Annotated in this window: 29 protein-coding genes (1 of these 29 running past the window's edge); 14 read left to right on the plus strand and 15 right to left on the minus strand. The window is 47.0% G+C overall.

Annotated elements, in window-relative coordinates:
- Positions 1-126: 126 nt before the first annotated feature.
- The 6 genes from thiS to HPS55_RS11395 all read left to right on the plus strand — a co-directional run bounded on the left by thiS (position 127) and on the right by HPS55_RS11395 (position 5189).
- A complete protein-coding gene (gene thiS / locus HPS55_RS11370) occupies positions 127-327 on the plus strand; it encodes a sulfur carrier protein ThiS (protein WP_172177341.1) in 201 nt (66 codons plus the stop codon).
- Between the two features lie 7 nt (positions 328-334).
- Positions 335-1453, plus strand: a complete 1119-nt coding sequence (gene thiH, locus HPS55_RS11375) for a 2-iminoacetate synthase ThiH (RefSeq protein ID WP_172177411.1) — start codon at positions 335-337, stop codon at positions 1451-1453.
- A 10-nt stretch (positions 1454-1463) separates the two neighbouring features.
- Positions 1464-2285, plus strand: coding sequence for a bifunctional hydroxymethylpyrimidine kinase/phosphomethylpyrimidine kinase (gene thiD / locus HPS55_RS11380; protein WP_172177339.1), 822 nt, complete (start codon positions 1464-1466; stop codon positions 2283-2285).
- Positions 2282-2896 carry a thiamine phosphate synthase gene (locus tag HPS55_RS11385; protein WP_172177337.1) on the plus strand — a complete coding sequence of 205 codons (615 nt, stop codon included), beginning with the start codon at positions 2282-2284 and terminating at the stop codon, positions 2894-2896. Before thiD ends, HPS55_RS11385 begins: the two co-directional genes overlap by 4 nt.
- A gap of 8 nt (positions 2897-2904) precedes the next feature.
- Positions 2905-4482: a phosphomethylpyrimidine synthase ThiC gene (thiC, locus tag HPS55_RS11390; RefSeq protein WP_172177335.1), complete on the plus strand. Its 1578-nt coding sequence runs from the start codon at positions 2905-2907 to the stop codon at positions 4480-4482.
- 89 nt (positions 4483-4571) lie between these two features.
- The gene (locus HPS55_RS11395; RefSeq protein WP_172177333.1) at positions 4572-5189 is read left to right on the plus strand and encodes a thiamine phosphate synthase; all 618 of its coding nucleotides are present in this window, start codon (positions 4572-4574) and stop codon (positions 5187-5189) included.
- 23 nt (positions 5190-5212) lie between these two features.
- On the opposite strand, the gene bcp is transcribed toward HPS55_RS11395, so the two are convergent.
- Positions 5213-5662, minus strand: a complete 450-nt coding sequence (gene bcp, locus HPS55_RS11400) for a thioredoxin-dependent thiol peroxidase (protein ID WP_172177331.1) — start codon at positions 5660-5662, stop codon at positions 5213-5215.
- 849 nt (positions 5663-6511) lie between these two features.
- Here bcp and HPS55_RS11405 point away from each other — a divergent pair.
- From HPS55_RS11405 to clpB, 3 genes are all read left to right on the plus strand, one after another.
- Positions 6512-8026 (plus strand): catalase, encoded by a 1515-nt coding sequence (locus HPS55_RS11405; RefSeq protein ID WP_172177329.1) that lies wholly within the window; start codon positions 6512-6514, stop codon positions 8024-8026.
- Positions 8027-8504: 478 nt separating this feature from the next.
- A complete protein-coding gene (locus tag HPS55_RS11410) occupies positions 8505-9398 on the plus strand; it encodes a YitT family protein (protein ID WP_172177327.1) in 894 nt (297 codons plus the stop codon).
- A gap of 310 nt (positions 9399-9708) precedes the next feature.
- Complete coding sequence (gene clpB, locus HPS55_RS11415; protein ID WP_172177325.1) at positions 9709-12300, plus strand: ATP-dependent chaperone ClpB; 2592 nt, start codon at positions 9709-9711, stop codon at positions 12298-12300.
- A 77-nt stretch (positions 12301-12377) separates the two neighbouring features.
- Here clpB and axeA1 read toward each other — a convergent pair whose 3' ends face one another.
- The 11 genes from axeA1 to HPS55_RS11470 form a co-directional block, all read right to left on the minus strand.
- Positions 12378-13796 (minus strand): acetylxylan esterase AxeA1, encoded by a 1419-nt coding sequence (gene axeA1 / locus HPS55_RS11420; protein WP_172177323.1) that lies wholly within the window; start codon positions 13794-13796, stop codon positions 12378-12380.
- Between the two features lie 108 nt (positions 13797-13904).
- Positions 13905-15956, minus strand: coding sequence for a RagB/SusD family nutrient uptake outer membrane protein (locus HPS55_RS11425; protein ID WP_172324964.1), 2052 nt, complete (start codon positions 15954-15956; stop codon positions 13905-13907).
- Between the two features lie 15 nt (positions 15957-15971).
- On the minus strand, positions 15972-19244 hold the full coding sequence (locus HPS55_RS11430; RefSeq protein ID WP_172177319.1) for a SusC/RagA family TonB-linked outer membrane protein: 3273 nt from the start codon (positions 19242-19244) through the stop codon (positions 15972-15974).
- A gap of 2 nt (positions 19245-19246) precedes the next feature.
- Entirely contained in the window at positions 19247-20989 is a 1743-nt protein-coding gene (locus tag HPS55_RS11435; protein ID WP_172177317.1) for a fasciclin domain-containing protein, read from the minus strand.
- Between the two features lie 30 nt (positions 20990-21019).
- Positions 21020-23146, minus strand: coding sequence for a fasciclin domain-containing protein (locus tag HPS55_RS11440; RefSeq protein ID WP_172324965.1), 2127 nt, complete (start codon positions 23144-23146; stop codon positions 21020-21022).
- A gap of 21 nt (positions 23147-23167) precedes the next feature.
- Positions 23168-24910, minus strand: coding sequence for a RagB/SusD family nutrient uptake outer membrane protein (locus HPS55_RS11445; RefSeq protein ID WP_172324967.1), 1743 nt, complete (start codon positions 24908-24910; stop codon positions 23168-23170).
- 35 nt (positions 24911-24945) lie between these two features.
- Positions 24946-28338, minus strand: a complete 3393-nt coding sequence (locus HPS55_RS11450; RefSeq protein ID WP_172177311.1) for a SusC/RagA family TonB-linked outer membrane protein — start codon at positions 28336-28338, stop codon at positions 24946-24948.
- A gap of 12 nt (positions 28339-28350) precedes the next feature.
- Positions 28351-31269 (minus strand): fasciclin domain-containing protein, encoded by a 2919-nt coding sequence (locus tag HPS55_RS11455; RefSeq protein WP_172177309.1) that lies wholly within the window; start codon positions 31267-31269, stop codon positions 28351-28353.
- A 286-nt stretch (positions 31270-31555) separates the two neighbouring features.
- Positions 31556-32173, minus strand: a complete 618-nt coding sequence (locus HPS55_RS11460) for a hypothetical protein (protein ID WP_172177307.1) — start codon at positions 32171-32173, stop codon at positions 31556-31558.
- 86 nt (positions 32174-32259) lie between these two features.
- Positions 32260-34875: a hypothetical protein gene (locus HPS55_RS11465; protein ID WP_172177305.1), complete on the minus strand. Its 2616-nt coding sequence runs from the start codon at positions 34873-34875 to the stop codon at positions 32260-32262.
- Between the two features lie 222 nt (positions 34876-35097).
- Positions 35098-39639, minus strand: coding sequence for a rhamnogalacturonan lyase family protein (locus HPS55_RS11470; protein WP_253945850.1), 4542 nt, complete (start codon positions 39637-39639; stop codon positions 35098-35100).
- Between the two features lie 512 nt (positions 39640-40151).
- On the opposite strand from HPS55_RS11470, the gene xyl3A reads away from it, so the two are divergent.
- The 5 genes from xyl3A to HPS55_RS11495 all read left to right on the plus strand — a co-directional run bounded on the left by xyl3A (position 40152) and on the right by HPS55_RS11495 (position 52329).
- Positions 40152-42743 (plus strand): xylan 1,4-beta-xylosidase, encoded by a 2592-nt coding sequence (xyl3A, locus tag HPS55_RS11475; RefSeq protein WP_172177407.1) that lies wholly within the window; start codon positions 40152-40154, stop codon positions 42741-42743.
- A gap of 2 nt (positions 42744-42745) precedes the next feature.
- A complete protein-coding gene (locus HPS55_RS11480; protein ID WP_253945849.1) occupies positions 42746-44686 on the plus strand; it encodes a family 43 glycosylhydrolase in 1941 nt (646 codons plus the stop codon).
- 84 nt (positions 44687-44770) lie between these two features.
- Positions 44771-46213: a family 43 glycosylhydrolase gene (locus tag HPS55_RS11485; RefSeq protein ID WP_172177303.1), complete on the plus strand. Its 1443-nt coding sequence runs from the start codon at positions 44771-44773 to the stop codon at positions 46211-46213.
- Between the two features lie 281 nt (positions 46214-46494).
- Complete coding sequence (locus tag HPS55_RS11490; protein WP_172177301.1) at positions 46495-49107, plus strand: rhamnogalacturonan lyase family protein; 2613 nt, start codon at positions 46495-46497, stop codon at positions 49105-49107.
- 219 nt (positions 49108-49326) lie between these two features.
- Positions 49327-52329 (plus strand): glycoside hydrolase family 2 protein, encoded by a 3003-nt coding sequence (locus tag HPS55_RS11495; protein ID WP_253945848.1) that lies wholly within the window; start codon positions 49327-49329, stop codon positions 52327-52329.
- Between the two features lie 240 nt (positions 52330-52569).
- Here HPS55_RS11495 and HPS55_RS11500 read toward each other — a convergent pair whose 3' ends face one another.
- The 3 genes from HPS55_RS11500 to HPS55_RS11510 form a co-directional block, all read right to left on the minus strand.
- A complete protein-coding gene (locus tag HPS55_RS11500) occupies positions 52570-54111 on the minus strand; it encodes a leucine-rich repeat domain-containing protein (protein WP_172177299.1) in 1542 nt (513 codons plus the stop codon).
- A 317-nt stretch (positions 54112-54428) separates the two neighbouring features.
- Positions 54429-55973: a leucine-rich repeat domain-containing protein gene (locus HPS55_RS11505; protein WP_172324969.1), complete on the minus strand. Its 1545-nt coding sequence runs from the start codon at positions 55971-55973 to the stop codon at positions 54429-54431.
- A gap of 370 nt (positions 55974-56343) precedes the next feature.
- Positions 56344-57671, minus strand: partial view of a hypothetical protein gene (locus HPS55_RS11510; protein WP_172177295.1) — the end only. 1507 nt of this gene lie beyond the right edge of the window; 1328 of the gene's 2835 nt are visible here — the last part of the coding sequence; its start codon lies off the right edge, out of view; its stop codon occupies positions 56344-56346.

Here is a 57671-nt window from a genome sequence, read left to right on the forward strand (position 1 = left end):
GCCCCGGGCTATGTGCTTGTTGCCCCTGCGGGGCGCGTTCTTCCAGGGCGCGTTCTGTCCGTACGATAATGTAGTTTAATTTTGTTGACTAACTTATTCTTTAATACGAGACAACATCAAGACTTTATGAAAATTACAATAAACAACAGTCAGACAGAGTTCCCCGACGGAACAACTCTCCGCATCGTGGCCGACGAACACCGGCTGCCGGGGAAGGGTGTGGCCATGGCCGTGAACAACAATATGATTCCACGCGACAAGTGGGATTCGCACGTTGTGAACGACGGCGACAATATAGTGATACTTAAAGCATTTTGCGGAGGATAGGCCAATGATGTTCAGTGACGTTATAAGACAGATAAGCTGGGACGAGACGACGGAACGCATCATGTCCAAGACCGACACCGACGTGCGGCGCGCGCTCGCCAGGCAGCACTGCGACATAGACGACTTCATGGCGATGATTTCGCCGGCTGCAGACAAGTATCTTGAACAGATGGCATGGCTCAGCCGCAAGTATACGCGCGAGCGTTTCGGCAAGACCATCAACATGTTCATTCCTATATACATAACCAACTCGTGCTCCAACTCATGCGTATACTGCGGATTTCATGTGCAGAACAAGATGCCGCGGACAATACTGACCGAAGAAGAGATAGTTCGCGAGTATGAAGCTATAAAGCGGCTCGGCCCGTTTGACAATCTGCTCATCGTCACGGGAGAGAATCCCGCCAAGGCCGGTGTCGGTTACATAGCCCGTGCACTCGACCTCGCCAAGCCATACTTCAGTAACCTGCAGATTGAAGTGATGCCGCTTTCAGCCGAGGACTACGCCCGTCTGCGCACGCACGGTCTTAACGGAGTGATCTGTTTCCAGGAGACATACAATGAGGCCCGCTACAAGACATACCATCCGCACGGCATGAAATCCAACTACGAGTGGCGTCTCAACGGATTCGACCGCATGGGGCAGGCCGGCATCCACAAGATAGGGATGGGAGTGCTGATAGGTCTGGAAGACTGGCGCACCGACGTGACCATGATGGCACGCCACCTGCGCTATCTCGAGAAGACATATTGGCGCACACAGTACAGCGTGAACTTCCCCCGGATGCGCCGTGCGGAAAACGGCGGTTTCCAACCCAACGTTGAGATGACCGACCGCGAGCTGGCACAGGTGACATTTGCCATGCGCATCTTCGACCACGACGTCGACATATCCTACTCAACCCGCGAAGAACCGCGTATGCGCAACAATATGGCCACACTCGGTGTGACGACGATGAGCGCCGAGAGCAGCACCGAGCCGGGCGGATATTGCTGTTACCCCAACGCTCTGGAGCAGTTTGAGGTGAGCGACGCCCGCAGGGCCTGGGAAGTAGAGCGAGACCTGAAAGCCATCGGCATGGAACCGGTATGGAAAAACTGGGACAGAGCGTTCGATTTTAAATGAAAAATGAAGAATGAAGTACGTTTCCGTTCTCACCATTGCCGGCAGCGACAGCTGCGGAGGCGCAGGCATACAGGCTGACATCAAGACTATGTCGGCACTGGGGTGCTACGCGGCTTCGGCCATAACATCGATAACAGTACAAAACACACTTGGCGTGACTGCCATACAAGCCATATCTCCCGACATCGTTGCCGGACAGATACGTGCTGTGATGGACGATATATGTCCGAAGGCTGTCAAGATAGGAATGGTGAACGACGCCGACACTATCCGTGCCATTGCCGCAACATTGAAAGAATATAATATCGGGCACGTCATTACAGACCCGGTGATGATATCCACAAGCGGCACAAGGCTCATGCAGGACGACGCACTCGACGTCTTCCGGACAGAGCTTCTGCCCATGTCGACGCTCCTGACACCCAATGTGCCCGAAGCCGAAGTGCTATCAGGGATGGCAATAAGCGGCAAACCGTCGATGGACAATGCCGCCATGGCGATGTTGCGCGACGGTTGCAGAGCATTGTTGATAAAGGGCGGACACATTGCGGGGCGCAAGACAGACCGGCTGTATCATGCCGCCTGCAGCGGCATGACATCACGCGAATACGTTTGCGACGATGTGCCTACAGCCAATACCCATGGCACAGGCTGCACCCTGTCGTCGGCTATAGCGGCATTCCTCGCTCTCGGCTTAACGCTTGACGAGGCCGTCGGCCGGGCCAAGGACTATGTCACGCAGGCCCTGCTGTACGGTGCCGATGTGGAAACAGGCCGGGGGCACGGACCCGTAAACCATTTCTTTGACCCGAAAAAACTTGTTAAGATATGAAACAGATACAGTTTATAACACATCAAAACCATCGTTACTCATATGTGGACAGCGCGCGCATGGCCCTTGAAGGCGGATGCCGGTGGATTCAGCTGCGTATGAAGGACGCCACCGACGACGAAGTGCGCAAAGCTGCGTCCGGCATTCAGCCTCTCTGCCGGGAACACGAAGCAGTGTTCATCATAGACGACCGTGTCGAACTGGCCAAAGAGTTAAAGGCCGACGGCGTGCATCTGGGCCGTAACGACATGCCTGTTTGCAAAGCGCGCCGCGTGCTCGGCGAAGAATTTGTCATCGGCGGCACCGCCAACACGTTCGACGACGTGGAGCGACTGTGGCGCGAGGGCGCCGACTATATCGGTTGCGGCCCATTCCGTTTCACCACTACAAAAACCAATCTCTCGCCCGTACTCGGCCTTGACGGCTACCGGAACATCATCACCCGTATGGCCGCATCCGGCATAGACATTCCTGTAGTAGCCATCGGTGGCATACTGTACGATGACATACCCGCTATAATGGCTACCGGAGTGCATGGCATCGCACTGAGCGGGGCCGTGCTCAATGCCTTGAATCCTGTTGAGGAAATGAAAAGGATAATCAAATTATAAAAATCAATATGAACGACAACATCAAAATCACATATCCGTCGTCCGAGAAGGTATATATGAACGGACGGATATACCCCGACCTGCGTGTCGGCATGCGCCGCGTAAGCCTGACACCGACAGTGACAATAGAAAACGGAGAGAAGAAGATGACGGAGAACGCCCCTGTCTATGTATATGACACAAGCGGACCGTACAGCGATCCCAATATCGAGACAGACCTGAAACGGGGATTGCCCAAACTACGCAAACCGTGGACAGACGCCCGCAAGACCGGTGATACGCTTATGGCGCTGGCCAAGCGCGGCATCATCACTCAAGAGATGGAGTATGTGGCCATACGCGAGAACATGAACTGTGCCGAACTGGGCATCGAGACACATATCACACCCGAGTTTGTACGCGACGAAGTGGCTGCCGGACGCGCTGTCATACCGGCCAACATCAATCACCCCGAGGCTGAGCCGATGATTATCGGAACAAACTTTCTCGTGAAAATCAATACCAACATCGGCAACTCACATCAGAACTCAAGCATCGAGGAGGAAGTGGAAAAGGCCGTATGGAGCTGCAAATGGGGCGGCGACACGCTGATGGACCTGTCCACGGGTACCAACATCCACGAGACGCGCGAGTGGATATTGCGCAACTGTCCCGTGCCGGTAGGCACCGTGCCGATGTATCAGGCGTTTGAGAAAGTGAACGGCAAGGCCGAGAACCTGACATGGGAGATATTCCGCGACACACTCATCGAGCAGTGCGAACAGGGAGTGGACTACTTCACCATACACTGCGGCATACGCCTAAAGAACGTGCATCTGTCACAGGGCCGCCTCACGGGGATGGTGAGCCGCGGCGGAAGCATCATATCAAAGTGGTGCATGGTGCATCAGGAGGAGAGTTTTCTCTATGCCCACTTCGACGACATCTGTGACATCTGTGCCCGTTACGACGTGGCCATATCGCTGGGCGACGGTCTGCGGCCCGGCTCCACACACGATGCCAACGACGCGGCACAATTTGCCGAGCTCGACACCATGGGCGAACTCGTAGAGCGCGCATGGGCGAAGAATGTGCAGGCATTCATCGAAGGACCGGGCCACGTGCCCATGCACAAAATCCGGGAGAACATGGACCGGCAGATAGAGAAGTGCCACGGTGCCCCGTTCTACACCCTAGGACCGCTCGTCACGGACATCGCCCCGGGCTACGACCATATCACAAGTGCCATCGGTGCGGCCATGATAGGATGGTACGGCACGGCCATGCTATGCTACGTCACACCGAAAGAGCACCTTGCCCTGCCCGACAAGGACGACGTGCGCACAGGCGTGGTAACATACAAGATTGCCGCCCACGCCGCCGACCTGGCCAAGCAGCATCCCGGCGCCACCATCCGCGACAACGCGTTGAGCAAGGCCCGCTACGACTTCCGATGGAAAGACCAGTTCAATCTGGCCCTCGACCCGGAACGTGCACTGGAGTATTACAAGACATCGAACAAGACCGAAGGTGAGTTCTGCACGATGTGCGGCCCCAATTTCTGCGCCGCACGCATCAGCCATTCGCTGAAAGATTGCGACAGATAAGCCAAGAAAAAAGCGGATGTGCCAAATGCAGACATTGCACAACAAACGTACGATTTGCATTCCGGCACATCCTCTTTTATTTCCATGATATGAAATTTATCGTTATAACATCGCCCTGCCCTATGCCTGACGAGGCACAGAGAATAAAAGAGCTCTTCGATTGCGGCATCGACATGTTGCATCTGCGCAAACCCGGTTCGGCTGTTGAAGACTGCGCCCGGCTGCTTGACTCCCTGCCCGACAAGTATCTGCGCCGCATTGTCGTTCACGACCATTTCCAGCTCTGCCTCGATTACGATCTTGCCGGCGTTCATCTTAACCGTCGCAACCCGTCGGTGCCGCCGTTCGTTGCGGCAGACCCTGACCGCTATACTGTCTCGGCATCATGCCATTCCATTGCCGAGGCGGCAGAAAAGAAAGCCGATGCCGCCTATATCTTTCTCAGTCCGATATTCGACAGCATATCCAAACAGGGCTACCGGTCGTCATACTGTAGCGAAGAACTCGGTAAAGCTGCCGGAAACGGCATTCTTGACAGCCGTGTAATAGCCCTTGGCGGCATTACGCTCGGCCATATTCCGATGCTCCGCCGATGGCATTTCGGCGGGGCTGCCTTCCTCGGTGATGTATGGAAAAGGGCGGGACATGACGAATTCATTGTCAACGCCCGCCTGCTGTCATGTGCATTGCACGAGAACAAAGGATGACTGCTTACGGCTACAGTCGGACTTCATTCCAGAATCTGGGCTGCGTGGTCCTTCACCTTTATCTTCTTCGGCTCGATGACACGTTCGATCGTTCCGTCTTCACCAATGATGAATGTTGTACGGAATGTGCCGAAATATTTGCGACCGTACATGCTCTTCTCGCCCCACACGCCGAACATGTCGGCCAGGACATGTTCCGTATCGGCGATGAGATGGAAAGGCAGTTCGTGCTTTGCAATGAACTTCTGATGGGATTTCTCGTCGTTGATGCTCACCCCCAGCACTTCGTAGCCTGCGCCTTTCAGTGTTTCATAGTTGTCACGCAAGTTGCATGCCTGACTTGTACAGCCGGATGTCATGTCTTTGGGGTAAAAATACAACACCAGTTTCTTCCCTGCAAAGTCGTCAAGCCTTACCTCACGGCCATTCTCGTCGCGCCCGAGTATTTCCGGCGCCTTGTTTCCTGTTTCCATATATTTGCGTATTGTTTTGTTGTGTTATTATTGTTGTGTCACTTCATTGTCTTTGCCGTTCCTCCTTTATCATGTCATTGCCAGCCATGCCGATGTTCGTGAACTACAGCGGCCTTATCGGCCGGCAGAGCTATCCGTGACAAAGATATGAAAAAATAACGAGAATCATACAATCGGCAAATAAAAAAGAATTCGGCCATCCGGCGGAAATATCACTGTCGAAAGGCGCGCCGTTGCGTCTGTCCTTGCCATATGCCAACACATAAGCATGATTGCCATTCCGGTACAAGGGCGCTGTACTGTCAGTACAAGGCCGTTGAACCGACAGTACAAGGCCGCCGAACCGACAGTACAAGGCCGCCGAACCGACAGTACAAGGCCGCCGAACCGGCATCATACCACCGTACGATATTGTCTGTCGCTGTCGGACGGCACGCAAATCCCAATGCTGGCTTGCCGCAACTTGCCTGCGTCCTTCATCTTATATCGGACTCACGCTACATCAAAGCCGACACTGCGGTCACTTCCGCTGCACGACAGGCTTTGCAGTATTTCAAAAAGTCTATTAACGTTTTATAAAGATAACACTTGTTACGGTTTGCCAACTACTATGCTTACTTTATGCCTTTTAAACGGCTCTTTTCCTTAACACATACGTCATTTGTCTAAAAAGGAATAAAGGATTTGCATAAACGACAGTTTGTGTATACTTTTGCAGCAGTAAAAAGATTGTTTCAGGATAACACTACGACACGACTACATCAAAACAAGAACGTGTCAGTGAAAAGAAAAGAGAAAGAAGACAACGACATCTAAATATTCATTACTCAAAAAAAGAAATAATAAACTATGGAAAAGAAAAGCAAGAAACTGACCAACGAAGTGGGCGCCCCGGTAGCCGACAACCGAAATTCGCAAACAGCAGGACCACGCGGACCGATGGCCATGCAGGACGTATGGTATATGGAGAAGATTGCACACTTCGACCGCGAGGTGATTCCCGAACGGCGCATGCATGCAAAGGGCGGAGGAGCATACGGCAAGTTTACCGTGACACACGACGTGACACAATACACATGTGCATCGATATTCTCGGCCATTGGCAAGGAGACAGAGATGTTTGCGCGCTTCTCGACCGCAGCCGGTGAACGCGGAGCGGCAGACGCCGAACGAGACATCCGCGGATTTGCCCTCAAATTCTACACAGACGAGGGCAACTGGGACCTTGTGGGCAACAATACTCCCGTGTTCTTCCTTCGCGACCCGCTGCTCTTCCCAGACCTGAACCACGCCATAAAGCGCGACCCGCAGACCAACCTGCGGTCCAAACAGAACCAATGGGACTTCTGGTCGATGCTGCCCGAAGCGCTCCATCAGGTCACGATCAACATGTCGGACAGGGGCGTACCGGCATCGTTCCGCCACATGCACGGTTTCGGTAGCCATACCTACAGCCTCATCAACAGCGACGGGCGGCGTGTATGGGTGAAATTCCACTTTATCACCCAACAGGGTATCAAGAATATTACAGAGGAAAAGGCAGAAGTGCTCAGGGGCAAAGATCCCGACAGCAGTATACGCGACCTCTTCGAAGCCATCGAGCGAGGAGACTTCCCGCGATGGACGCTTTATTTCCAGATTATGACCGAAGACCAGGCACGCACACACCGCGACAACCCGTTCGACCTGACAAAGGTATGGTCGCACAAGGAGTTTCCGCTGATAGAAGTGGGTGTGATGGAGCTGAACCGCAATCCCGAGAACTATTTTGCAGAAGTGGAACAGTCGGCCTTCTCACCGGCACACATTGTTCCCGGCATAGGATTCTCGCCGGACAAGATGTTGCAGGGACGCCTCTTCTCATACGGTGACGCACAGCGCTATCGCCTCGGGGTGAACCACGACCTCATTCCGGTGAACCGCCCGCACTGTCCGGTGCACACATTCCACCGCGACGGACAGATGCGCACCGACGGCAACAAGGGAGCAACAACGGCATACTTCCCCAACAGCAAGGGCGAATGGCAGGACCAGCCGCAATATCGTCCTGTACCGATGGACCCCGACGGCGCCATCGACCACTACAACCCTTACGACGAACCGGAGGACGACTGCTTCCGCCAGCCGGGTGACCTATACCGTCTGCTCACTGAAGACAAGCGGCAACTGCTCATCGCCAACACCGCCAACGACATGAAAGACGTGACTGCAAACATCAAATACCGGCATGCCGCACACTGCTATCTTGCCGACCCGGAATACGGCAAGCGACTGGCAAAAGCTTTGGGCATAAACCTGAACCGAGTGAAAGAACTGGCATCACTCGACGAAACGGAACGTCTGAGACAAACATGCACCGAATAAAAACATAAGTTAGTCAGCAAAATTAAACTACATTATCGTCCGGACTAAACGCACCCTGTCCAAACTGAACACGCCCTGTCCGAACAGAACGCGCCCTGAAAGGGCAACAAGCCCACAGCCCGGGGCAGAGCGAAGCGACACCCCGGGAATCAAACATCGACAATCCACGCGCCCTGAAAGGGCAAAAGCATTAAACACAAGGAACGCACGAATTGTAAGCATCTGATAATTAATGCTTTTGCCCTTTTAGGGCGAATAGGCACAATCGTGCTGTTCCCGTCGAGCCGGACGGGCGAAAGGGAATTGTTGAGGATGTGTCGAAACGCAAATATCACACAACATAGGGACGTATTTGCATTTTGACATATCCTCAATATAGTTACTATGGCCATGTGAAAACACACTTTTTCCCGATTTTCTTGGCTCTTGCAGAAATTTAATTTAACTTTGCATCATATAATAACGAAAGAGACAGACTATGAGCAAAATCACAGACATCGCACGAAAGAATATGAACAAGCAGCTATATAAAGACTTCTTCTTTATCTGCTTCGGAATAATGCTTTACGGTTTCGGATATACGGCTTTCATCCTGCCCGAGCAGGTAGTGATGGGCGGTGTGGCCGGTATATCGGCACTGCTGTTTTATGCTTTCGGATTTCCTCCTGCCATATCCATCTGGGTGCTCAATGTCTCACTGCTCCTGATAGCTTTCCGGGCACTGACACGGCAGTTCACCATCCGCACCATCATCGGTGTATCGATAATGTCGGTAATCATCGGTGCTCTGCAGCCGTTTTTCCAGGCACACCCCATCATCACGGCCGGAGAAGACAAGTTCATGCATGTGATTATAGGAGGAGCCATGAGCGGAGCCGGTCTCGGCCTCGTATTCTCGCACAATGGTTCCACTGGCGGCACCGACATCATCATAGCCCTGCTCAACAAACATTTCCGCATGAGCTTCGGGCGGGCGATGCAGTTCATCGACATAACTATCATAAGTTCGTCATACTTCCTTTTCCACAGCACGGAGACCATCGTATACGGTGTGGCATTCACGCTGATAGCCAGTTATGTGTGCGACTATGTCATAAACGGTTCTCGACAGACAGTGCAGTTTATCATCATATCAAAAGAATATGAAAAAATTGCCGACACTATAAACACAAAAGTAAACCGCGGCGTGACTCTAATCAAGGGACAGGGATGGTATTCAAAGCAGGAATCGGACATATTGATTGTGCTCGCCCGTAAATATGAATCGCAGGAAATTTTCTACTACATCAAAAGCATTGACCCATACGCACTCGTGTCGCAGTCGTTCTGCAACGGAGTGTTCGGGCAGGGATTCGACTCTCTGAGAAGTTGATTTTTCGGTAACTATTCAGCGGATAATCTGGTAGGGACATATTCTTGTATTTGTCCGTTCATAATATATTGATATTCAACATATATATGGCGGACAAATACAAGAATATGTCCCTACCAAAATGATTATGTCGCAAAAAATGTCCCTACTCTATGAACTGAAGATTATCCGCTGAATAGTTACATTTTTCGGGAGGTATTCTTAAAATTCCTTTAACTCCTTAAAAAAGCGATGTCATTTTGTCATACTCCTCTCATCGGCACATTATTTGTCCCATTCCTTTCGGATAACAAAAAGAAAGGAGACAAACATGACATTAGACAAATTTACCATCAAAGCTCAAGAAGCCGTACAGGAAGCCGTCAACACGGCAAGGACCGGCGGTCAACAGAGCATTGAGCCTGTACACCTGTTGTACGGTGTAATGAACAAAGGCAAAGACGTGACGAACTTCATCTTCCAGAAGCTCGGCGTAAATACCGCACAAATAGAAAGCCTCATAAGCCGCGAGATACAGCACCTGCCACGTGTACTTGGTGGCGGACAGCCATATCTGAGCAACGAAAGCAACAGCGTGCTCACCAAAGCTCAGGACATTGCCAACAGAAACGGTGATGAGTTCGTATCAGTAGAACCTCTGCTGACGGCACTGTTGACAGTCAATTCCACAGCATCGCGGATAATGAAAGATGCTGGAATGACAGAAAAGGACATGCTCGCCGCCATCGACGAACTGCGGCAGGGACGAAAAGTTCAGTCGCAAAGCGCCGACGACAACTATCAGTCGCTGTCGAAATATGCCAAGAACATGGTGGAACTGGCACGCGCCGGAAAGCTCGACCCTGTGATAGGCCGCGACGACGAGATACGCCGCGTGTTGCAGATTCTGTCGCGCCGCACAAAGAACAACCCTATACTGATAGGTGAACCGGGAACAGGAAAGACAGCCATCGTAGAGGGACTGGCCGAACGCATCGTTCGTGGCGACGTGCCGGAGAACCTGAAAGACAAGCAACTGTATTCGCTCGACATGGGTGCACTGGTGGCCGGAGCGAAATATAAAGGCGAATTTGAGGAACGGCTGAAGAGCGTAATCAACGAGGTGACACAGGCCGAAGGACGCATAATACTGTTCATCGACGAGATTCACACACTTGTAGGTGCCGGCGGCGGAGAGGGCGCCATGGACGCGGCCAACATCCTCAAACCGGCACTGGCACGCGGAGAACTGCGCTCGATAGGTGCCACGACACTCAACGAATATCAGAAGTATTTCGAGAAAGACAAAGCCCTGGAACGACGTTTTCAGACGGTGATGGTAGACGAACCCGACGAACTGAGTGCCATCAGCATTCTGCGCGGACTGAAAGAGCGTTACGAAAACCATCACAAGGTGCGTATACAGGACGACGCCTGCATAGCAGCCGTGCAGCTGTCGGAACGGTACATAAGCGACCGCTTCCTGCCCGACAAGGCTATCGACCTGATGGACGAGGCTGCGGCCAAACTGCGGATGGAACGCGACTCTGTGCCTGAAGAGCTTGACGAGATTGAGCGAAAACTCAAACAGCTGGAGATTGAACGAGAGGCCATAAAACGCGAGAACGACACTGCAAAACTCGCTGCGCTCGACAAGGACATAGCCGAACTGCGCGATCAGGAAAAACAGTATCGCGCAAAATGGGAAGGCGAGCGCGCACTCGTGAACAAGATTCAGCAGAACAAACAGCGTATGGAGCAACTGCGCTTCGAAGCGGAAAGGGCCGAACGCGAAGGCAACTATGAGCGCGTGGCGGAGATACGATACGGAAAACTGAAAGTGCTGGAAGACGACATCAGAAACATACAACAGCAACTGCACAACGCACAGGGAGCTGAGGCCATGGTGAGAGAAGAAGTGACAGCCGACGACATCGCAGAAGTGGTAAGCCGGTGGACTGGCATACCCGTAACGCGTATGATGCAGAGCGAACGCGAAAAACTGTTGCATCTGGAAGAAGAACTGCACCGCCGTGTCATCGGGCAGGACGAAGCAATACGGGCGGTGAGCGATGCTGTACGCCGGAGCCGCTCAGGTCTGCAAGATCCGAAACGCCCGATAGCATCATTCATTTTCCTCGGCACCACAGGAGTAGGAAAGACTGAACTGGCAAAGGCATTGGCAGAATATCTGTTCAACGACGAGACCATGATGACGCGCATCGACATGAGTGAGTATCAGGAGAAGTTCAGCGTGAGCCGTCTCATAGGAGCGCCTCCGGGATATGTAGGCTATGACGAGGGCGGACAACTGACCGAGGCCGTACGCCGCAAACCGTATTCTGTGGTGTTGTTTGACGAGATAGAAAAGGCTCATCCCGATGTATTCAACATTCTGCTACAGGTGCTTGACGACGGCCGGCTGACCGACAACAAGGGACGCACAGTGAACTTCAAGAACACGATAATCATCATGACGTCGAACCTCGGCAGTCAGCTGATACGAGAGGAGATAGAGAAAAACGGCGGAACAATGAACACAGAGAAGCAGCTCAATCTGCAAAACGCTCTGTTCAACCTGCTCAAACAGACCATACGTCCGGAATTTCTCAACCGTATCGACGAGACCATCATGTTCCTGCCGCTCAACAAGAGCGAAATCGCAGAAGTGGTGCGCCTGCAGATGAATGCCGTCAAGACGATGCTCGCATCGCAGGGATTTACCCTCGAAATGACAGAACGGGCCGTCGAAACTCTTGCCGACGCCGGATACGACCCGGAATTCGGTGCCCGGCCTGTAAAGCGGGCCATACAGCACGAGGTGCTCAACGAACTGTCGAAACGCTTGCTGGCAGGTGATGTTCAAAGCGACAAGCCTGTAATAATAGATGCGGAGAACGGGGAGTTGACGTTCAGGAATTGATTCTTTGTATAGGAGTTTTTTATAGGAGTTAAAAGAGTTAAAGTGATAACTCCTATAAAAAACTCCTATACAGATAATTAATTCCCTTTGACTTTTATAGCTTCCGCTACAATCTCTGCAATCTTCTTTGCACCCTTTGCCGTCGGATGTATGCCGTCACGCTGCATCTCGTCCGTCTTGATTTTAACAACAGGGCGCAGGTCTATCACATCGAGCTTGTTCTTCTTTGCAACCTTTGCCACAGCCGGTATCACACCGTTGACAATGGTAGAGTCGATTATCATACCCTTTTCGTTGAGGTCGCCCTTAGTGTCAGCAGCAATGGGGTTGCAAAGATATATCAAAGGCTTTGACGGCAAGGCCTTCAACTCATCTATCATCTGCTGCATGGAGGCACGGAAATCCTTGTCATTACCGGTCCAGTTACGGGGCTTGCTGTCGTTGGTGCCAAGTTTTATCACCACAATGTCCGGACAGAAAGCTTTGGCATCGGCCCATGCCTGCTCTTTCATATACGGACGGTCGCCGCTGTTGAGCATCGTACGGGCACTTACACCGTAGTTTCTGACACAATAGTCGCGGCCCAACATGCGCTGTAACTGTGCTGGGTAGCCATCCGTATCAACCATGTCGATGCCATAACCATCGGTAATGCTGTTGCCGATGCAGGCTACGCGATGCGCTCCCGACTTGGGCAATTTGAGATTTTCGAGCCACGTGGTAAGCTCATCGACCATAAGGTCGTGATATGCAAACGACGTACGGAAACCGAAACCGTGACCGCCCGTAGGATATATGTGCATGGCAGCCGGTATGCCGGCCTTGCGCAAAGCCATGTAATAAGGCAGGCCGTTGGTCATAGGGGGCACGGCACGGTCGTCACCGGCCATGATGATGATGGCAGGAGGAGTCTGATGCTTGTGCACCTGCTTGTCGTTGGAAAACTCGTGTACGAGCTTTTCGTCACCACGCTTGTCACCAAGAAAACCCACCACAGAACCTTTATGCGTGACACGTTCGTCCATAGAAATGACGGGATAGAAAAGTATCTGGAAGTCAGGACGGGATTCCTGAGGGGCATGCGTGGCCGTGGTCGATGCGAGATGACCACCGGCCGAAAAACCCATGATACCCACATCATAAGGACTCACATGCCATGCTTCGGCGCTGTCGCGTACCGTGCGTATGGCGTTCTGCGCATCACTCATAGGTATGCTGCGGTCTCCCTTGGGCATACGATAGGTGAGAACACAGTAGGCTATGCCCTGCTTGTTGAAATACTCCACCCAATCAGTTCCCTCGTTCTGCATCGAAAGATGCGAATAGCCGCCACCGGGGCACCCCACTATTGCGCGGCCTGACGGCTGCTCAGGCAGAAATACCTGCATGTTGGCAGCTCCGTCGGGTGTAAGGTTGACAGTAAACTTACGTGAGGTCTGCGCCTGCATCGCCACACTGAATGCCGCAAAGGCAAAAAGGAATAATGCTTTTTTCATATTGACAATCGGTTTAATCAACAGTTGTTTACACAAAATCAGCCCCATACCATTACGGGTGCGGGGCTGATTTTCATTGAATATTCTTATCCAAAACAGGACTTGTATTTAGTTGAACGGCAGATACCAGTTTGACTCTATCTCAAGATTCTTAACAGGATTCTTGAAAGCCAATTTCTTGGCCAGCCAGCGACCACCGAAATTCGAACCATAAGAGGCCGGACTTCCTACAAACTCACCGCTGCCTTTACCGTTCTTGTTACGTGCCAGACGCATGAGATCGGCAAAACGATTACCCTCGAATGCGAACTCCATTGCATACTCATCGCAAAGGATATCCTCAACAGCGTTGATAACGTCTCTTATGTCGTAGTTGCCCAAAGATGCTTTTTCCTTAAGAAGTTTATTCATCCGGGCATTCAATTCAGCAAGTTTCTCCGCTTTGGTTTCTTCATCAAGCGATTCGTCATTGAGAACATTCTTGATTTCATCATCAATGCGAATAGAGTCTGCCACACGGTCAACGGCAGTGAAAGTGATTTCTTCGCCAAAAGATTTCTTAAGAGCGACAATCTGTTTTACCACCTCGTCTGTCATTCTATAAAGCGACTTGTCACCCGATGTACCATAGTTGTCACTGCAACCGTGACGATGGATACCATAGTTATGATTGGTGCCACTGCCACTGAAAACAGTCGACTGCTCGCTTCTTCCGTCTTCAGAACAGAACGGAAGCGTAGTAGTCAGCAAATTCCATGTCTCTTCACGAACGTAGCTGTAACCCTTCATGTTGTCGGTTATACCATCCTTAAGAATAGCAAAGGCGGCATCGGGATAGCCCATACGGTTGAGAGCCTCGGCAAGATGAAGCCAGATTGTGGTTGGACGATAGAGAAATACATAAGGCGATTCTTGGACATAAGTACCCAAAATCTCATATTTCACATTATTAAGGGAATAACTTCCAACTCGTGAGCGTGCACGCATATCTCCCATGCCTTTCATTACAGACATTTGAGGATTTGTAGGATTATTTGTCTGATAGTAATAATCAGTACTGTCGGCAATAAAATTATAAGCATCAGAAGGTACTATTTGCTTTTTCACAAAAACACTGTCATACTCCTCTGCAGACAATTTATTAAAACTTCCGCCATGTGAATTAAGATAATACGGATTGTATCCGAAAAGTATCGACAACTCTGACGTATATCCCATCAAACTGGTCGAAGCCATAGGAACATATGTAAGAATACCGGTATCCATTGTTGCATCAAACGGAGAAAGCACAGTGGATAGTGAACTAATCCAAGAACTCCAACTACGTGTACCACTGCCAAAAGTTACTCCACCAAAATCTCTTGGAATATTCGCATATAAATGTTCTTTCGGACTAAAACTTGATATAGAATTTCTTGAGAATATCTTGTTCTTGAAAAGGAAATCGTAATAATTACAGGCTGCATTGGCATAGTCACCGGCTTCCAGATAAAGATCGCCAAGAATCACATCTACAGGAATGCATAAACGAGACAATATTTCATTGCTACCGCCGGGAAGAAGTTTGCCACTATACGGAATTTCCGCGCTCTTGAACCTGATTAACTCCGGTGCAAGCGCATTGGTTATACCATAGATGTCAAGTTCCGGAGAATTGTTATTCTGTATCTGCGACAACGATGTCATGGGCTCTGTGAAGAACTTGACCTTACCATAAGTGCGTGCCAACTGGAGATATGCCCATGCCCGGAACGACAATACTGCAGCATACTCATCAAGGGTGACATTGGTAGCACCATCATAGAGAGCGGTGTCACGATGTGCAAGATAGTAATTGCAATTGTTCACCACCTTATAATATACATAGGCACTGTCGTACTTATTGGCAGAAGTGGCAGAGAAATCTGCCAGCTCCTGCAAGTTCCTGTCAGAATGTATTGTCGTTGTAGCCAAATCGCCACGCAACTCATTCTGAATCACATAAACCTCAGCTGCATGCTGCATGGCCTCCATGATACCGGCCACATAAAACAGCGAGTCCGTCTTTTGAGTCAAATCCGGCATCTCCACCTGACGTCCGCCATCCACATCGAGCATATCGCTGCATGACGAGAAGCCCAACGCCATCATACCGGCAAAAAACAATATAATCTTTTTCATATTTTCTGATTTTATTTAGAGGTTTATCTTTAGTCCGAAAGTAAAGGCACGTCCCTGTGCAAGATTGCCACAATCAATGCCCTGATACATCACACCATTGTTTATACTGAACTCAGGGTCATTGCCCAGATAGTTTGTCAGTGTGAAAAGATTTATGGCCTCTGCCCAAACGGTAAGTCCCTGCAACCATGTTGAATTGACGGGAACTCCATATGACAGTTTAAGCGATTTCATACGCAGATAGCTGCCATCCTCTATCCAGCGGTCGCTGAAACGATTGTTGCCCATGGGGTCATTGAAAGCTACACGCGGCATATCGGTCTGCTGTCCTTCATAGCGCCAATGGTTGGTCACGGCCACCTGCTGATTGTAGAAATTGCTGCCAGAGTTGAGAATCATACGCTGATAGTTGAACACGTCATTACCGAGACTATAGTTAAAGTTCATACTGAGCGTGAAGTTCTTCCAATTGACTGTCGCAAATATATTGCCATAAATGTCAGGATTTGGGTCACCGATGATAAAACGATCGTTATCATCGATTATGCCATTACCATCCTTATCAACAAAACGCATATCACCGGCCTTGAAATAATGCTTGGCATTAGTGTTGTCCAGCATATAAAGATATCCGTCATCACCGGCGGCCTTTGCATCTGCATCCGTAGCAAACACACCGTCAGTCTTATAGCCATAGAACATGGCCACAGGATTTCCTACAGACGTGAGAATATTGTCACGACCATATATAGACGATGTATAATCTCCGTCAGGCAGTTTTGTCACTTCATTCTTGTAGTGGCCTACACTTGCACCTAACTCCACATTCCAGTTCTTGGTAACAACGGGCTTAACTGTCACCATGGCCTCAAAACCGGTATTTTTCAATTCTCCGCCATTAGTCCAATATCTGTTGATACCGGCAATCGGGCTTTCAAAAGTCTTGATAGTAAGCAAATCGGTTGTCTTGTGGATATAATAGTCGAAACTCACTCCTACACGATTGTGCAACAAATAGCTTTGGAAGCCAACATTAAACTTATGTGTCTTCTCACTATGAATCTTGTCATTACCCACATTCACCATCTGCACTCCGGGGAAGCCGTTAAACTTGGTCATGGCATATACTGTTCGTGAAGCATTATTTGCAATATCATCGTTACCGCTGATATCGTATCCCGCGTTGATGCGCAAATAATTGATACCCATATTCTTGGGGAACCATTTTTCATTGGTAGCCACCCATCCGGCCTGAACACTGGGATATATCTCCCACTTCACACCAAAGACATCGAGTCCGTCACAGTTCTCTCCAAAACGACTGTTGGCCTCACCAAGAAGCGAAAGAGTAAGGAAATATCGGTTCATGTAATTATAGTCGACATTGCCATACCACTGCATCTGTTTCCATTTGTCATTGTCACCACCGGACGTATTGATGTTGGAGCTATTGGCATCAATATGCGGGTTCTTGTCGTCCTGACGGCTTGTGTACTGTGTGCTTATGGCATCACTGTCGTACGAGAAATAATTATAGCGGAAACCGGCAAAAGCCTTCAACGCATGTGCACCGAATATGTGAGAATAGTCTACACGGGTATCGCTGACGATATTGTTCTCATTTGAAAAGAATGTCGCAAACTGGTTATATACCGGTTGCAAGTTAGGCATTCTGAATCCGGGAACACCTGTACTGGGACGGGTGTAACGCTGCGAATTACGGTTAAGAACATAGCTGAACATCTCAGTTATGGCCCAGTCACGTCCTAAAGTCAGCGTTGGGGCTATCATAGCCTGAAAATAGGTATTTTCAGTATAGTTACGGTTCACTCCCTCCGCTTTGTTCAGTATAGCCACCGGATTGGCCAAAGAATAATCCGAGCCGAGAGCATCAAACAGATCGTCTGCCTCACTGAGCAAATCGGTAAAGCCTCCGCGATGCACGCTATACTGATAAGGTGTGACAAGCGGCGACTTGATTAAGGCAAGGAATGTAGGCGAAGTGGGAGTAGCTTTAGAGAAATCCTCTGGTACTCCGTCGTTCTGCGAGTTGGTTGTAGTACGCGCAATAGACATATTGAATTTTGTCTTAAGATTCTTCAGAATTTCAATATCCGTATTGAAACGCACGTTCATTCTTGTATAGTCATTGCCTTTTGCCGTGCTTTCGCCGTCTACATATCCCACAGACAGATTGTACATGCCGACGTTGTCGCCACCCTGCACATTGATGCTGTAGTTTTGCGTAAGAGCTGTCTGATACACAGCATCCTGCCAGTCAAAGTCGTTATGATACGTATGATAATAATATCCGTTGGGGTCGTCATTGAGGAAATTGAGCGCCGGAGTGTACTTGTTCAATCCGTCGATGGTTCCCATTATCTCAGTGACATAATTGCGATATTGCGAAGCATTCATCACAGTCTGGAGCCTCGGCACCAGATTCAGACCTACAGATATGTTTGCATCAATGCGTGTTGCCATGCTATGTCCACGTTTGGTATCGATAAGTATGACACCATTTGCACCACGAGCACCATAAAGTGCCGTCGCATTCTTCAGCACGGTAACTTTCTCAACATCAGCCGGCATCACATTGGCCAACATATTGTTGAAATTTCCGCTATGCAACATGTCACGGCTCAACTGCATATCCATCTCTACACCGTCTACGATTACAAGCGGCTGTGCATTGGCATTGATAGAGTTCATACCGCGCACAAACATTGTATTTCCAAGACCGATACCACCCGAACGCTGTATGGCACGGAGATCGCCCGACAGATTGTTCTCTATCTCTGAGTCTATTGTATAATTATGACCGCTATTGGCAACGAAATTGCGCGATGCCGTAATCGTTGTAGCATCATCATACATCGGGCGGAACTTATCGCTAAGCATATATACTACAAGATTATCTTCCTTGTCGCCTATGGCAACCTGCTGCGCAGAAAATTCTTGCGCATATACGTATAATGAGGAAGTGAATGCTGGGACCTTGATTGTAAAGGTTCCGTCATCATCAGACATGGCCGTGTAACGGCTGTTGCCGAGCGCTTTCACCTGAATACCTCCAAGAGGCTTCTTGGTAACTTCGTCAAGAACAACACCCTTCACCACTTTCAACTGATACTTCTCCTGCTCTACTTTCGGACGTTTCGGCGCCTTAGCTTCCCCATCGTCTGACCAGTCATCCTGAGCCATGGCAGGCATAGCCACACCGAGCGCGATGAGACAAAGAGCGTTTCTATTGAACGCCTTTTGAATATTATATATAATGCTCTTCATAATTACTCTTTATTTGTTAAGTATTCTTCATATTCTACCGGAACAAGAATAATACCGGCGATACGCAAAGTCTGACTGTAATTCTTCTCTGTAGAACTATAGTTGTTACGGTTTATCTTCATGTGAAGATACGGCTTGGCAGTTGTAGATACGTATGCATAAGGAAATGTTATAGTTTTGTCAGCATCTGTACTAACTCCCTTGGGATTCTGAACTTTGACAATATTGATTTTGTTCTTGGCGTCTCCCTCAAAAGCTTTCAATTTTGTAAAGCCCCATGACTTTATCTTACCGTCTTCTCCCATATAACTGATATCTACATCAAATTGGGTAACTTTGTTCTCGCTACTTTCACGATTCAACGAATCCGGCAACAATATAATATACACACCGTATGATGCCGCACGTATTCCGCTCATATTGAAATATATCTCAGGCTTAGAGTTGTTTCCAATGGGTTCAAGCGACAAATACCGTTCATATGGCCAATACTCTGCTCTATAGTTATTATCTATACGCTTTATAGTCGGCGGTTGGCAACTTGCAGAAAATGGATATACTTCCTGAGAAGCTTTTTGACCGAACAAATCAACAGAAACTCCAGGACACCATACATCCCATGAATATACGGCCAGACTATCTATCAAACGTGCATATCCATTGCTCTGCGTGCGAACTTCACCTACAGTATGTTTTTTTATAAAATCCATACCGTTAGACAAATAATAGTTGTACGATGAACATAACGTGTCGCCCTTATCCTGATAAGAACCTTCGAGAACATCATTTTCAGGCAGCGATGAATTATAAGTATTTCCATGACTGAACACAAGAGTACGGGCTATCTGAATTCTTGCAATAGAGTCTGTCTGAGTATCCGATTTCACCTGAACAACCTGTTCCTTACCGACTCCTTCTGAAGTAATCGGCTTGTATTTAATTTCATTTGAACTCGGATAACGATAGTATTTTTTCACTGTTTCGTACGCATTCTTATATGCCTCATCTGTGGGGATAAGCAATGTATATGTACTATCTTCATTAGCCAGTTCGGCATTTATCAATCCTCCGTTATAAGTAAGTCTGTTACGCTTTACGATTACAGAGTCGCTATATGTCTGACGTCCCAAAGAGTCAATCGGACCGATAACACTCTTTGCCGCATCGAAATAGTCATACTGAAAATGCTTAAAATACTTTGACAAACTGTCTACACCCGCTTCAAATATGTATTCGTAAAGATTGGGATGATACTCGGCATAACCGTCAATCACATGCAATATACCGTTTACACTCGGCACATTCTTAAACTTGGGATCTATCGTCAGACCGGCATAAGTGCCATTATCCAATATCATCGACTTGTCGTTGAGAGTATATACACGACGCTCACCAGTCTCAGATATGTTATAATTGTAATTGGCAATGTGATTCTTGATGAATCTGTCCACCAAAGAATCCTTGCTCATTGCCATCAGACTGCTATAATCGGATATGGTTCCGTTTTTTGGAGCCCACACCGTGTAGAATCGAGGACTGTTGAGCACTTCATCGTAGCCACCTTTCTTCAGCAATTCCGAGAACTGTGACAATTCGGGATTTCCTGAAATATTCTCCCAAAGACTCAACTTACTCTCCGCATTGCCCGTTACATAGGCTTCGTTGTAATCATCGAAGTCGGAGCATGATGCGGCAAACACTGTCGCTGCCGCCATCATGCAATATACCATTTTATTTAGTCTCATATAAAAATTCTATTTGTGTTTTGCTGAATATTAATACATATCCTCCAGATAACGATCGTTCTGAGCCACATTCACCGGAACAAACTCAACATAGTCAATCTGGAACTTACGTTGTGTATTTCCATCATCAAGCACTGTCTTCAAACGCATCCAATAATCCTGTTGTTTCAATGTACGTGTATCAAGGATTCTACGGATCTGATAAGCTTTAAAGCGTGATATCATGTCCTGAGCACTTGATTTCACAGTAGACAATGGTCCGCGCATATATTTATGGCTACGCATAACCCTGTCAGATTCCAAACCGCGATCGGCATAAGCATCCGGATTGTTGTTTTGATCATTTATATCAATACATCCAATCTCTATCAACCGAGGCTCATTAAAATTACTGTTCATTCGCATATCCAATGGAATATCAAGAGCCTCCATGGCTGCAATAGCAGGAGCTTGTCCAAGATAATACTGAAGCATTGTGCCATGTTGCATACAATCCAAATTAATACGAATCTCATAAACACCATCCGGAACAGGAGGCAACTTTATTGCAAAGTCAAAAATACCCATACCCTGGAAACTATCTCCACGATAAAGCAGATAGTCGTTAGGATTTGGTCCTCCGGCAAGAATATTCATATCAATCTGCGTATTATTACCATTATATACAACAAGATTGTCAAAATAGTCTATCGGGAAACGTGCACGACCAGCAGTCTTACCACCGTTAAGAACAGTCAACTCGTCAGTTTTCATACCTCTGAAACCATTGGACATCAACTCTCCCAGCATTGTAACCGCGTCAATACGTATACGCTCGTTCAGCACACCCATAGGAACCTGAGAATCATAAAGCAAGATATCATCAATTGGATATATATAACCATCCAAAGGAGATATAACATTGCTTTTATCAACCTCACATCCCTTATATATCAGTTCGTGCATAGCAGCAGAACCTATCGTCTCAACTCCATCTGTAAGGGTGTTATTTGCAACATACCTATTGATATAAGTCTTGTTCTCTTTCTTCACCCACCATACTTTCATCAATGTCTTGGGAAGCATAGTCTCATAATAGTCATATGCATCACCGGGATAGCCATATCCCGTCAATATATTATGATCAAGCGTCAGAGCGTCTCTTGACAAGGCATAATTCAGAATGTGATACCTCATGAACATATTCAAGGTATTATGTTCATTGGTATAGTCAGTACCGGTACTCACTTCTATCTTATTGTTACGGTAATAGTCATACCAACCTTCCGTCTCGGTACGTCTGTCACCGGTTGCTGCTTTTCCATACCACTCGTTCGCATGGCGTTTCAAATCATCAAGTGTCTTTATACCATGAGCCGCAAACACCTCATTTGTCTCTGCAAATATTGTAAAACCACGTTTGCATTCTTTGGGAATGTAATATTCTGCTACTGGTGCAGGCTTCTCGGCTGTCAGTTCTTTATCTACAGCATCCAACTTTTCTACAAGTCCGGTTTCTTCCAAAGCTTGATAGAAAATGCTGAATTTCTCCGTATTCAATTGAAGTTCTCTTACAATAGTCTTATTAGAACGCGGAATTACCTTATCTATTACATGAACTACACCGTTGACGCAATCGTCATGACTGTCGATTATGGCAGCAGCATCGTTCAATACCATACGCGGTTTACCATCAACCAATTTGGTATCAGTGGTTATCATACGGCCAAGAAGAGTCCGCAGACCGGAAGAATTCATATCTGTAGTCAGTTTCTTGGTTCCCAACACATGGAAAAGCGTAATGTCCATGCACAAACTGTCGGACAATCCTTCCAGTGAGTTTTCCGTCATACCATTATGCTCTATCTTACTTTCCTTATCATTATACAAACTGTCGATATATTCAGCCACAGCAGCATTGTCCGGAACGAAACATGTGTAGTATTCCTTCGAACCACTCCCATACGTACTCAAGATTCTATCATATCCTGAACGTGTAAGTATATAATTAAAACTGCTGAACTGCTCACTATTGTTTGAAATGAAGTCTTCAATGGTCTCTCCTGTAAACGTATAGAGATCCGACTCATCTATATCCTCGCTACAAGACGACATAGTGATGCATGCCGGAATCAGCAAAAATCCCGCAGCCCTTAACAATGATTTAAATATATTCATTTTCATAATTACTTGTCGTTATTAGTTCTTATCGTAAAGATTACTCTTCTTATATGCCGGATTCTGCTTCAACAGTAAATTGGCTTTCAATTCACTCTCCAGAACCGGGAAATAAAGGTAAGGTTCTGTGTGCATAAGCAATCTTGCAGCACCACCTCCGACAGACATACCACGAGTCATCAGATTCATCATAGAACCGTTGTTCTCTACCATTACATCTGGATCTTCATTGATATCGGCAAGAATCTTATCCGGCTGTACCCCATCTACATGACGATAGTTATATCTTAACAAATCGAAATAACGCTTTCCTTCGAAGCACAATTCGCGCAGACGCTCGGCAAGTACAAGTTCTTCCATAGCTGCCTTATTGCTGTATGTACTGAATTTCAATGTGTCGGCATCTGTCAAAGTAGCCAAGGCTATGGAACGCTTATTGACCTCGTTTACAAGACTGAATGCACTGCGAAGCACATTTTCAACATCCTTATCCGCAGCGTCCTCACTATCCGGTGTAAGCTGGACCAAAGCCTCAGCCTTCATCAGCATGACATCAGACAAACGATAGAATATCCAATTTTGGGCAACTTCCTCATAACCACGTGACAAAGGCGTCTGTGGCTTTAAATTACCCTCAACATTACCAGTCTCCATCAAAGACACCATCTTGAATATATCCAATTCCTCCTTATCTGAAGAATTAACGCTATAGCAACTTTCATACCATCTGTAATCCTTATCGGATATATAAACTTTATCTGCATTCACTTCATTGAAAATCAATGACGCATTCATCAGTCCGTTTCCTCTGCTCTTTTCATCATAGTTCCAATAGCAATTGCGAAGACCGAAGTTGTCATCATTCTTTCCGTCCATCTGCAACTCGAAGATACTCTCCAAAGAATTGCCGGAAATGAACTGTGCCCGATAGTTAACAGAACCATCATATACCAAATTAGACCATGGTCTTCCGAAATCAAAATAATCAGCAGTTGCAGCCCTTTTTGAGTCAAGCACTATATCACAATATTCCACACATTTCTGATAGTCTGCGGAATTATGAGTCATGGAACCACGCCACAAATATACATCGGCAAGCAATGCTGCAATACCCTCTTTGTTCATATATCCCACACGTCGCCAATCCGTAAAGCCATTAGGAGAAAGCGGGGTCTTTATCGCCGTCTCCAAATCCTCTATACATTTATTGAGAACTGTGAGCGGAGCCTCCTGAGGTATTTCAAACTCTTGGCTGCTGAACTTATATGCCCCTGGAGTTACGGGAATATCACGGAATGCGCGTACAAGATAAAAATAGCACAACGACCGCATGGCTAACATCTGCGATATATCCGTATTCAAAGTGGCCTCTGTATAAGCAGGATCACTCTCTACGACTTCCGGTGCATGCTGCAACACGAGATTGCATCTGTTTATAACACCATAAAACGCCGACCAGTCCGCATATGTATTGGTTTGGGTCATATATCCGGACTTAATATCTTTAAGTGCGTTTTCCTTGCCATTGTTGAATGTCTGCACGATAGGATTCATCTCGTCCGAGCGATAACTTCCCCACACAATACAACGTTCTATAATGGCTTCGGAAGTCATGGCTTTGTATACACCGTTGACCATTCCCTCAACATCCGATTTGCTCTTCCACATATCTTCACCTATAGTGATGTCGTCAGGCAACACTACGGTATCGATACATGAAGTTGTCAACAAACCGGACAATATGAATAACATATATTTTTTCATTGTCTTCATCTTTTCTTTTCTAAAACTCAAAATCATCAGAATCCCAAATTAAGACTGAGTGTGAACGACTTTGCACGAGGAGTCTTGGCCTTGTCCTCAGCAAATCCCCAACCGCTCGCAGAATGCTCCGGGTCAGAACCGCTATACTTTGTCCAGCAGTAAAGATTGTTAGCAGAAGCAAAGACCTTAAGTTCGTTCAGACCTATCTTCTTCAGCGCTTTCTTTGGAACATCATAAGAGAGCTGCAGATACTGGAAACGCACAAAAGAACCGTTCTCCACATATCTGTCCGAACCCATCCAGTTGAAAGCAGTCTCATCACCGTACATGGCTCTCGGAATCGGGGTCACATCGCCATCCTTGCGCCAACGATAGTTCACTGAAGCACATTGGTTGTATGCTGTAGACATCTTCTCAAGCTCCATACGTGCATAATTCACTACCTTGTTGCCGAAACGATAGTTGAAGTTGGCTGTCAACTTAAACTGACCATATTTAAGGTTGAATCCAAAACCTCCGTTCACCTTAGGCATAGAGTTGCCAAGATAAACCACGTCAAGCTGATTTATCTGTCCGTCCTTATTAACGTCTTCGTAAATAGCATCGCCACCCTTGAACTCGTAGTTTCTTGTAGCATAGTCGAACACCATATGCATCGGAGTTCCGTCAGCATTCATCATAACCTTGCCGTTCTTGTCAATCGCCACAGGGAATGTCTCGCCATTGGCAAGACGTCTGTTTATTTCCGACTCAAACTGAGCTGCAGTCCATTTGTTCTCTTGCTTCAAATTAGCCAAATATTCATAAGAATACTGGTAAACACCCTTATATCTGTATCCATAAATGGAACCCAAAGGATTGCCCACCTGTACACGGTTCAGATAAGTGCCGTTCTTATTAGACCATTCATTGTTGATAGAGGCCAGCACTTTCTCGTCCATTTCCGTTATCTTGTTGAAGTTCTGTGAAACATTGAAGTTTGCACTTGCCGAGAACTTGCCTTTCTTTATGAAATTGTTAAAGCTGACATTCAGCTCCCATCCTTCATTGTTCATCTCACCGACATTAGAATATGCCAAAGTTGCATAACCGGCAGTAGAAGGAATACGCACATCTTTCATCAACAAGTCTTTTGTTGTCTTGTTGTAGTATTCAAACTCTGCTTCTATCTTGTCGTCAAACAATCCGAGATTAAAGCCTAAGTTGTAACTCGTAGTTGTCTCCCACTTCAGATTGTCAAGTTTCAGACGTATCATATTAATCGTCGGCACTCCGCCATTGGTACCATAGCTACCGGAAGACGTATTATAAGCCTCATAAAAGAGCGACTCCGAACTCGGTGCATTACCCACCATACCCCAACTGGGACGGAAAGCGAGCATGGACACCACCTTGCGCAACGGTTTCATGAACGGTTCATCGATGATATTCCATCGCCCTGACACACTGGGGAAATAAGCCCATTTGTTTTCCGGACCGAACTTGGAATCACCATCGGCACGCAAAGTGACACCCAAAGAGTATCTGCTCTTGTAAGAGAAATGTCCGGTATAGCTCCAACTCTGCGATCTTGACCTTCCTGTGCTACTGCTTGTCTGTACCTTATCTTTACTGTCCTTATCTATCAATATACCGTCTGAAGGAATGTCAAATCCTGGTGGTGTAAGATATCCGGTAGCAAACTGCTGACTGCTGTTGCTTGTCTTAATCTGATAACGGAACTTCATTGTCGCGGTCCAATCCTCATTCTTGAAATGCGGAGTAAAGGTCAAATCATTGGTAAAGGTAAATCCCATGGAATTACTCTCAAAACTATACGATCTGTTATAGTTTTGAGAACTCATATCATCTGTTGACAACTCAGCAGGATAATAACTCGGCTTGCTGTTTGCATATATATCGAAATAAACATCACCTCTATATGTCAGACGGCTCTTACCTTCTTCAATCCCAAGCAATTCATACTGCAGACAGAAATCAGGATTCACACGGTAAACATTCTCCTTTGACATCGCAAGATTTGCTATAGCCACAGGATTACCCAATGAACGTATATCCCTCATTTCATACGAAGTAGGATTTTTCACCGTAGCAACTCCTGCCTGATTTCTTGCAGGATTCAATATGAAATACTCGTTAGTATTCTCACCATTGGCATTCTGACGATATATACTCATATTAGGCGCTATTTTCTGTGCCAGTCCCAGCAGATCGCTATAACTCTTGTTGTTATTTGTATAAGTAAAGGCAAATGTTGTTATGAACTTTATACGCTCACTCACAAAATAGTCAAGAGACATACGTGTTGTAAAACGGTTGAGAGTCTGCTTGATGATAGTACCCGTCTGATGATTATACCCTGCAGATATACGGAAAGTTGCCTTTTCGCCACCACCGGTCAGGTTAAGGTTGTAATCATGACTCTGTCCGAACTGTGTAACTGCGTCCACCCAGTCGGTATTGTTGTTCCAGTTCTCATAGTCACCCCAACTCTTCACATAGTTAAGCTCATTGATATTGGTAGTGGCATTAGACTGCTGCTTGGGGTTGTATATAGACTCTTTCATAAGCATGGTGTAGTTGTCACCATTAAGAAGTTCATAACCCTTAGGCTGCCAGCTACCCTGGAACTTATAGTTGAATTTTACCCTTGTCGGTCCACGCACACCACGTTTTGTCTTGATTTCGATTACACCATTGGCACCACGCGATCCCCAAATAGCTGTAGAAGCAGCATCCTTGAGTACGGTGATGCTTTGAATATCCTCAACATTCACCGAAAGCAGTGACGCATAGTCTTCGTCGGTAGCATTTTCCACATCGAAGTCGGGAGCATCATAAATCTGATCGTCCACTACAATCAACGGATTCTTGTTACCATTGATAGATGTCACACCACGCAGACGCATCTGTGTGCCGGAACCCAGGTTACCCGAACCCATCACAATGTCAAGACCGGCTATCTTACCCTGCAATGCCTCGTCAGCACTGGTAAACGACAGGCCCTCTACTTCCGACATATCCATCGTTTGCTGTGCTACAGACACCTCACGCTTGGGTATAGAAAGTCCTCCGGTATTCGAACGGCGTTTTGATTTTACGGTAACCTCGCTGATAGTTGTTTTGTTGGCTCCCAATTTCTCATTGAACTTGACACGCGAGCCTATTGCCAACACCAAAGGTTTTGAACCTACATATGAAACGACCAACTTGTTCTTTGGGTTCTTTATCACCATTGAGAAATTACCGTTAATATCCGTCACGGCAGCCGTAACAATACGGTTGTTGGCGTCACGCTCAACCACATTGGCTCCCATTGTCGGTCCGAAGTCATCGGTAATAGTACCGGAAATTCGTTGCCCCTGTGCCATCACTGCCTGAGTCATCACAAGCAACATGGCTATAAGCATTAATTTAAACTTTGGCATAATTATATTTCTTTACTTTTTGTTACTTACTTTGAAGTTCTCCCATCCGTAATTGCCATTTTTATTATAGCCCAAAGGCTCGGATATCTCATGTACAACTGCGAACGATGAAGAATTTGAATACAAAGCTTTCTGTGCATTCTCCATTACAAACTCATAGTCACGTGCCATCATATTGACAAGTCTGGAATCAGAAACCGAGACTTCCTTTGACATACCGGTTGCATCGGTAATGACTATCTTTCCATTACCACCGCTAATATTCAGTTCCTGGCTGATATTGTCGTTATTCACATAGAACGTCACAAAGTTGCCACTCTCCACCTCATTGTCAGCGAATACAGAAACATTCATGAAATGATAACGTGCAAATGCACTGATAGCCTCTATCTTTGCACGTACTTCTATCTTTGCTTCATCTTCTGTAAGTGCCTTTCCTGGACAATCATTGCCACAGTCATGATCATCTTGAGTAAAGTGATGGAACAAAGGCATAACATCCTTCTTCCAGCTTGGCAAACCGTTTGCATAAGCCTTGTCCATCGCAGCTTTGTTCGGTGCAAAAACGGTGTAGTTGTAATTGCTGAAGAATTTCACATTATTATCCATACAACCTTTTTTATTGTTTCTCTGTATAGGGTTGTAGAATATCTTGTATTGGTCAACCTCATAGATCTGTGTTGTCGGATTCTTGTCCTTGGAAATGCCTGCCCAGTCCATCACATCATCATCAAAGCCTTCACAAAGTTCAAAGAATGTCTCTTTGGTATTCTCATCTGTCGACGACTCAAAATTTTTCAAAACGCCATAAACACTTTGTACAGGTCCCTGGATAAGATGGTCTATAGCATAAGAACGGCCATTACGCTGTACATACTCATCCTCAATTTTTGATACAGGCTGAAGTCCGTCTATTTGGGCACCCGAAGCAACAGTCTTGTTGTTCATGTCCACTAAAACAGCACCACCATGTTTGGTCTTATAATAATTGTTTTTGCCAAGTGTCTCTCCTTCTTTCAGCACTACTGTACAATACTGCATCAAATCTTGAAGATGAGCCTTGCATATCGGCCAATTTTTCGCATTATTGGCACCATCCACATCAATTATAGTAGAATCATTGGGATTTTTTATTGCTTGCTTTGCAATATCATACTTAAATGTCGATATTCCAAGACCTGATTTTGATGACGGATTGTAATAATAGTGATATACAAGTGCATTTTCATTGACATAATCACCATTTGCCTTCTTTATAAGAGACGCCGGATCAAGATAATATGCATCAAAGGCCTTGTCCCTCGGCAAGAACAGAGCATAGTTTGATGCCATTGTCAGCAAGTAAGCATAGAAGTCGAGATTAAGTCCATATACATTATTATATGTCACATTCTGAATCATCCAGTTTATCACATGCATATCCTTACTGAACAAAGCCGGAGCCGACACGGCCACATAAGCTTTAGGACCGAATACGGTCTTAGTGGTATATATAACACCGTTGTTGGCTATCTTTATGTCATATCCGCTTCCGTCTTCTTTCTTCTTGATGGCGTCTTTGGTCACTCCCATCAAATCCTTGGCATCATCCATTATATTGTCGAACTTGCTAGGAACAGAAGCAGCAAACGAACTTTTCAACATATTTGAAACAAATTTTGCAAGAATATTTGTAGGTATATCATCAAGATTACTCTCCAGATTCTCAGCCGTATTGGGCTTGCGGCCGAAAGTCTCGATAATTGATTTTCCTTCCTCTTTTATAAAATAGTTTATAAGTGCAGCATTGTCAGGAACAAACATTACCTGAAGATCGGTAAGATATGTTTCCGGTTGTCCGCTTTGGGTAGGAGCTATATAAAACTCATTCCATCCCGGGTCAAGGTTAAGAAGATTCTCTGCTATCACTTGTACTTTATTAGCATCGATGTCGAAAGGAAGATTGTCCTGTGACACGCGACTAAGATAACGCACCTCAAAAATAGAATCGGGATTATTGACGCCCGTCATGTCCGTAACCTCAGACTGTGCCCTATACCAATCATGATAATCATTAGTCACCTTAGAATTATACACCGGCACGGCAAAACGATCCAATATATGGCTGAATATAGAGAGGTCGGAAGTTTTCTTCAATACTTGAGCCATATTTCCTGGAGGCACGACAACATTATCCACTTGATGGATATATCCGTTCTGACATGTAATGTCCTGTGCCGACTTGGGAATTCTGTTACCAAATATGTAGGCATCACCCTCTTCATAGTTACCGCCAGTGATTATAGAAAAGTCATTATCTTCTCCGGCAGTGGTAATACCATTGTTAAGCATATACTCACGTGTGAAATGCACAAGCATAGGACGGGTTGCATCTGTAACAACAGATACTCCGGCATTAAAACGCGACCAGTTGGTATTGTTTTCACCATAGGCCGACATTGCTGACATTGCGGGATAATATGTCACAGTATCTATAACGCTGGCAGATGTAAGGTGCTTCAGGGCACGTCCTTGCACCACACCGTCCGACGAACTTGTATTTGACAACATACCTATAAGAAGTGCATTGTCAAGCATCGATGAGTAAAGAAGCATTTTCTTCTGAGCGTCAGAAAGATCTTCATATCTTTTCACGCCCGGCCATGTTTCGTTGGCAAAGAAACGGGCAAAAGCCTCGTCGTTTGCCGGGAAAACAGTCTTACTACCGGTACGACTCAGTGTTTCGGCATACCCCAGGTCGTCCACCAAACGAAGATATGTATTGAAAGAACCGGTAAGCCCTTTTGAAGCATCAGGATTTTTCAGCTCGCCGTAAATACTCGAGCCCAGCCATCCCGGCACCGATTCTTCATCCACAAGTTCGTTCTTGTCCACACAAGAAGACAAAAGTCCCATGCAGACAAAAGAAAAACAAAAGATGAGTTTTCTCATAATTTTTTTGATTAGTTATTATTTATTGTTACTTTTATTTTAGCAGTTTGAGACAGAGCACAATACTCTCTTATTAGTTTTGCCTACAAAGATAGGCAAAATTCAATTTATACGCAACAAAAATATAAATAAAATTAAAGATTTTAAGAATTAACTTATCAAACAATTTACAACTGCCGAACAACAAGAAAATCGTATAAAAAAACAAAAAGCCGTTATTTTTCATTTAAGTGAAAAACAACAGGCTTTATTATTTGATATTTGATTTTATACTGTATTTTATGATTTATCCCCACCAATCAGGGCTCCACATTCCATACCCTATTGTTGTATGACTTTTCAACGTAGTAATATAGTAACATTCAAAAGATTCACTAACCTTAGTAAAATAACTAATATCACCAGAATGGGCTATCAAATCTTCATTTGTATACTTTTCTTTACTCGCAAATATGGCTATCCGATCTCCTATATTAGCATCGGAATAAACAACTATATCATTCTCGACATCATAAGATTCTGCTACAGACATCGTAAGTCCTCGTTCGTCAAACCAAACTTTTGAAGAGCCGTGATACAAAGTATATAAAATAGGGTCGGCAATAACCACCGGTTCATCATTATCATCTTTATCATATAAAAAGGGATCTCTATCATAAAGAGCGCATCCCTGCGCATTCAATACAAGAAAAGTATAATACTTCTCATCACCATATGCTTCAGTATATATGTCAAATTCCAAAAAATACGGATACATTGAAGAACGTGATAACACACTATCACATATCAAAGCATCAGCATATACCATATCGTCACTTCGTTCTTCTATAGATTCATAATAATCAATATCATTGCATGATGAGTAAAAGAATACTATAGACAATAAAAATAAAAAATGCTTCATTCTTACAGTTTTATTTTCAGTTAACAAACGAGGGAACAAGATTTTTTCTTGTTCCCTCGGTTATATTAAATAATCTTTATCAGATATTATTTCACGACATACTTCTTGCCGTTCATGATGTAGATACCTTTTGACAGGCCTTTCAACGTATTTGCATTTGCACGTACCTTAACACCATTGATACTGTAAACATCACCGCTGTTGATTCCGTCAACCACATTCACATCTGTAATGCCAGTCTCATAATCAGCGATAGAACCAAGATAATAAAGATGGCAAGAACCGATGTAAATCAAGTTCGGGAATATTGTCTGGCCTTCATTCTTGCATGTAAGACCTACGCGGAGTTTCTTATCCTCATAAGAATTTATATCCTGAACTTTAACAACCTTCGAGAATCTTGTTACATTACCAGGATAGTCCTGACTTGGATTGCTTGAGTGTGTCTTGCTTGCATCCCACATTGTATACACTTCGGTTGAATCTGTTCCGGCAAATATATACATCTCCGTTGAAGCCTCCTGAGTTGCATCACCCATATTGTGGTTACGACATATTATTTCAGCAGAGAATTCATAAACTCCATTCATAGGAAGTTCAACATCCTGATAAATATACTTGGAATCTTTAGCACTCGAACCACGATTATAATATGCGCAATATCCGTCTGTAAAGTCACTATTGCTCTGATACTTCCATACTCCGTTGCCACCTACACCGTCAACCGTCCAGCCAGTAGCATTCTTGGTTGAGAATGAGCCGTTAACCATATTGATATCAGCAGGAGCACTTATAGAAGCATTGGTCAAACCATATACGAGACGGGCTTTCATAAGGGTCGAGTCTGTCTTAACAAGTGTCAGCGAATCACGGCTCTGGTCTGTCTGTGCACTATAATAGTTCTCTGCAACATTGATAGCAGCGCCAAACACATCTTTACCCTTAGGACGATTCTCATCGGCAAGTTCGGTCTTGCAAAGTTCAATATCACTTCCTAACTTGACATATTCTGCATTTGCTCTTGTATAAGCGCGCACAGCCTTGTCCATGTTCTCTTTTTGGGCAACAAGAATATCTATATTTTCCTGTGAAGGAGAAGTTATTTCTGCGAGAACCTTTTCCGAAACAACAATAGAATCACGCAATACAGAGTTGAAGAACACATATTTCTTGCTGTCGGCAGCCTCTTTGGCTGCATCGATAGCAGCGGTAAGATCTGCACGCTTGTCAGCAAGAGTCTTCTTGAGGAAATGGTTCTTTACATCATCGTCAGTCAGACCGAGAATACGAATCTCCACATTGTCAAAACGGAACGTTCCACTACCAGTATGAGCTGCGGGGGGGGCAGAACCGGTATCAGCTCCATCGATTGTAGGATATGCAAAACCGATAGTCTGTATACCATCTTCCTTAACATCAAATATATTCGTATACATCTTGGCATAAGATGTTTGGAAATCCGTCATATCAACAGAATCGTTATTTACGAAATACTTCACACCCTCAATCTGTGAATAGTAATCGGGGATATAGTAATTATCTTTCGAACCTTTACCATTGTTACCCATCTTATAACCTAATCCACGAACAATGTAGAGATACTTACCGGCTGGCAGATTAGCACCCTGAGACACTGAACTTGCTTCCAATTTATCCTGAGCTTTGTTATCAGACTTGAAATGATTGGTTGTGAAGTTGAAAGAAGCCGCATTAACACCCCAACGATTGTTGGTTGCGGTCCATCCTTTGGCAGGAGTTGTTGTTTTGCCGGTACCCTGCTCTGCAGCCTCATCCAATGTGAAGTTGGTATAATATGAAGAGACATCAGCAGAGTTAGCATTGAGGAATGCTGTAACAGGACCGTCAGGACCCATTATTCCGTTATACATATCTTCAAAAGATATAACATCCAGATCTGAACCAATAGCGCCACGTAAGTCCTCTACTATAGCACCCAACATTTCACGCTCACCTTCCGGACCATCATTGGGGAAATTTACTTTATCAGCAATCAGCATCTCAATAAACGAAACAGCGTCCTTTGCCATACGGTCGTCAAACACCTGCTTTGCCTCGTAAATACCGAAATCGGCATAACTGTCATTGGGCACAAGCTCAAAGAAAAGCACACTCATGGTCTTGCTTTCTTCAGCTCTATAATCCATGGTACGCTCTTCCCACTGATCCGAGCACGAAGAGAATCCGAAAAGGCCACCACTTAGCTTACCGGACTCATCGCCATCACCACCTTTCAAAGGATAAACACCAGGAGTGTTGGGGAAAACAAAATTCTGGTGATTGTAATAACGTCCGTACACACCAACACTCGACATATTGGGCACAAAAGCCCTCACCTTGTATGTACATAGATAAGTCGTGTTCTCAGAAAGAGTCACATCCTGTGCAAAGTTCGCACATTGCGGACCATAGTTGGATACGCTCGTAGCACCCTGCAGTGTTGTGAGACAGTTTCTACCGTCAGGACCATCATTAGTCACAGCAAACGTGTCAGGCGAAAGTGGCTGACAATAAAGGTTTGTCCAATTGTTCAATCCGTCCGTGAAGTCACCGTTTTTGACAAGGTTCGCACCTATAATCTGAAATCGGCCATTCGGAGTGTAGACAAAATCTCCCACTTCATAAGCGAACGAACTTGCCGCACTTAACGCGGCGGCAAACATAAAAAGTAATCGCTTCTTCATTTGTTTTGTATTAAGTTGTTAAATAATATATTATATGCTTTTATAAAAAAGGATATTTTAGTAGTTATTTCGTTGCAAATATACGTAAAAGAATCCATATTACATTATCATTAATTGTTTTTAACACATTCATCCGTCTGCAATAGCGTATTTTGCTAACTGCAGACGGATGAATAAATATCACATTGTCTCTACCTTAATCTGTTGACAAGACAGACACTATTACTTGATAACAATCTTTATATTTTCAGTGCCTGTATCCGAACCTACTCGTACGATATATGTTCCGCCAGCCAACCCCTTGGAACGCATTACTGTGATCACATCATCTGAATAACATTCAAAATCGCACACATATATACCATTAAAAGTATATACCCGGCACTTCACCTTGCCACCATCCATAACCGAAGATATACCGGTCGGATCATCGAGGACACGTAATATTCCCGTAGCGTTTAACAAATCGGAATCATCCCACTTCAATCCCAATGGCAAAACGGGCAGATTGATTACCGGATCACCGTTGAATGAAGCAGCTGTCCACAAAACAATCTCATCTCCCTGTGCCGGTATATATGTACTGCTCAGTGTGACATTGAGCACTCCATTTAGCGTAAGTGCCGTACCGACCTTAAGGAACGAACGTGAAGAATTACTATTGGCCTTGCCCTTGATATTGAGGTTGACCACAGATTCCGCATTGGCTGTAAGAGCACCCTGTGTCGCAACAAATCCTGACACGTCATCAGTAGTTGTACGCCCAGGAGTAAGTTCGGCACCACCATTGAGAACAAGCGCTCCGAGCGTACCGGTACCCTTGACAGAGGCTCCGCCATTCACTGTAATACCCTTCGAACCGGTTACCGATGTCGTCGAATTATAAGTGTCAATATACAGCATGCCTTCGTTGACTGTTATCGTCTTGGCATTTTCGAGTTTACCCGATGTTGTCAGATACCATATTCCGGCCCCTTTCTTTTGTACTGCAGAATTAATGGCGCCACGGAAACGGATATCGGCACCATTGGTACCTATTATATATGTACCAGAACCGGCAAGTGTACCAGAACCGGTGATGTTCCCTATCTCCACATTCTTGCCATTGTTGTTGAATGTGACGCCTGCATCCATCTGGAGCGTGGCCTTGGGAAGTCCGTAGGAATTGTCGAAAGTAAAGTCAGGGTCATAACTGCCGCGCTTTGATACGCCTGGAATGACAGTGCCTTCAAACTGGCTCCAGTTACCCTGGAAATAGTCACGTATGCCAGTTCCGTATACCCGGAATGTACCCGAACCGGTAAGACGTCCCTTGTAGTTGCAGCGCGGATCGGAATAGAATGTACCCGTACAGTTCTCCGGCACTACAAAGTTGACATTGTTCGTTGAATACGAGTAGTCGCTTGCCGGATCGTAAAGCGTTCCGCCACGCAATTCCACCGTTGCCGGAAGCTGGATTACGGCATTTGTCTCCGAAGCGTTTACCACACCCCGCTCTATCACCAGTTTGGAAACACTGTTGCCGCCACCCATATTGAGCGTACCTGTACCGGTCTTGGTAAGCACTGTACCCGAACCTATTGCGCCCACACCTTTTTCAAGAGTAAGGGTCACACCTTGGGGAATGTCAAGCTGTCCGCCACCCTCACCTACGAATATCTTCTGTCCGGAGGTTGCGGTAGCGCTCAAGCTGAGTGCGGCATTATTATATAGTGTGAAAGTCTTGTCTATCGTGCCCAACGAACCCACTTCCTGTCCTATTTCATTGGCAAATGCGCTGACAGTGAGTTTTCCGCCATTGACAGTGGTCTTTCCAGTACGGTTGATACTGTTTACTGTAACCGAAGCCGTACCATTCTTGACCAGTTCGCCACCGCCCACGATACTGTCACCCGTGATGGTAAAATTCTTCTCTGAGTTGTTGAAGACAATGGAAGCCGGAGCCACATGACCGCTCACGATAATATCGGTAGAAACTGCACTGTCGTCGAATATCACGTCATCGCCCGGTACAAACGAACGGCTTACGCCTGTTTCGGCAACAATAAAGTTAGGAGTACCGTCTATATTCCATACGCCATCGACATTGCCGGTCCAAGTCACAGAACCTGTTTCGAAATTGGTAATGGTGATATAGAGTTTGCCGTTTTCAAACGAAAGCTCGGATTTCTGACTGTTGAGCCCCTCCACCTTGAAGTCTGCAATGTTGCCGACAACAGTGCCGAACTCACCGATGAGATAACGGCCGTTGGCAATATTCGACTCACCGGCAGCAACATGCTTCACAAACCGTAGGACAGGAGTATTATATTCCGGTCCTCCGGTCCAGTTCTTCTTTTCTATTGTCAGCACTCGCGCTTTTACGATATCGGCCGTAACATCCTCGCCATACAGGTCGATGAGTACGGTCGAACCGAAATTGAGGATGAGCGAGTCTGCCTCAATATTCCCCTTGTTGTCACGACCTCCGGGCACGATTGTAGCGCCATAGTCGGCTTGTATACCTTTCATAAACTTGCCGCCGTCAGATACGAGAGAAGCAAAACGGTTTAGCCACAAACGACTCGACTGTAATGTACCGTCAAAATTGACCGTTCCTGCCCAAACCTCCGTCGGACCGGTATATGTTTGGGTTACAGCCGGCAGATTGAGCACACCGTCACCCTGCTTCACCAGACGCATAGAGCCGCCGAAGGCACCGCCGGTAACAGTATGTGCGTAAGTTGTTGTAGTTATATTGTTATTGTTGTCGTGACCCTGCACCCATGTCGGAGCATTGACAGTCAGTATGTACGGGCTGGCTCCGTCTGCTACGTTGACAGTCATGTCACCTGTCTTACACATTATTATATGTTTGTCGTTCTCAGCCGTACCTATGGTCGAGCCGTCAACAATCTCCGTACGTCCTGTCATTGTCAGTGGTGCAGGCGCCTTGGTGATTCCTTCCAATTCGCCAAGGAAATAGCTCACGTGAGGAGTCTGATTGTATCCGCACATCTGCCAAACCATGGCCTGACGGTACTGATGGTCGTGCCACAGAGTGTAGTTTCGCCATTTTGTCTCTACATTTGTGGTATAAATACGGATATTATTGTCGGCCGTACGCATTATCACTTCCTCACGCCAGTCACCGAGAATATCTCCCTGATAGCACGGTGTGCCCTTGGTATCATTGTTGGTCATACTTCCCTCGAGAGTGGCTATCGCGCCTTTTCCCACCTTATATATAGTACCGGCGGTATTCTTCCCGTTGGCATAGTCAAAAGTCTCGGAGCAAAGGTCTCCGTCCCAATATATACGGAAATTCTGTGTTATGTTGCTCTTGGTCCCTCCCGGTATGGCCGCATGTGTCACAGAACTTATAAGACTGCCGTCTCTGCTGGAAACACCTTGGGCACCGGGATAGTTATTGTAAAAGTTGCCCATGTTTGCACGTCCGTCATCGTTACCTCCTGTGGTTCGGTAATAAATCTTTGACGTGGTGGCATCGCGGAAATTATTGTTCGGCCTGTCCTCGTTGCAGGCAAAAATCTCCTGACCATGACTGTACGGATCGAAATCGCTGCAATGCTGCGAGTCGCCGTGGCCGAGTCCTGTCGTAGAAAGTCCCTTACCATTGTCGTCGATGACCATCGAGCCGAAAACGATCTCGTCACGTCCGTCCCAGTCGACGTCGGCAATGCCGAAATTGTGGTATCCCTGGCCATACCACTGCGAGCCGGCCGTATTGCAGTTCCAACGCCAACGTTCGGTGAGTTTGTGTGTAGCCGGGTCAACGTCGAGAGCAATCATCTTATGGCGGGTATATATACCGCGGGCAAGGAAAATACTCGGCTTGCGTCCGTCAAGATACGGTGCTCCGAAAAAATGCTTCGTAGAACGATGACCGTAGCCGTCGCCCCAAGCCTTGTTAAGGTCGGTCTCTCCTACTTCAAGACGCTTCAGCGGATATTCCATCTGCTGATATACCGCTCCGGTATGTCCGTTGAGATAGAGCAGATACTCCGCGCCATCGTGTATGAACCACTGGCCCGAATAGCCGTTCGCAGCACGGTAGTTCTTAGTTTTGTCGCCCACCACATGTGTCGTGCCGTCGGCCATGTGTATTGTAGTGCCGTCAGCAGCACGCAACAAAGCCTCAGCCTTGCCGTCACCGTCCCAGTCGTAGGCCACGATGTTGTTCTCATTGTTCTGAAAGTCGGCCATGTTCGGACCGAGATCTATCCACCATAGCTTTGTTCCGTCGAGCTTGTAGACCTCGATGATGGCATACTCACCGTTGTGTCCGGCTGGCTTGTAGCTGTTGGCTGCGTCGCTGGCATTGTCAAACTTGAGCAGTATCTCCAGTTCGCCGTCACCGTCAACGTCAGCCACACAGGCGTCGTTGGGTATGTACGTGCTCGTGAGCGTACCGTGGTTCATCTTTATTTCCTTGTAATTCTTTGCCCACGGGGTCACAATACTGCTCTTGACCTGTGCCTTGCCGCGCACAACAGCTTCAACAGCATACTTACTCGACACGGTACCGCTCTTGTCCGTAAAGTTGGAAACAGACAGCGGCTCGGTATTTATCTTCGTTCCGTCGCGATAGATATTGTACGTCACGTCATAGTATTCTTCAGCAGTGACACGCCAGCTGCAGAATATGCCGCTGCCGGTCTTCACCGCCACCAGTCCCCGGTCTATGACATCGGTGGTGCGCTGTGCCCTACCCGACATTACAGTCATTCCGAGAAACATCAATAGTAAAAGTTTTTTCCTCATACGTAGTTTATTTTCAGTTATTAGTTGTTATCTACATTTTATATATCAAGTAGTTTCTGTATCCTACGGCCATTCCTCAAATCGTCCACGACATTCCATCGTCATGGCAATGTATTGGCCACCCCTAATGTATATAATTGTGCAAATTTATATATAAAAAGCCATATAAGATGTATTTTTTCACAAAAAAAACTTAAAAGGCTGCGTTATTGACGTTACGGACAGGCATGGATGTTTCCGTCAGACTTGACTATATTTCATATCTCCCAAAAGGGATATCATGGTCCCTTATCCGGACATGATGAAACAATACACGTAACGGGGACGTACAGGCCGCTTTTATTGTACGAAAAGCATTGCCGATACAAAAAGAAAAAAACTTTAGACAATCGAAAAAGCGTGTGGCAGACAAACGGATTACCTTTGCTGACGAAGAACGTTAAAAGAAACAAAAGCCTATGAAACCATCATCATCTTCAAGAAAGTGCAGTGTCGAACATGTATTCCGGAAAATGACAGCAAGAGTTGTCATGATCGTTTTTACCGGTTGTTTCATCGAAGTGGAATGTATGGCCCAGGCATTACAGTACCAAAACCCTGAACTTACCGCCCGCGAAAGGGCCGCCGACTTGTGCTCGAGACTTACATTGGAAGAAAAGGCTTCCCTTATGCTTGACGATTCGCCGGCCATCCCGAGGCTGGGCATAAAGCGTTGGCAATGGTGGAGCGAGGCTCTGCACGGAGTCGCCAATATGGGTGGTGTGACAAATTTTCCCGAACCGATAGGCATGGCGGCTTCGTGGAACGATGCTCTCGTATTCAGAGTCTTTGACGCCATCAGCACCGAGGCCCGCGCCAAGTGGAACGAGCTGTTATCACAAGGCAATGATGTGACACGCTTTCACGCTTTGTCTGTATGGACACCTAACATAAACATATTCCGTGACCCGCGTTGGGGACGCGGGCAGGAGACTTACGGTGAGGACCCCTATCTGACTGGGGTGATGGGCAGTGCTGTTGTGCGCGGCCTGCAAGGCCCGGAAGATGCCAAATACCGCAAACTATGGGCCTGTGCAAAACATTACGCAGTGCATAGCGGTCCGGAATGGAGCCGACATACTGCCGACATTGACAATATATCGGCACGCGACCTGTGGGAGACGTATTTGCCGGCTTTCAAGACTGTTGTCGAGGATGCAAAGGTGAGAGAAGTGATGTGTGCTTATCAGCGTTATGACAACGAACCGTGCTGTTCGAATACACGTCTGCTGCAAGACATACTACGCAATGAATGGGGGTTCAAGTATCTTGTGGTCAGCGACTGCGGTGCCGTGACAGACATTCACGCAAACCACAAGGTGGCCAGCGACGCCGTACACTCGGCTGCCCGTGCCACATTGGCAGGAACCGATGTGGAGTGCGGTTTCGACTATGCCTATAAAAGTATTCCGGAGGCTGTACACCGTGGTCTGATAAAAGAATCGGAAGTGGACAAACACGTTATACGATTGCTGGAGGGCCGTTTTGACCTTGGAGAAATGGACGATCCATCGCTTGTTTACTGGAGCGACATACCTACCTCGGTGCTTGAGAGCCGCGAACACCGCCGGCTGGCCCTTGAAATGGCACGCCAGACCATCACACTGCTGCAGAACCGCAATGGCATACTGCCTCTGAAGAAAAGTGAGAAAATAGCCGTTATCGGTCCGAACGCCGACAACAAACCGATGATGTGGGGCAACTATAACGGCACCCCCACAACTACCATAACGATACTCGACGGTATACGACGCGAAAACAGAAAAACCGTATACCATCAAGGATGCGATCTTACAGACAGCCGCATTGTGACACCGTTGTTTTCCGAATGCAGTTTCGACGGCCGCAAGGGTTTCAAGGGTACATTTTGGAACAACACCAGACGTGAGGGGAAACCCGTTGCTACAGAATACTACACACAGCCTTTCACCAAGACCACAGCAGGAAATTATCAATTTGCTCCGGGTGTCAACCTTACGGATTTCAGCGCACAGTATGAGACGGTATTCCGACCTGCAAAGTCGGGCGAAGTCGTTATCAACGTTGAATCCGTCAGCCGCTTCGATGTTGTGGTGAATGGAGAGGTAAAGGTAAAGCATGCCACATGGCGAACCACCCCCACGAGAACTCCGATACTGGTAGAGGCGGGAAAAGAATATAAGATAGAGATACATTTTGCCCACATGCCCACTTACGGAGCAAACATAAAAGTGAATATCGGAACAGAATCGGAAATAGACTATACAGACATCATCAACCGGCTGAAAGACATTGACAAGGTTGTGTTTGTCGGAGGAATAGCTCCAAGCCTCGAAGGTGAGGAAATGCCGGTGGAAATTGACGGCTTCAAGGGTGGCGACCGTACACACATCGAACTGCCAGCCGTACAACGCAACTTCCTTAAAGCTCTCCACGAAGCCGGCAAACGTGTCATATTCGTATGCTGCTCTGGATCGGCAATAGCCCTTCAACCTGAAACAAAAAATTGCGAGGCTATAATTCAAGCATGGTATCCCGGAATGGAAGGTGGCACGGCTGTAGCAGACGTATTATATGGCAAAGTATGTCCTTCAGGGAAATTGCCTGTGACGTTCTACGCTTCATCCGACCAGCTCGGTGACTTTGAAGATTATAGTATGGAGGGCCGCACATACAGGTATATACGTGACTTCGAACCACTATTTCCATTCGGATACGGACTTTCTTATACCACATTCGACATCGGAAACGCCAAGCTCTCATCCACAACAATAGGACGTGAAGGCATAAAGATGGAAATACCCGTAACGAACACCGGAAACCGCAACGGTGCCGAGGTCGTGCAGGTGTACGTCCGCAACCCGCAGGATCCGCAAGGTCCGGTAATGCAGTTGCGTGGCTACAAACGACTTAACGTGAAAACCGGAGAAACCGCTACGGCAAACTTTCTTCTTACCCCAAAGTCGTTCGAATGGTTTGATGAACAGACGAACACCATATGTACCAAACCGGGCACATATGATGTGCTTTACGGAAATTCATCGAAAGGAAACGCTCTGAAGAAAGTTACAGTGACAATAAATTAGATATGTATAGAAAAGTTTTTCAAATAATGGTTGTGGCGTCATGCATGTCTGTCGCCCATGCCCAAAATCCCATAATCCGTAATCAGTTTACGGCCGATCCTACGGCACGGATATTCAACGGACGCATATATCTCTTTCCTTCACACGACATAATAAGTCCGGTAGAACCAGAGAAGCGTTGGTTTTCGATGCCCGACTATCACATGTTCTCATCCACCGATCTCGTAGAATGGACCGATCATGGCGTCATCCTGTCACAGGAGCAGGTGCCATGGGGAAATCCGAAAGCATATTCCATGTGGGCACCCGACTGTGTGGAACACAGCGGGAAGTATTACTTCTTCTTTCCAGATACTCCAAAGTCAGATACCGGACAAAAACGTGGGTTCGGTATTGGTGTCGCCATTGCCGACGGACTGTTCCACCCCCAATTCGTGCCGCAGGAAAAACCAATTGCCGGTGTATCCGGTATTGATCCCTGCGTCATGAAGGCCACCGACGGAAAACACTATCTGTTCTGGGGTGGTGGAGGCCTGAATGTAGCACCGCTGAAAGACAATCTTCTCGAACTGGACGGTAAACCGCAACGCATAAACGGACTACCGGAAGGATTCAAGGAAGGACCGTTCGCTTTCGAACGTGACGGCAAATATTATCTTACCTATCCTTGGGTGAGAAACAACGGTGGCACGGAGTGTCTGGCCTATGCCATGGCAGACACCCCAATGGGACCATACACATACAAGGGCATCATAATGAAAGAGTCGGCAACAGGTTGTTGGACAAACCATCACAGCATATTAAATTTCAAGGGTCAATGGTATCTTTTCTATCATCACAACGACTACAGCCCATCATTTGACAAAAACCGTTCAACATGCATCGACTCGCTTTTCTTTCGCCCGGACGGTACTATAGTGGAAGTCGTGCCGACAAAACGAGGTGTGGGAATAAGCGATGCCCGCAAGCCGATACAACCGGACCGCTACAGTGATATCGGAAATGGCGCCATCATTGAATATAACGACACTACCGACTACTTCAAAGGATGGAAAACGGTATTTGCCAAACAAGGTGCATGGGTGAGATACAACCGTGTAGACCCAAAAAGCAGTTGTGCGGAAAACGTATGCTTACGTGTAAGAACCACAGGAAAGACACGATTTATACTGCGTTTGGGCAGTTATGAGACTGTTCTTGGCGTTGACGACACCCGTGGAGAATGGCAGGAGACGGATATCAGAGTCAGTCCTATGCCGGAAGGTATCAATGACCTGACACTTATTCTCAAAAGCAACGGACCTGCCGAAGTTGACTGGATTTCACTGACAGAAAATCCGCGAGAGAAATATTTCATGAAGCCCGCTGCCGGCAATACAACACCCGATAAAGACGGATTCATACGCCGGTGGATGTTGTTGGAACCTATAGACAAGCCTAACCGCAGCAATACCGTGTTTACAGACAGCTATCTGAAAGAACACCTCGGCCGCACTTATTACGACGGACAGAATAACACATTTCCAGAAGACGGACAAAAGGTAATAGCCGGAGAACAGCAGCTTACATGGCATGCCGTGGAGAGCAACCGTTTCAATGTAAAACTGTTCCGTTTTGCCACCGGGCTTGAAAAACGGGAATACGGGGTGCTGTTCCATGCGGCAACCATAATAGACTGCGAACATGACATTGCAGATATACATCTGTCTGCAGGCTCTAATTCCGCTTCAATGTGGTGGCTGAACGGGAAAGAAGTCCTGCTGCTTTCCGGCGACCGCAGAATGGTGAAAGATGATGTGGTATCGCCAAGGCTCAAACTGAAAAAAGGCCGGAACATTCTCCGTGGAGCAATCATAAACGGACCGGGGATGAGCGATTTTTGTGTACGGTTCATTGATACCGGAGGACAGCCTGTAACCGGCTACAAAGTGACATTAGAATAAGACGACAGGTACTAAAAAAAACAATCATTCAATAGAGTATCTTAGATATTCAAACTTAAAAAAAATCCAAATATCCGAACCCCAATGAAAAAGATATTTTCAATAGTATTTCTCGGACTGCCACTCTTGTCAACAGCGCAGACAGGGCAACCATGGATTCACGACCCTTCGACACTTGCAGAGTGCAACGGTAAGTATTATACCTTTGGCACCGGTGGCGGCGGACTTATCAGCGACGACGGATGGTCGTGGCACGACGGAGCTGAGCGTCCCGGTGGGGGCGCGGCACCTGACGTAATAAAAACAGGCGACCGTTATCTTGTCATATACGGAGCCACCGGTGGTGGTCTTGGCGGAGGCCATAACGGCCGAATACTTACCATGTGGAACAAAACGCTCAACCCTTCCTCACCGGATTTCCGATATACAGAACCTGTAGAAGTGGCATCATCAGACGGATTGGAAGACAACGACGCCATTGATCCCGGTGTGCTGCTCGATCCTACGGACGGGCGTATGTGGGTGTCTTACGGTACTTATTTCGGCAATATCCGTCTTATAGAACTGGACCCCAAAACAGGATGCCGCATAAAAGGCAACAAAGCCATAGATATTGCCATAGACTGCGAGGCTACAGATCTTATATACCGCGAAGGCTACTATTATCTGCTTGGCACTCACGGCACATGCTGCGACGGCGTAAACTCCACATACAACATTGTGTGCGGAAGAAGCCGCCAGGTTACAGGCCCTTATATAGACAATGTCGGCCGCTCAATGATGGAAGGCGGCGGAAAGATGGTTGCAGGTGCCGAACCGCGACGTGTAGGTGCGGGCCACTTCGGTCGTACGGTAATCGACGATGGCGTGGAAGTGGCATCATTCCATTATGAGGCTGATTTCGACCGTGGCGGCCTTCCAGTGCTGGCTATACGTCCTTTGCTTTGGAAAAACGGCTGGCCGTCGGTTGGTCATCCGTTTCAGGAAGGTACATATTCCATATTATCCTGCCGCCGTGAATATGCTTTGGAACTCGCTGTCGACTTTGTGCGGATAGAACAGAAGAACCGTATGGGATGGCACAATATAGATCCTGAAAAGCCGTTGGAGATTATTCCAGACCTGACTCTTGATGAAGTACGGGCTACTTGGCCCGCAGGTGAAATAGGTGTGCGCACCGGCGACAACATGTATCGTCCTCACCAGTTATGGACAATAAAGGCAATGCCTGAAACCGGAGGATATTTAAGTAATCCTTACTTTAAAATCACCGTTGCCGGAACAGACAGGGTGCTTTGTGCCACTGCCGACATGGAAGTAACGTCCACACCCGTATTTACAGGGGCAGACAGCCAACTCTGGAGAATTGAACAGCTGACCGACGGATCTTTCCGCATTATGCCGAAAGCTATTCCCGGAAAAGAAGGGCTCAACAAAAAATATGTACTTTACTCTATAGGAGACAGCACGCCGACATTAGCCCCTTACGATTTCGGGACCGACAATTCCAAATGGAAATTCTTTTAGACATAAAGACATACTTGTTCTCCAAGCATAAAGACAATATCTTTCCTTTCAGACATAAAGACAAGTGATTTCGATATACTAATATCTGTTTGTATACACATCCATGGTGTATACGCCTTAAACATTCATCTGTTTCGTACATTTGCAAATAATTACAGGAAAACGTAATAATGTTAAAAACTCCTATCTTTTACTAACAAACCAACACAAAATCCAATATTTATTAGTAAGTTTGCAAAAATATAAATAGAACTAATCATTTTATAAATAAACTAATCATAATGAACAAAGCAAAACTTTACGCATTAGCCATGCTGACAGCAGGAACTACAATAGCTGAAGCACAAAACACACCTGTAAGCCAAATGGAAAAGCTGACACGTGGTGTGGTTGTTGTGCCGGCTGCATCGGGTTCAGGACAATTCATAAGCTGGCGACTGTTGGGAACGGACAACGACGCTACAACATTCGACATCCTGAAAGACGGAAAACTGCTAAAAACAGACATTTTCGACAAGACCAACTTTGTCGACAAGACAGGATATACCAACAGCAACTATCAGATAGTAACAAAACAGAACGGAGTGGCCACAGACACTACCGCCGCCGTTACATCATGGGGCAACATATACATGCAGTTGCCATTGGACAGACCGGAAGGCGGGGTTACCCCTGCCAAAGAGACATATACCTATAGCCCTAACGACTGTAGCGCCGGTGATGTCGATGGCGACGGCGAGTATGAAATAATCGTGAAGTGGGATCCAAGCAACTCCAAGGACAACTCACAGAGCGGATACACAGGCAATGTATATCTGGACTGCTACAAACTTGACGGCACCAAGCTCTGGCGCATAGACCTGGGCAAGAACATCCGCGCAGGAGCACACTACACCCAATTCATGGTCTACGACTTCGACGGTGACGGCAAAGCCGAAATGATGTGCAAGACAGCACCTGGAAGCATCGACGGTGCAGGCCAATACGTAAGCGAGGCTGCCGACGACGAGACCATAAAAAAGGTGAACAACACTTACGACTGGCGCAACACGTCAGGCAAAGTAAAGGGCGGTCAGGAATATCTCACCGTATTCGACGGATATACCGGAAAAGCCGTACACACTGTGTTCTACCGTCCGAACCGCGCGCCCAAAAGCGATGCTACGCCACAATGGGGCGGAGAAGCGAAATGGACATTCAACTGGGACGACCGCAGCGGAAAAACCGACACCGAATATGGAAACCGCGGCGAACGCTATTTGGCCGGGGTGGCATATCTTGACGGTCCTAACAAAAATCCGAGCGGAATATTCAGCCGCGGATACTACACATGGGCATATATCTGGGCGGTAGACTTTGACGGAGAGAAGCTGAGCACAAAATGGCTGCACGCATCGGTATCAAAGGTAAAAGAAATTGTATACGACGGTGACGGCAAGGCCATACACACCAAGACACATGCCAAGAACACCAATCCCGAAAACAAGGGAAGCAAGACTATGTACGGCAACGGCAACCACAACCTGTCGATAGCCGATGTCGACGGAGACGGATGTGACGAAATAATATGGGGTTCGGCCGCCCTCAACAACGATGGCAAACTGCTCTATGCCACCGGCTACGGCCACGGGGACGCCATACACGTGAGCGACCTGCTGCCCGACCGTCCGGGTCTGGAGGTATTTCAGGTGCACGAAGACGGCACATGCGGATACGGATGGGACCTGCACGATGCAGCCACAGGTGAAGTGATATACAGCGCGACAAGCAGTGGCGACAATGGCCGCGGAATGGCAGCCGACATCGACGGTGACCACAAAGGATTCGAATTCTGGTCGGGGGCTAAGGACGGAACCCATCAAGCCGGCAACGGCACAGCCTTCACAACCAAACAAGGCTCTGTAAACTTCCGTGCCTATTGGGACGGCGATCTGCAAGACGAGTTATTGGACGGAAATCAGATGGACAAATGGAACGGCAACGGCACAAACCGCATATATCCGCTAACAGGCAAGAACTTCTACGACATCGCCAACTCATCCACATGCAACAGCACCAAAAAGACTCCGAACCTCCTGGCCGACCTCTTTGGCGACTGGCGCGAGGAACTGATATTGTGGGACGGCAGCGACGCCGCACATCTGAACATCTTCACCACCAATGTGGAGTCAAGCTACCGTGTGCCCACACTGATGCACGACCATACCTACCGTATGGGCATAGCATGGCAGAACACGGCCTACAACCAGCCGCCCCACCTTGGCTACTACCTGCCGGGAAGTTTTACCACACGATATGTGCTGACAGGCAAGGGCGCTTTCGAACAGACTGTGGTACAGGGTGACAGCATCACAACCATAGCATTCAGACCGATAAACAGCGGACGCCCGACACTGAGCAAGGTAATATTGCCCGACGGCACGGAAACGACCACAGCTCCCGAAGGATTCAAGTTCAACGCATCAAGCTACTACACAACCCGTGAGTTGAGCCTCGAAGGCAAGCCTATGATGATAGGCACCTACGAGTTTATACTGAAGAGCGGAGCCAACGTGGTGGACAAAACCACACAGACGGACACCATCCGCATATACAGCACCGACCCGACAGCCATTGAAAGCGTGACATCAAACGAAACCGGGGAGTGGGTGAGACTGACAAGCAGCTCGTCTATGACCGACGACATCGAACTTACATTCTCGCTGAAAAAGGCCCAAAACGTACGAATCGGCATTTACAGCATGGCCGGAGCACAGGTGGTCAACGTAAATCACACCGCCGTAAACTCTGCCCCGCTGAAGATTTTCGGTCTCAGCCGTCTGCCGGCAGGCATCTATATGCTGAAAGTTGAATCAGGCGAAGGCACGTTCACCAAGAAACTGCTGAAGCGATAATAAAGCGAACGGCAACAGAATAAACGCTGTCCCGAACAGTAACCAACATATCTGCTGCCAAAGCTGATACATACAAATCGGACGATAGTCACGATTTTCGTACGAAATTCCCATATTTTCACGGTTTATTTGCCGTATCTTTGCACAAAAAGGCAGCAATCATGCTTATATATTACAAGCCTTCTACGCAAGATACTAAAAACAAATAACCGAGAAAATATGGGAATTAACTTTAAACACCTCATGTTCGCGGCCGTCGTTGCCATTGCAACCGGTACACATGCACGCGACACCTACAACTTCAACTCCGACTGGAGAATCGACAAACAGAAGCGCACCGTCACCCTGCCTCACGCCTGGAACGAAGACGAAGCCTATAAAGTGGGAATAAAAGATCTGAGCGATTCAGTCATATGGTACCGCAAAACATTCACACTACCCAAAAACGCTGATGGGAAACGCGTGTTCATAGAGTTTGAAGGCGCGCGTCAGTCTGCCGAGGTTATAGTAAACGGCCATAACGTGGGACTTCACGAGAATGGCGTGATGGCTTTCGGATTCGACCTTACACCTTATATTAAAAAGGGCAAGAACATCATAGAGGTGCGCACGGACAACGACTGGCACTATCACGAGAAAGCGACGGGGGCTACATTCCAGTGGAACAACAACAACTTTAATGCCAATTACGGAGGCCTGCCAAAGAATGTATGGCTGCATGTCACTGACAACGTTTATCAGACGCTGCCATTATACAGCAACCTGAAAACCAAAGGTGTATACGTATATGCCAAGGACTTCGACATAGAAGGCCACTCCGCAACAATATGTGTCGAGAGCGAAGTGAAGAACGATACGGACAGTCCTGTGACACGTCGTCTGCATGTGTCGGTGGACGAGACAGACGGTAAAGGCAACATTTGCCGGTTCGTCAGTGACGAAGTAACCATTCCTGCCCACTCCACAGCTATCCTCAAGGCACAGTCACAAGCCTACGGTCTGCACTTCTGGAGCTGGGGATACGGATATCTGTACGACGTGACGACAAGTCTAACTCAGAGTGAAGAAGTAGAAGTGACGAGGTATGATTTGCAACATAAAGGCAAGGGCGATGCAACAAAAGGTAATCATACCTCTTCACTCACAACTCAGAACTCAGAACTGAAATGTTCCGACCCCGTCGTCACCCGCACGGGCTTCCGTAAGACAGAGTTCAAGAACGGAATGATATATCTCAACGACCGCGTACTGATGGTGCACGGCTATGCACAACGCACAAGTAACGAATGGCCGGGCGTAGGCATGTCAGTACCGGCATGGCTGAGCGACTACTCCAACGACCTGATGGTGAAGAGCGGCGGCAATGTAGTGAGATGGATGCACGTGGCACCATGGAAACAGGATGTCGAATCGTGCGACCGTGTAGGACTGATACAGGCCATGCCCGCCGGCGATGCGGAGAAAGACGTCGAAGGACGCCGTTGGGAACAGCGCGAAGAAGTGATGCGCGACGCCATCATCTACTTCCGCAACAATCCGAGCATCATATTCTATGAATGCGGCAACCAGAAGATTTCGGCCGAACACATGATCTCCATGAAAGACATACGCGACCAATACGACCCCAACGGAGGCCGTGCAATAGGCAGCCGCGAGATGCTCGACAGGCCCGAAGCGGAATATGGCGGCGAAATGCTCTACGTGAACAAGAGTGATACAAAGCCTATGTGGATGATGGAATACTGCCGCGACGAGGCTCTGCGCTGGTATTGGAACTCATGGAGCTATCCCTATCATAAGGAGGGCGACGGCCCACTCTACCGCAATGCACCCGCCGACGCATACAACCACAACAACGACGAGTTTGCCGCACAGCTCGTGGAACGCTGGTATGACTATTGGCGTGAGCGCCCGGGAAGCGGCACGAAAGTGAATTCAGGCGGCGTAAAGATTGTATTCAGCGACACCCAGACACACGGCCGCTCGGCCGACAACTACCGTGTGAGCGGCGTTGTAGACCCGATGCGTGTTCCAAAAGACGCTTTCTTCGCACATCAGGTGATGTGGGACGGATGGGTCGACGACCTGAAACCGCGTACATACATCGTCGGTCACTGGAACTACGATGCCGATTTCACCGTACCCACCATATACGTAGTTTCTACGAGCGACAGCGTGGTGCTCGAGCAGAACGGCCGTCGCATCGCTCCCGACGAGCACAAACACCGTTTCATGTACGTATTCAAGAATGTAAAACACACTGCCGACAAACTCATAGCACGAGGACTTGACAAGAACGGAAGTGAAGAATCATCATATACGCTGGAGACAACAGGAGAAGCAGCAAGCCTGAAACTCACAGCCATACAGAACCCGACAGGCTGGAAGGCCGACGGAAACGACGTGGCACTGGTTCAGGTGGAAGTGACAGACAAGCAGGGACGGCGTTGTCCGCTCGACAACCGTCTGGTGAAATTCTCGCTTAGCGGCCCTGCCGAATGGCGCGGCGGCGTGGCCAAGGGCAAGGACAATCATGTGCTCTGCGACACCCTGCCCGTAGAGTGCGGCATCAACCGCGTGATGCTGCGCTCGCTGACCAAAGCCGGCACCGTAACGCTCACGGCACGTGCAAAGGGTATGGCCGACGCAAAGATTACACTGACTACCAACCCCGTCACCGTCGAAGGCGGACTGACCACGTACAAACCGTCGGACGGTCTGAAGAGCGTGCTCGACCGTGGCGAGACTCCGCGTGAACCGTCATTCCGCCAGTGGCGCAGAGGCGTACAGATAGCCTCGGCCGAGGCTGGAAGCGGCAACGACCCCCGCCTGAGCTACGACACATTCGAGAACACATCGTGGGAAAGCCGCAACGACCTCGACTCGGCATGGATAACATATACACTGGCCGAAGACACCCGGATAGATGAAATCTGCATGAAGACAAAGGGATTCCGCATGACCACCTACCCCATCGCCGTATATGCCGGTAACGTGAAAGTATGGGAAGGATGGACACCCAAATCGCTGAGTTACATCCACATTCCGCTCAAAAACGCCCCCAAGTCACGCACATACACTATACGCAGCGTGGGGTCGAGCACTACAAAAGATGCCTTCGGAGCCGTGCAGGAACTGGACAGCCGCAACAACGACAAGAAGGTCAAAGGCAACTATTCGCTGAAGATTATAGAAATAGAGTTCTTAAAAGAAATCCTTTAGGAGTATTTCAGCCCCAAACCAATCGTGCTAAAAGCAATTTTTCCTTTCATAAAATAAATTATTGCTGTCCGCTATCCATTCTACTCCAACAAAATCCATATCTGCAACACCTGTCTATCGGTATTGCGGATATGGATTTTGTTGGAGTAGAATGGATAGCATTTGCCATATCAAAGTGCTCTGTGGATATACAGAATATGCTTACTCCAAAGATTAAGAATGTAGGTATATGTATGTGCTTCATTTCTTCTCAAAAGCAGGGCAATTCTCGAATGACCAATATTCTACTTTCGTAACCGACTTCGGCAAACTGATATGCTTCAAGTTCTTACAGTTCTTGAAAGCACACAACCCTATTGTCTCGACACCTTCCGGAAGACTTACAGTCGAAAGACTGTAACAATTATTAAACGTGAATTTCTCAATGGTCTTGACCGGAGAAAGAATCTGAACTACGGCAAGATTCACGCAATCAGAAAAAGCCCCTTCACCGATTGAATGTACCGACTTGGGGATTATCACTTCCTCCACAGCATTGCAATGACCGAAAGCAGATTCGTCAATTTTCATGATTGTCTCCGGTAGATGAAGAACAAGATTAGGGTATCTGCCCCAAAAAGCACTTTCCCCTATAGTTTCAACTCCGTCAGGAATGACCGTAGAGCGGCATCCCAACAACAGTGTCTTGCCGTCTTTGCTCAACAAGGCGTTGGAGCCCTTTGGAGAGATGAAATCAGGATGGTCGGGCGCAACTGTTATTTCATCTATACCATAACACCCTACAAAGGCTGAACCGGAAACTTTAGCCACCGTCTTGGGTATATTGACCGAATGAACAACTGTCCCGTAAAGACATTCACCATCAAGAATACTTATGTCATCACCTATCATCGTTCTTCCACAAGTCGCCACCAGTGCCGAATCGGACTTTCTTACAATAGCATCGTTTTCAGGACGTGAACGATAATAAAGATTATCATTGTCCACCATTATCGAAGAAAGGCCGTTACACCATGAGAATATATTCATGCACCCTATTTCAGAGACATTCTTCGGAATATATATCGTCGCAAGCGAATTGCATCTATCGAATGCGTTGTTCCCTATTTTCTTCAGAGACTCCGGCAGTGTGATGGATTTAAGGCTGCTGCAATTGCAAAAGGCAGAGCTACCTATAGACTCCACACCCTCGGGAATGACCAATTCTTCCAGCGTAGTGCAATTTATGAATGCCATCTCACCGATTGACCTGACTGAGTGTGGTATACGAGTGGACGGACAAGCCACCAGAAGTTCATCATTGTCCACGTCTATAATCGCGTTTGAACTGTCGCGGGAATCAATATATTCGTTCCGTGTATCTACAACAAGAGAACTCAGACTATAACAACCGGCAAAGGCGCTCGGGCTGACGCCCTCAACAGAAGTCGGAACATATACTGACTTCAGATTGATACAGCGCGCAAAGGCGTTGTCATTGATAATGCTGATGCCGTCGTCGATGATTACATGCTGCAGGCAGGCAAGACCGCTGAAAGCATCATGCCAAATCCGTTCCACTATATATTTTATACCGTCGTGAGTGACAGATGCAGGAACATGAAGCGGCTGGGAATAGTCCACGGACGGAATCGGATGATAACCTGTAACCACAAGCGAACTGCAATCACCAGCTCTTAACAGTCTGAACTCAAAGCCATTTTCACAAAAGGTATCATTAGCCTTCGCCTGACATATAACCACCAGCCATAATAATGCAAGCATCAAATGTTTCTGTATCATTGTTTCATTTTTAATAATATGGTAATCTTGAAGACTGTCGGAACTAATAACCGTAATAAAAGCATACACACAAGACAAACATATTTCCTAATAATTACAAATATGGGGAATGGAGATTTTTCCTTAATTTTATAGTAATTAATAGTTTATATTTCTTATGTATCAAAATTCTTTGATAAAAGTAGTTCATTTATACTTAATACACTTTGTCATTTGTTTCAAATTGTTTCATTTCCGTATACAATCAACATTAGAGTACATTCTTACGGTAACTTGCTCCTAAAAGCAAATTAAAAACATTGGTATATATACGTGCTTCATCTCTTTTCAAAAGCAGGGCAATTCTCGAATGACGAATATTCCACTTTAGTTACCGATGACGGCAAACTGATATGCTTTAAATTCTTACAATCAGAGAAAGCCAACCCCTCTATAGTCTCAACACCTTCAGGAATACTTATGGTCGAAAGACTATAACAATTATTGAATGTACCACACTCAATAGTCTTTACCGGAGAAAGCATCTGCACTACAGTGAGATTGCCACAATCAGAAAAAGCATAAGGCTCTATGGTTTCTACCGATTGGGGGATTATCACTTCATACAATCCATTGCAATGACCGAAAGCGGAATCGCCTATTTTCATGATTGTATCAGGCAGACGAAGAAGAAGTTTAAAGTATCTGCCCCAAAAAGCAAAATTCCCTATTATTTCCACTCCGGCCGGAATGACCGTAGTGCGACATCCCAACAACAGTGTCTTGCCGTCCCTGGTCAACAAGGCATTGGAGCCTTTCGGGGAGATAAGATTAGGATGGTCGGGCGCAACAGTTATTTCGTCTATACCATAACACCCTACAAAGGCTGAACCGGAAACATCCTCAACAGACTTGGGGATATGGACCGAACGAATCAATGTTCCGTCAAAACAATTACTTTCCAAAACACGTATGTCGTCACCTATAGTTGTTGTACCGCAAGCCGACAACAATGCCGAATCGGACTTTCTTACGATACCATTGCAGCCGGAGCGTGAATCATAACAAGGATTGGCACTATCCACATGTATTGAGGTAAGGGCAAAGCAGCCGGGAAAAAGGTTGTGGTTGTCTATCTTTGCAACATTCTTAGGAATGACAATAGAGGTAAGTGAACTGCACTCTTCAAATGCACTCCAACCTATTTTTGTAAGCGACTCCGGCAGACTTACAGACTTAAGACTGCTGCATCCATAAAAAGCATGGTCGCCGATAGTTTCCACTCCTTCAGGGATGACCAAATGCTCCATCGTGTTACAATGATAAAAAGCCCATTCGCCTATAGACTTCACGGAAGAAGGTATCACTGTTGAGGAACATGCAACCATCAACTCATCATCTTCTGTATATATTATCGCGTTTGAGTTGTCGCGCGAATCAAACGTTTCGTTGTTTGCATCGACAACAACCGACTTCAGACTATAGCAACTGGAAAAAAGCCGTGTACCCAAGCTGCCAACCGAAGCAGGAATATATATTGACTTCAAGTTTACACAATACCAAAAAGCATCGTTACAGATTCTGTCTATACCATCTTCTATCAAAACAGATTGGATTTCTGTCACTCCCTTAAATACCTTGGGAGATATTTCCTTTACAAGATAAGTCTTGCCCTCGTATGTGACCGATGACGGAATATGAAGCGGCTGTGAGTAATCAGTAACAGTATCTGCCTGATAACCTGTCACCGAAAGAAAACCGTCACCATATCTCAATATAGCATACGTAAATCCGTCCTTGCTGAAGAATGTTTTAGCATCAGCAAATGCCTGCACAAAGACTGTAAACAGAAATAATACAGTCAGCACTTTACTTTTTCCCATACATGCGGTTTCCATCGTTCGTAAAATCATTGCAAGCATCACCATAGATGCCAAAATCGATTTTCTCACAATTTTATAGTAATTAATAGTTTATATTTCTTATGTATTGAAATTCGCTGACAAAAGTAGTTCGTTTATACTTAATACACTTTGTCATCTGTTTCAAATTGTTTTATTTCCGTATACAATCACATTAGAGTACATTCTTACGGTAACTTGCTCCTAAAAGCAAATTAAAAACATTGGCATATATACGTGCTTCATTTCTTTTCAAAAGCATGGCAATTCTAGAATGACCAATATTCCACTTTAGTAACCGATGATGGCAAACAGATATGTCTCAGGCTTTTACAACCATAAAATCAGACTCTCAATAGACAAACTTCCCGTCGTCCGTGATTCCGGCCACCGACACCTTTATGCGCGTCTCCTTGCCATTGTTGAAGAATGTCGCCATAAAGCGTCCGTCGGCATCCGTCCTCGCATTCGGATTCCAATATAGCGTACGCCGATAGTCAGCCGGAGCATCGGGCTGACGAGAGCTGTAGTCGGGATTGTAGAAATCGGCAGGCTCGTTCACACCATACAGCACGATGTGACGGTCGCGGAAAACAGGCTGCACACCGCCGTCGGCAAAGGGCACCATCTCGACCGTCACGTCGGGCGAAGCGCTTTCCTGCACCATCGGCACATCCTCGTTGCGCGGTTCGTAGTCGGTGAACACACGTATCTTGTGCAGACTCTTCAGTTTCAGCTTGTTATAATACGCCCGCGCGTTACGGTTGGTCCACACATTGGTAAGTCCGCTGACGGCCGCGTCAATGTTTCTGTCGGGATTGAACGTGCGGTAATACGTAAAGCGGTCGATTCGTCCGGCCACGTTGTAACGGTTGTAACGCGCCATATTGCCATATAGGAAACGCGCCGCCTGCACCGGAAACTGCCTCATGTCGTACATTCCGAAACTCAATCCGTAGTCGGTGATGTCGTTGTACAGACTGTAGGCATCGGCTACATAAGCCGGCTTCTTGTAGTCTATGGCACGCTTGCCGCGCCGCTTTCCCTTCACCTTGAGATTGTCAAGCCGGTGGTCGTCGTCCGTCAGCGACGAAAGTATGGAGTCGCCCAAAGCATCGTCGTGCACCGTATATTCGGGCGTATGCGTCTGATAGTAGCTGTACTTCGACGTGAATATCGGGAAAAACATGTCGCGCTTCACGAAAAAGTCGGGATAGGCATCCTCGCGGAACACCGTCTTGTCGAGCCGCGACATCATGTTCTTCTGTGCCGAATCCTTCTCGTTGTAAGCCTTCATATTGAGTATGGCCGTACCATAGAACGGAGGTATCTCGAACACGTAGCGCCCGCCGTCGCGCGTAAGCTGCGTAGCGCCCACCACCCCGTCCGAGAACGACACTTCCGCCTCGACCATCACCTCATGCTTCAGTCCGCCGTGGTTGACCCCATTGGCGGCGTCGGTCTCGCCAATCCTCACATACTCGATATTTGTCTCCGGCACGAACACATCCTGTGCGTTGTTGCCGTCGTTCGTACTGGACAGTCCGCCGTCGTCGCTGCCCACCACATCGTCCAGCCCTACCGACGACGAGGCATCGACATTCTCGTCTACCTTGATTCCCGCCATTCCGAGACCATAGGCCCACGACTTTATCTCGTCAGGCTCCACCTCGTTGAGCG

The organism is Xylanibacter rodentium, assembly GCF_013166575.1.
Taxonomy (GTDB): domain Bacteria; phylum Bacteroidota; class Bacteroidia; order Bacteroidales; family Bacteroidaceae; genus Prevotella; species Prevotella rodentium.

Bases quoted from the DNA above. Each gene is read 5' to 3' on its own strand.
- HPS55_RS11405 (WP_172177329.1), top strand. From the start codon at position 6,512: ATGGAAAAGAAAAGCAAGAAACTGACCAACGAAGTGGGCGCCCCGGTA.
- HPS55_RS11440 (WP_172324965.1), bottom strand. From the start codon at position 23,146: ATGAATATATTTAAATCATTGTTAAGGGCTGCGGGATTTTTGCTGATT.
- thiS (WP_172177341.1), top strand. From the start codon at position 127: ATGAAAATTACAATAAACAACAGTCAGACAGAGTTCCCCGACGGAACA.
- HPS55_RS11450 (WP_172177311.1), bottom strand. From the start codon at position 28,338: ATGCCAAAGTTTAAATTAATGCTTATAGCCATGTTGCTTGTGATGACT.
- HPS55_RS11470 (WP_253945850.1), bottom strand. From the start codon at position 39,639: ATGAGGAAAAAACTTTTACTATTGATGTTTCTCGGAATGACTGTAATG.
- HPS55_RS11505 (WP_172324969.1), bottom strand. From the start codon at position 55,973: ATGGGAAAAAGTAAAGTGCTGACTGTATTATTTCTGTTTACAGTCTTT.
- axeA1 (WP_172177323.1), bottom strand. From the start codon at position 13,796: ATGAAAAAAGCATTATTCCTTTTTGCCTTTGCGGCATTCAGTGTGGCG.
- HPS55_RS11490 (WP_172177301.1), top strand. From the start codon at position 46,495: ATGAACAAAGCAAAACTTTACGCATTAGCCATGCTGACAGCAGGAACT.
- thiC (WP_172177335.1), top strand. From the start codon at position 2,905: ATGAACGACAACATCAAAATCACATATCCGTCGTCCGAGAAGGTATAT.
- HPS55_RS11500 (WP_172177299.1), bottom strand. From the start codon at position 54,111: ATGATACAGAAACATTTGATGCTTGCATTATTATGGCTGGTGGTTATA.
- HPS55_RS11445 (WP_172324967.1), bottom strand. From the start codon at position 24,910: ATGAAAAAATATATGTTATTCATATTGTCCGGTTTGTTGACAACTTCA.
- HPS55_RS11465 (WP_172177305.1), bottom strand. From the start codon at position 34,875: ATGAAGAAGCGATTACTTTTTATGTTTGCCGCCGCGTTAAGTGCGGCA.
- HPS55_RS11395 (WP_172177333.1), top strand. From the start codon at position 4,572: ATGAAATTTATCGTTATAACATCGCCCTGCCCTATGCCTGACGAGGCA.
- HPS55_RS11480 (WP_253945849.1), top strand. From the start codon at position 42,746: ATGTATAGAAAAGTTTTTCAAATAATGGTTGTGGCGTCATGCATGTCT.
- xyl3A (WP_172177407.1), top strand. From the start codon at position 40,152: ATGACAGCAAGAGTTGTCATGATCGTTTTTACCGGTTGTTTCATCGAA.
- HPS55_RS11425 (WP_172324964.1), bottom strand. From the start codon at position 15,956: ATGAAAAAGATTATATTGTTTTTTGCCGGTATGATGGCGTTGGGCTTC.
- HPS55_RS11455 (WP_172177309.1), bottom strand. From the start codon at position 31,269: ATGAGAAAACTCATCTTTTGTTTTTCTTTTGTCTGCATGGGACTTTTG.
- bcp (WP_172177331.1), bottom strand. From the start codon at position 5,662: ATGGAAACAGGAAACAAGGCGCCGGAAATACTCGGGCGCGACGAGAAT.
- HPS55_RS11460 (WP_172177307.1), bottom strand. From the start codon at position 32,173: ATGAAGCATTTTTTATTTTTATTGTCTATAGTATTCTTTTACTCATCA.
- thiH (WP_172177411.1), top strand. From the start codon at position 335: ATGTTCAGTGACGTTATAAGACAGATAAGCTGGGACGAGACGACGGAA.
- HPS55_RS11410 (WP_172177327.1), top strand. From the start codon at position 8,505: ATGAGCAAAATCACAGACATCGCACGAAAGAATATGAACAAGCAGCTA.
- HPS55_RS11495 (WP_253945848.1), top strand. From the start codon at position 49,327: ATGGGAATTAACTTTAAACACCTCATGTTCGCGGCCGTCGTTGCCATT.
- HPS55_RS11430 (WP_172177319.1), bottom strand. From the start codon at position 19,244: ATGAAGAGCATTATATATAATATTCAAAAGGCGTTCAATAGAAACGCT.
- HPS55_RS11385 (WP_172177337.1), top strand. From the start codon at position 2,282: ATGAAACAGATACAGTTTATAACACATCAAAACCATCGTTACTCATAT.
- thiD (WP_172177339.1), top strand. From the start codon at position 1,464: ATGAAGTACGTTTCCGTTCTCACCATTGCCGGCAGCGACAGCTGCGGA.
- HPS55_RS11485 (WP_172177303.1), top strand. From the start codon at position 44,771: ATGAAAAAGATATTTTCAATAGTATTTCTCGGACTGCCACTCTTGTCA.
- clpB (WP_172177325.1), top strand. From the start codon at position 9,709: ATGACATTAGACAAATTTACCATCAAAGCTCAAGAAGCCGTACAGGAA.
- HPS55_RS11435 (WP_172177317.1), bottom strand. From the start codon at position 20,989: ATGAGACTAAATAAAATGGTATATTGCATGATGGCGGCAGCGACAGTG.